Raw genomic sequence first — 57,671 nt, forward strand, 5'->3', positions numbered from 1 at the left:
GCAACGATATGATTAACAGAACCGTCTTCCCGGACGAAATGCCGGAGCGTCTTGTCCGCGTGCAAAATACCGACCTGCTTAAATCGTTCGTCCTTGCTCTGCTTGCTCGCCCAGAATAGCAGCGGGATATTCATCATGCAGTCGATGATCGCCCAGCCCTCATTGCCGTCGCCGTTCCAGGCCCGAATATATCCACCGGCGATATTCATTCGGGCGGCCAATACGTTAGCGGCCAGCATAGCCCGTTGCTTTGCCTTCTGCTCGCCCGTCGCTTCATAGTTCATCACGCTCGATAACAGCCACATGAAGCCAACGTCGTGATGAAGCTCATCGTACCCGTGAAGAACCGCATCCATTTTCTCTTCAATGCTTTGTGCGTACTGCTTGTAGGCTTCATCCTTCGTTGCCTCATACATATGCCACAACATGCCCGTCCAAAACGTGTTCGTCCACCAGGATGCTTCATCCTGCCAGTCGTCATAGACGCCGTCATGCGTCGTATACGGCATGCCGTCTTTAATCCTGGCCGAAGTAACCTTCACCTTGTCTGTAATCCTTTTCCACGTTTCTTCAATAAATGGGCCGTTCTCCCGCAGCAGCTCTTTCATGCTAACTCCTCCATATCAATAAAATGACCATATGCTTTCATATATTTAGAGTTTACGTTGAGCGCCTCTCCGTCGATATGGTATAGTTTGCGTAAAACATTGCAAATCTTGCGATTCTAGATTGCCGATTATGATTATTTCGGGAAAGAGGAACGAAACGATGAACGAAACGATCACAACCATCAGTCTGCATAACGGTAATTTCACTTATCATCGCACGCTGACGCGGAATCCTCATGATGATCAGCATCACAACTACATGCTGGAGTGCTACGAAATCTACTATTTAGTATCGGGCAATGTCGTCTATCAAGTCGAAGAGCAGAGCTATACGCTTAATCCAGGCGATATGATTATCCTGAACAACCGCGAGATGCACAGGCCCTATTTTGCCTCGGATTCGGAGTATGAGCGGATCATCCTGTTTTTCACCCCGGAATTTTGCAGCCATTATAGTCATGAAGGGTACTCGCTATTGCAATATTTCGAACGCAAAAAGCCCGGAAGCTTTAATTGGCTACCGAGCAAGCTTATAGAGCAAGCGCAATTGGCGCGTTCCTTCAGTGAGATTGAGGAGCATCAGCGCAGCGGCCATCCGGCTCGCGACTTGCTAATCGAGACGGCATTCATCCGCCTGCTGATTCAGATTAACGATGTCATAGCCTCCCAGGTGCTCCCCACCGCTCTAAACGGCAACTATAACGCAAGGATCGAACAGATCCTCAGCTACATCAATCAACATTTGTACGAGCCACTCACGCTTCAGCACATCGAGGAACAATTCCATATGAACCGCTATCATTTCTCGCATTTGTTCAAGAGCATGACCGGCTCCAGCTTCAAACAATACATCACGCATAAGCGGATTGCCAAAGCAATCGAGCTGCTGAAGCTGCGTTTCCCCCCTGGCGAGGTGTGTACCATGACCGGTTTCGAGGATTATTCGAACTTCTATAAAGCTTTCAAGAAAATAACGGGCATTTCACCCGCAAACTATATCTAAACGGGACTACTCTAATGAACGAACGGTGCTTAAGCGGTTGAAATTTTCTTTCACTATGTCCGTCATCCACTCGTTGATTTCCCATAAGTCGGCTATCGGCTTATTGGTGAAAGGATCGGTATGCATATATCCCGGCGGCCCAAACTCTGCCGTGAACGTCGCATTCGATCTGCCACTGTCCTGCTGGTGCCGGAAAATGTCCTGCCACCAACCCATGAACAATTTGAGCTCCTTACGGAAGTATGGGGACGCCGGGTGAGGAATCTGAGGCCCTTCCGGATACCCGACTCGGCCATGGATATGAATGGTTTTACTGACAGCTAGGGCAACGTTTTCATCTTGATCTTCCAGATGGGATTCGCATACGTTCACCCAATGACTGAAGTCGGCCGTGATGCGCAGCTCCGGGAACTTTCGGAGCAGTCTCGCCGTCGTCCATGGCGTAAACATAGCCCTGCCTCGATGGGTTTCATGACCAACGGGTATTTTCCACTCTTGTTCCACGCGCAGCGCCTGTTCATAGAAGCGATCCTGATCATCTTCGCTCATGCTGTCTTTCGCGGAATGCGCAACGATATGAACCGGCTGGAACGTAGCTGCCCGCTTAACTAACTCAGCGAACGAAGAGGAATGGTCACCGTGCGTTACAATCTGCGCAATATAAGAAAGGTCGTAACGCTCCAGCAGTTGTTTGAACGAATGCTCGTCGTTCTCCGGCGGTAATGGCGCTTCAATGCCGTAGTAACCTGCTGCAGACGCTTTTCCCAGTAGCTCTTCGTAAGTCCCTTCCATTCCCCATAACGCTTTATATACGTGTAATTTCATCGAATGTCCCTTCTCTCCTGCTTAACTTCCCTGCTTCCTGTATTCTCTCGGCGAACATCCGAATTTCCGCTTGAATGTCCGATCGAAATGGGGAATCGAATTAAATCCCGCCGCGAAGCACACTTCCGTAATGGGCAGCTCACTGCTTCGGACAAGCGCCGACGCAAATTGCAATCTTCTCTCGTTTAAATATTCCTGAAAAGAAATGCCGACTTGTTTACGGAAGCATTCGCTCAAATAATTGGCGGATAACCCCGCGTAACCCGCCGCGTTTGCGAGCGAAACGGGTTCACGGAAGTGATGCTGAATATACAGCAGCGCCTTCCTAATGGAAGGATGCATAACCTCTTTGCTATTGCTTTGTTCGCTTCGTTTAATCAGATCCATCTGTCTGACAAGATCAACAATGATGCGTTCAAAGCTGCCCTGTACGATAACTTCGCTGCCGAATTGCCAATTCTGCGACTCGTTCCATAACAGGGTGAATTCCGACTCCATCTTTTGCGCCTGCTCGCTATCGAAAGTATGGATGAACAGACCCGCATGTCCGAAGATAGATTCATAGATGACCGGGCGCAATAGAGAGTCGTTAAATATAAAATCGAACAGCTCGATTGTCTGTCCTTCATCAGGAATCAGCTCATGGAAATCAGCGGTTGTCAGCAGAAATACCATCCCTGGCTCAAGACGGTAGGTTTGGCCGTTCACGATATGTCGCCCCGTACCCGAGGTGATGCAGCCCATTTCAAAAAAATCATGCCAATGCGTTTCTATTTTCTCGGTAAGCGTTTGCTTAAACATACGAAACGAGGAAGAGACTTCCAAATAATTACTCTCAAGGAGCCTCTCCGGCGACCCGTTATTCATCCGTTCTTCCCCTTTCGCTATATCTACTTATTTATTTCTATCTATTATACGTTGACGAATGCGCTTCCCGCCAGATCCTTGCCTCTTGCCAGCCATACTTTATGACCTGGATTTTTCTCTTCAATCACTTTCGCTTCCGTAGAGAAATACCGCATGGTATAGCCGCAACGGCGGTAAGGGCTTTTATTAGGCGTAGCGCCATGAATAATACGCGAGTCATGTAACGAACATTCGCCCGGCTGGAGTTCAAAGTAGACAGCCTTGGAAGCGTCGATGTTTTTGATCGCGGAATTGAAAATATTATCTTTCCCGTCGACTTCTTCATATTCGGAGAATCCGCCCGCATGAGTTCCCGGAATGACGCGCATGCAGCCGTTTTCTTCCCAACTGCGGTCAATTGCAAGCCATACTGTCACAATCTTATCGAAGCTGCTTAGACGGCCTTTCCAATAAGCGGAATCCTCATGCCACGGCGTCTGCTTGCCGATCAACGGTTCCTTGCAGATGAAATGGCTTGACCATAATCCGATGTTCGGGCCGATGATTGGTTCAACCAAGTCGAGTACTTCGTCGCTGAGCAGGAACTTGAGCAGACGCTCGTCACGGAAATGCGGAGTGTCCAGCTCGCTGTTGAGCTTTCTTCCGACCAGCTCCCATTGCTCTTCGAAGATGCCGCTCAGCTCCTTCATTTTGTCTTCGCTGAATATTTGTTTATTGTGAAGCAAGTACCCGTTATTCTTATAAAATTCAACTTCCTGCGGTAAAAGCAATGCATTTGTCATTTGCAATTCCCCTCCGTTAATATGGTTGTTGTTGCTGAACCAATCATAACGGGTATGGCCTTATTCGTACTTCTCGTTAATTCCTGTAAAGTTGATTTATCTTCGGAACTATTCCTCCGGCAAACAATAAAAGCTGCTTTATTGCAAAACTATTTTGCGATACTGATTCGGCGATATCCCCTTAAGGCGCTTGAACATTTTGATAAAATAGCTCGTATCGTTATACCCTAGCGCCATAGCGATCTCGGAAATACTCCGTTCCGAGTCCACCAGTTGCTGCTCCGCTCTTTGTATGCGCAAATAATGCAAATAATCCGTAAAGGATAGGTGCATCATGGCTTTGAACAGTCTTGCAAAATGACTGTAGCTCAGCATGGCTTGTTGACTGACCATGGATGCCGACAAATCTTCATGCAGATGCTCATGTATGTATTGAATAATTTGTTCAAACTTGCGAATATGGACCGGCGGTACTTGTCTATGATCCCCGCTTGAACGGAACCAGCCCACTGCCGGATTTCTAAGCAGATACAGCGTGATTTGATAGAGAATGGACGTGACCGCAAGCTCGAAACCTATATGTTGATTCCTATATTCATCATAAATCTCCATAACCCAGCTGTTCATCCGTTTATGGTCTTCCTTATTTAATCGCAATACCCTGGGATGCGCATCCAGCGAAGCCAGAATGGGCCGGACATAGCGCAGCTCAAACGCTAAGCTTGACAGCGGCTCCAATACCTCGGGGTCAAACCCCAGCACATAATGTTCGGATGCCACGCCTTTTTCTACGATAACGGCATGTACTTCACAAGGATAGATTAGAATCAAATCTCCTGCGGATACTTCCTTTCTTCCGTTTCCCACCTCAAGAATCGCTTCGCCTTTCGTAAAATAAATCATCTCAAGATGATAGTGCCAATGATAGCCGGAGTGATAACCGTCCGTTACGGTCTCAAGCTTCCCCGTATAAAAGGGGTGCTCAAACCCGCCATTCTGATTTTTATTCTGTTCAAACACCGGCGTCGCCATGGCATCAACTCCATGATAGAAATGTTATATTTTTGATCATCCCCATTATAGCGTAGCCGCAGTTATTTTCGATATGATTTGAAGATAATACTAACGTTATAAAAGGAGAATTATCTTCATGGCCACTAATTCGTTATTGAACTTACCAAGTCCCTTCTTTCTCGGTGTCAACTATTGGGCATCACATGCCGGCACCAGAATGTGGTCCGACTGGAGACCCGAGGTCGTTGAACGCGACTTTCGTCTGCTTGCCGATTCTGGAGTAGAGGTATTGCGGGTATTCCCGCTATGGCCGGATTTCCAGCCGATTCATCGTTTATATGGATCACAAGGGATGGACAAAGGCATTCGGTTCGGCGAACAGCATGTACCGGATACCGAAGCCGGGCACGCGGGGATGTCAGAGCTGATGATGGCACGGTTTGCTGAGCTGGCCGCAATTGCCGAGCGTCACAACCTCAAGCTTATCGTTGGCTTAATCACTGGTTGGATGAGCGGCCGCTTGTTTGTACCTCCTGCCTTGGAAGGCAAACCTATTCTTACGGATCCTGATGCCATTCGTTGGCAGAGCCGATTCGTCACATATTTCATCAGGCATACGCGTGAATTAGATGCTATTATTGCCTGGGATCTAGGTAACGAGTGTAATGTCATGGGAGAAGTTCATAGCCGCGAGGAAGCCTGGCTGTGGACGTCATCCATTGCCAATGCTATTAAGTCCGCCGATTCTAGCAGACCGCTTATCTCAGGCATGCATAGCCTCATTCCATCAGGGAATTGGACGATGCAGGACCAAGGAGAGCTAACCGATATTTTAACGACGCACCCTTATCCCTATTGGACGCCATATGCCGACTTCGACCCGATTAACACGATACGTCCGATCGTACATGCAACGGCTGAAAGCCTGTTTTACAGCGGAATTGGCGGGAAACCGTGTTTCGCGGAGGAAATGGGCACAATGGGACCGATGGTATGCAGCGAAGAGGTGGCTGCGGCTTTCGCTCGCACCAGCATGTTGACGCAGTGGAGCCATGGTCTGCCCGGATTGTTATGGTGTGCCAATGACCAGACCAGACTCGAACACGCTCCATATGACTGGGTAGCCTGCGAAAGCGAGCTTGGATTGGTAACCGAAGATGGCCGCGTGAAGCCGGCATTGGTAGAGATGGCCCGTATCAAACAACAGATCTCGGAACTGCCGATTGCCTCGTTGCCGGCTAGAATCATCGACGCTGTTTGTATCATTAATACCGAACAGGATCACTGGGGCACGGCGCTAGGATCTTTCATTCTTGCCAAGCAAGCCGGACTTGAAATAGAATATCAATTCGAAGATCAGCCTCTAAAAGATGCACCGCTCTATATGCTTCCTAGCTTGACCGGAGTATCAGGCATTCCAAAACGCCGATGGGAACAGCTTCTCGGGAAAATCCATAACGGGGCTACCCTGTATGTATCAATGGATGGATCAAACATGCTCAACTTCACCGAATTAACGGGTCTTAAGGTTGTCAATCGAATGCGCAGAGGCCGCCCGGCTGAAGTCACGCTTCATAACGCTGATGAACCGGTAAATCTATCGATTCCAGCTGATTTCCGGCTTGAGCTGGAAGCTGTGCATGGGGAGGTTCTCGCAACCGAATCCGACGGGAATATTGTATTCTCCAAGGCGAGTTATGGCAAAGGAACCGTCTATTTCCTATCACTTCCCATTGAACTTGCAATGGCTCAACAACAAGAAACCAGCTACCAGCCCGAGGAGCTTCCTTATTGGAAAATATACAACGCATTAAAGTCATCTGTTGATTCTCAAAAAGTTGCTTCTATACAGAATCCGAATATTGGCATAACCGAGCATCCAATTGATCCCAATGCCAGAATAACGGTCTTAATCAACTACTCTCCGCAGCAACAGGAAGGAACACTCCAGCTTCAGGAAGGTTGGGGAATTGATTCCGTTTGGTACGGTGAAGTTCAGGCATCTGTATCGGATAACGAAATTCCAGTAACCGTTAAAAACAATGAAGCAGTTTTTGTGCGGCTTACCAAGAGAAGATAGCAACAATCCGAGGGACAGCTGCGTAAAGCTGTCCCCTGTAATATCTTGTATGATCTCCGATTGTTGAACCCGCAAGCGTAATTTCTTGACAGTCATTAAGAAAGGAATGTTATAATGTGGTTGTAAAAACGTTATGACAAACATTCGCATAATTAGGGTGAAGCTATGAAGGTGACCATAAAGGAAGTAGCTCGGGCAGCCGGTGTTTCAATAGGAACCGTATCCCGGGTATTAAATGGCAAAGACCGAGTAAGCCAGGCAACACGCGCACGTGTTCGAGCCGCCGTCGAGAGCCTGGATTTCAAACCGGATCTGACAGCCAGAGCCATGATTCACAAGCAGACCCAATCTATCGGACTTGTTGTTCCCGCTCTCACGAACGAATATTGGTCCGCATTGGCGGAATATGTGCAGGAGGCCGCTTGGAACAAGGGCTATACCATGCTGCTCTGTACGGCAGGATATCAGTTGGAGAAGCACCTATCCTGTATCCAGACACTCATTGATCGTAAAGTCGACGGGATCATTGCCGGTATCCGGCTGAACGATCCCTTAGAGCAAGATCAACTGAACTTGGATACATGGCCCAACGTGAAAATGGTATCTCTTGTACAGGGGCTTCCAAATACGTTGCTAGTCGGTGTCGATCAACACACCAGTTCCATTCGAGCCGTTGAACATCTCATAGGTTTAGGTCACCGCAGCATCGCATACATCGGACATTCAGCAGACCGTGAGATGGGTTATCGTCATGCGTTAGAGCTGCATGGCATTCAAGTTGCGGAGGAACTTATCGTCCGCGGTGACGGCTCCTTCCAATCGGGACACCATGGAGTCATGCAATTGAAGGAGCAAGGCGCTGCTTACACGGCCTTATTTTGCTGGAACGATATGACGGCGCTTGGCGCATTGCAAGCCTGTGAAGCCATTGGTCTACGCGTCCCGCAGGATGTCGCTGTGGTCGGGTACGACGACATTCCTATGGCAAAGCTGGTGAAACCTGCTCTTACTTCCGTCCATCAGCCCTTGCAGGAGATTGGCAGAACTGCCGTTCATCGCTTATTGGATTTGATTGCCGGCGAGGAGTATTCCGCTACTTCCAATATTCTGTTCGACGCGGAATTAGTCATTCGCGATAGCTGCGGAAGCCGTCTAAGGAACAAGATCTAAGTAAGGATCGAATTACCTTGGGGGCTTTTTAACCCATGTTTGTCATAACGTTTTTACAAATATAAAGGAAAGAAGAGATTGCCATGACGATTGCGACTAAACTGGTTTTCCCTGGCCCCTATCAGATTGAATTTCAGCAGGAAACCTTGCAAGAAATTGGTTCTAAACAAGTAACCGTTGCTACAGAGTACAGCTTGATCAGTCCGGGTACAGAACTTGCTCTATACACGGGTACACATACCGGACTGGCCAATCCGCACAACCGTTGGGCTAAATACCCCTTCTCCCCGGGTTATGCAATTGCGGGTACGGTTACCGCTATAGGTGGAGAAGTCACGGACATTCAACTCGGACAAAAGGTTTTTGGCATTGGCTCGCATGCTTGTCATAACGTTTTTACAATGGATACAGAAGAGAATCGCACTTTATTTCCCTTACTCCCCGATCAAGACATGGCGTACGCTACCTTTGCACGATTAGCCGCAATTAGCGCTACTTCGCTGATGCAGGCTAAGGTTCAGCATGGAGAGACCGTCATTGTCCTGGGGATGGGGCTAATCGGACAGCTTGCAGCCCAGCTTTATGCTATTCATGGTGCGCGAGTCATCGGCGTTGATCCCGTTCCGCGGCGATTAGAAATCGCGCGGGCATCGGGAATCCCCCATACGCTTGTCTCCGACAATCTAGGCCTCACCATGGAGAAATTAAAGGAAGTACGAGGATATACGGGAGCTGAGCTTGTCATCGAGGCCACGGGGATTCCTGACATGGTGAACAGCGCTCTAGAGCTGGTAAAGCCCATGGGCAGAGTTGTGCTTCTGGGTTCCCCTAGAGGATCAGCAACTATTAAAACTTATGAGCACATTCATGTTAAAGGAGTTTCCTTGGTAGGCGCTCACGAAGGTTTGCAAACCACTAACGGTCAATCCATGAGAAGCAAGTATATCCGGTATGCCCTCGATATGTTTCACACCGGCAAGTTATGCGTCTCCCCCCTGCTGACACATGTGGTTGAAGCCTCGCAAGCGGGAAGCTGTTATGAACAGCTATTGAACGATAAGGAACGATCCATGGGCATGCTTTTAGATTGGCGTAAGTTTCATAAAGGGGAATAATTATTTATGGCCAAGAAGAGATTTGGCATTGCAATTATCGGAGCCGGAATGATTGGATTCAAGCACGCACAGGTCTTAAGCAGTATGCAAAGACCTCAGCTTGTTGCCATTTACGACCATCGAATCGAGAATGCCCAAAGGCTTGCGGAACAGTTCGATTGTGATGCCTATTCCGATCTGGAGCAGTTGCTTAAACGGGAGGATATTCAGATCGTCTCCATTTGCTCCCCAAGCGGTCTTCATGGGCAGCAGGCTATACTTTGCGCAAACGCAGGAAAGCACATCCTTGTCGAGAAACCGATGGACATCCGTTGGGAACAGGCACAGCAGATGATAGCCGCCTGCCATCATAATCAAGTCAAGCTAGGCGTGATCTCTCAGCATCGCTTCCACCCGGATATCATTAAGGCCAAGACGATGATTAATCAAGGGCAGCTTGGCAAGATCATTGCAGGCAATGCATCTATCAATTGGTATCGGAACCAAGAATACTATGATAGTGCTTCATGGAGAGGCACCAAACGTTGGGATGGCGGAGGCGCGCTCATGAATCAAGGCATACATACGATCGATCTGCTACAATATTTGGCCGGCCCCGTGAACAGTGTGTACGCCCAATGCCGGACAGCGGGCCACGACCGTATCGAAGTGGAGGACGTGGCTGCAATTACCCTGCAATATAATAATGGTGCCATTGGAACCCTATTCGCAACAACCTGCGCATATCCGGGATATCATACCCGCATAGAGCTGATTGGGACGAAAGGAACAATCATTTTAGAAAATAATAAGCTTCAATGCATTCATTTATCTGATGATCCCGCTTCATCCTATATCTCGCCTACCTCTCCATCTTCAAATCAGGGACAATTGGGTCCTGAGGACACGATGGGAGAAACTCATATAGATCAACTAGAAGACTTCCTCGATGCAATCGAGCTGGACCGTGAGCCTGCGGTCAACGGTGAAGAAGGCGCGAAGCCCCTCGGCATTGTCATCGCTTCCTATTTGTCATCGGATGCCGGGCGACCTGTGCAAATTCGCGAGATTTGGAATAATGGTTAGAAAGCACGTAGCTTCCGACTTAAGCTACCGTTTATGAATCCTGGAAAGCAAACACCCCTTCTGCTGGTTTCGCAAAAGAGGTGTTTGCTTTCATTTATCAGCGATAAACTATTTAAACAGCTTGTAGTAACAAAATAACATCCATGCGTGAACATGAGCGCAATAAGGCTGGAAGGCTTCTTCTACCCAGAAATGATATAAACCTTCTCTTTGGGATAATGAAGAGTTCAAGCTGTCCGCAAAAGTCCAATGCCCGACCCAATAATCCGGATAATACTCCGCAAATTGGTGGAAGGTCACCTTCTTGAACAACTTGACTGCTTCTTCTTTATCAAAGCTTGCAAGACCAATCATTAACGGACCCTGATGCGAGAACCAGATTCCGCCGTCTTCTCCGTCGCCGCTACTCCATAAAGGAACTTCTCTTGTTCGAGCGCCGTACCTTTCTTCGTCCAGTACCCTTGCTCGGATCTCGGCATACAGTTGCTTCTTCCTTTCAACAGGAAAGCTCTCGATCTGCAGCAGAAAAGTTTGGGGTTCGATGCATAACTGATCTATGCCGAACTTCAGCTCAGCTTTGTCATCCTCGCCTAAATAGCAGCGCGGAGAAAAGGTTCTACCCTGCATATCCGTCATAAAAGCAGCAGATAACTCATCGTGGTAATCCTTGAATTGGCTCACAAAGGTTTCAAGCAAAGCCATGTCCTCTATAACGGAATCCGCGTATTCCAATTCCCTTAATAACCGCGGAATAAAGGCAAGCGCCATCGTTGTGTTTAAATGGGATTGCGCAAAGTGCTTATAGATATTCGGCGAATAAGGATGGAAGAAGCTGTCGCTCCAATCCGAATTGAGCATTCGAATTAAACCGTGCTGGCCTCTACCAACCGTATCTCTTAGATAAACAAAGTGCTTGACGAGAACCTTGAACACCGTATCCTGACGACCAATTTCAACTGGATAGTAGCTGATGCATTCGTTAAGGAATTCATAATCGCCTGTGATATTCAGGTATTCGGCAACGGCCATAAACATGTGCAGCTGCGCATCGCTTTCCATATAGACACCTGGATCGCTGTAACCAAAGCCAATATTTTGCCGCTTGATTTCCCCGTCTCTTGACGAATGTTTCATCGCATTTCGAATACAGGATTTCGCAAGCGCCGGATTCGTATAAATCAGAGGCAGACAATGCTGAAGATGGTCTCGGTTCGAAGCGTTTTCCCCTAGATGATACGCATAGACGGAGCCTTGCGGAACATAAGTTTCCCGGAAGTATTGGCTATAGGTTGCCATCGCTTCTAGCGTATACGCATTCCACAACATCTCGGTACGCAGAACCGGGTCTTTCTCTCTCTCCAGATCCGGAAGAATCTGATGCCATAAGTGGGCATACGCTCCCACGGATTCATCGCTTGGCTTTGCATGATTAAGCATGTGTTCGATTTGACTCTGCATTTCGTCTCCTGCATGGTCGAAAGCCAAACCAATGATCAACTGAATGCTCTTCTGTTCTCCCGCGCAAAGCTCGGCCTCAAATTCCGCAAATAAGACATCCCCGATATCCGTATTCCTGAAACCAGCTCTACTTGTATGGGAAGTTCCTCCAACCGCATGCATAAACACGGACGGAGGGGCAATGTCATGCGTGAAGCTATCTTCAATACTATCGGGCCATACAAGCAGCTTTACCGGTTCGCAAAATATTTCCGCTATTGCGGTGGCCTGATCTCGCAGTGTGCTTAACTGATTTCGATATTGGACAAGACGCTTATCTGGAGATAGCGACTGATCATTCATTAACATGTATTGAACGAGCAGCTCTTCCGTATAGTTTATCGTCACCGGAGATTGACCTTCATTACTCAAGCTCAATTCAATTAGCATGGACGGATTGCCAGCATGAAGCTCCGAGGAGGGCTGCATAGATATCGTTTTGGATACGGTCACCTGCTCGCCAAAGCTGTAGCTATACTGGGCATAACCTACTCCAAAGCGAGAATTCCATTGTATGGTTTCATTAGAATGATCACCGACTAATAAGTATTCTGCAGTCGATTGATCGATTCCGCTCGAGACGCGGAGAACGGATTGATTCCATCCTTCGTTTTTCCCCGCATGATTCAGCCTGGCCCATCCGCGCTCGCCGGTTATAAATTCGTACATACCACTTGCATGCGCGAATATAGTGGCCCGATAGTTGCCTAGTAGAAAGCAAGGATCCACCGGGAGCTTTGCATCTTGGCCAGCTTTATCCTTGGCGAAAAACGGGTAGCCGCCCGTATAGTGATAGACCGGCAACCGATCCCTATCCAGCCCCCAATGGCCCACTCGATTCATGCCTCTGCACAACCTTTCGTACGACAAGTTAATAATGTTTGCGATGACATGCGCTATTCAAGTTCTTATTCGGCTGTCATCCTTCTTGTATCCACTTATGCACGCTTCATGTTACTGCTGTGACCCGGGGATAGCTTGGCTTCGGGATCAATGTACACCTTGGCGTTGTTGATCGCGGTTGGCGCTTCTCCGAACCCGACCGCAATCAGCTTCAGCTTGCCTGGATAAGTTGTAATATCGCCCGCCGCGAAAATGCCAGGTATGTTTGTCTCCATGCGGGTATCGACTACGATTGAACCGCTCTGTATGTCTATCCCCCATTCCGCAATCGGACCGAGGGAAGAAACGAATCCGTAATTTACAATAACGGCGTCCACCTCAAGGTTCATCTCTTCCTTCGTCTTCATATCGAGAAGGGTCATTGCTTCAATTTCCTCATCCCCATGAAGGACAGTAATTTCCTTATTGGTCAGTACGTTAACTTTGGAATTCATTAACGCCTGAACGCTGTGCTCATGCGCCCGAAACTTGTCGCGGCGATGGACAAGTGTAACTTGTTCGGCAATCGGTTCCAGCATAAGCGACCAATCAAGCGCAGAATCTCCGCCTCCACTGATCAGCACCTTCTTCCCCGTAAAGCGCTTAAGATCGTCAACGAAATAATGCAAATTTTTACTCTCGTATTTCGCGGCTTCGGGAAGCTCAAGCCGCCTAGGTTCAAACGCCCCAACCCCACCAGTAATAATGACTGATTTTGCGAAATGTACGGATTTATCCGTAATAACCTCAAACAGTTTCTCATCATGCTTGATGACGTTTAGCACCTTTTCCTCCAGCGCAATGTCCGTCGTGAAATGGCTTAACTGTTCTTTCAGCCGTTCAACCAGCTCCTGGGCAGTCACTTTGGGGAATCCAGCAATATCGTAGATATATTTTTCGGGATAAAGTGCAGCAAGCTGTCCGCCAAGATGAGGCATACTCTCAATAACCTTGACCGAAGCCTGGCGCATCCCCCCATAGAAAGCTGCGAACAAACCTGCCGGACCACCGCCGATAATCAGAAAATCAACCGGATTGTTTTTTGAATATAAGCTTAACAAACGTATACCCTCCGTCTAATCGAAATGTGATACAACCGTTCTCCGCTAGATCAAGACATAGATCAGGCCATCTTCCACTTCAACCTTATAGCCGCGAAGCTTTACCTTCTCGTCAACCAAATGCTGGCCTGTAAGCAGATCAAACTCCCAGCCATGCCATGGACAACGTACAATCTCTTGATCTTTGCCGTACTTGTACTCATAGACCAGAGAAGGCAACCTTGTACCGCATACCGGACCTTGACATACGGGAGCGCCGGCATGGGGGCAAATGTTGCGCCAGGCATAAAACTGCCCTCCCACCGCAAATAAGCCGATTTCCATTCCCTTAACCGTAACGATCAATCGGTTGGCATCTCGCAGCTCTTCGACCGTAGCCGCTTCGTAACGATTCCGCGTTTTTTCCATCTCTGCTACTCCCCCTTAACGGAAGCCGCTTCAGCATCTGTTATGGCAGCGGGCGCTTCATACAGCCCGTATAGCTCCATTGCGTTATCGACCAAAATGCGCTGGCGAAGATCCTTGCGAATCGGCTGAAGCGCCATCTTCGGATTATCGAAATCCCAGTGCGGATAATCGGATGAGAACATGACCGTTCTGCCGGCGTCGACCATATCCATTATCTGATTCAGATGTTCGTTGTCAGCGGGCTCTTCAATCGGCTGCGTCGTCAGCCGGATATGATCCTTGATATACTCTGACGGAAGCCGTTTAAGCCATGGCACCAGATCTCTTAAACCTTTGTAATTCTTGTCCATCCGCCACATGAGATGGGGAAGCCAGGCAATACCGCCTTCAATCGCGACGAATTTTAAGCCCGGGAACTTCTCGAATACGCCTTCGCACACAAGAGAATTGACATGGGCCATGTAATTGGTAGGCAGTATGTTATGCCACTCAAGGTAAGAAGTCGGATAACCGGATGGCGTGGGAGCGCCTGAGATGCCTCTGCCCTCCGTGCCCGGATGAACCGCAACCGGCAAGCCGTTGCGCTCGGCCGCTTCATAGATCGGATGATAGAAACGTTGACCAAACAGCATGCGAGATCCGCTGCACATAATAACCTGCACCATGTCTTTATTTGCTGCCATACGGTCGATTTCTTGCGCCGCTGCCAGCGGATCCGCATGATTCACAAGAATTGAACCTTTGTACACGGGGCTAACCTTAAGCCAGGTTTCAACAAGCCAATTATTATAGGCAGTGGCGATCACGTTTCCGTAATCCGGATTAGGGTTAAGCGAAATCCCCAGAATGCCGGAGCCCGTCAATATGCCGTAATCAATACCATACTTCTGAAAATGATGCTCAAGCATATATTTTGGGTCGCTGCCAGGCAAGCCGCCTCCCGGCGGTATCGCGTCGGAGCGAAGTACGCCGATCGGCGAATGCCAGCCGCCCCCGTATCCCGCTCCCGCCGACTTCCAATATTCATGCCACACCCTTGGCAAGAAGGGCAGTAAATCCTCGGATCTGGCAATCGCATTATGCACATCCGTATCAATAATTTTTGGCTTAACCATTGGTGAGCTCTCCTTTGTCCTGCAGAAGTGTAATCGCTTCGATAGCTATACTCTACATGGCAGGCACCCTCGCGTACATGAAGAAAAGGCATGAGAATCTGGATTATTATCAGATCCTCATGCCTTTTCAAGACTTATGATTTTCGGAATTGTCTTGGAGACATCCCCGTCTCTTTCTGAAACAATCTGGAGAAATAAAAGGAGTCTTCAAACCCGCATTCCTCCGCAACTTGCTTGATAGGGATATTCGTATTTCTCAGCAGCAGCTTGGACTGATCCATCCTGATTTTATTTAAATACCGCATCGGACTAACGCCCGTATGCGCCTTGAATAAAACCGAGAAATAACCCGGTGACAAGGAAATGCTTCCTGCCAGCTGATCGCGGGTCAGATTCTCTTTGAAAGACTGCTTCATATACTGGATGGCCTTCTGAACAGCCGATGCAGCATCTGGATGGTCCTCCCGGTTGGCTCCGAGTCTTTGAATAAGCCTGAGCACACTTAACAATTGCAGCTTGACATGCCACTCGTAGCCGTTGTTTTTTTCATGCCAAAGCTCGTAAGCCTCCCGAAATGAAGACTCCAGCGCCGCCTTCTCAGGGCCACCGTTTCCCAGCTGCAACGGCAGTCTTCCCGCTGGCTCGAGGCTGAGCATCGTGCCCCCATCCCATTGAATAATCCGGTACTGAAACAGAAAGGAATAGAAATGAAGAGGGTTGGAGCGGCTGGAAGTTAACCGCATGGGATGCCCCGGCCAAATTTGAAATAAATCCCCAGGCCCAAGCGAGCGGTCTTCTCCGGCAAATGTCAGCTGTCCTTCTCCGCCATAAACATAAGCCAGCGAATGCAAGCCTGTCCGTTCCCTTGCAATCTGGTAATCGAGCTGCTCCCACACCTGTTTATCTCGAATAGCTACCTCTATAATCCGAGGAGTAAAACCGTTAAAAAAATCATAATCGATCAGCATGTTTTTTTAACCCCTCGCTCACTTCAACGTCCTGCTGCCTGCCCCCATGTAATTCGTAGTTAGTCAACATAACCCGCCGGTAGTCCTCGGGAGATAGATCTACAAATTGCTTAAAATTGCGGTAAAAGGTAGCCATGCTTTGAAACCCGCATTCATAGCATATTTCAGTAACCGGCATAACTGTTGTCGCTAATAATCTCTTAGCATGTTGTATGCGAAGGGTAGACATATAGCTTTTAAACTTCCTCCCCGTTGCTTCCAATATTAACCGGGATAAATGAGACTGGCTTATATGAAATACCGAGGCCAATTGCGACAAGTTTATTTCTTTCTGGTAATTCTGATCCATATACTGCAGTACCGGTCTAATATGCTCATAATTTCGCATGCCATCCAGCCATGTCGTATTGCTGATTTCTTCTTTGGACATTCGAAGAAGCTCCACGCATACGGACATTAGCAGGCTTTTGACCGCCGTTCGGTAACCCGGAGCACGCTGCTCTTTCTCGGCATAAATCTGTTTAATCATCGACCGCAGACGTTCCAAAACATCGGTACTGCCGTGCAATCGGTTTTGAAAATGAAAAGGATAGTATCGAAAGGGTACCATCAATTCAGGCTCTTCTTTGGCAAGCAACCCCGAATCAAAGTTAAGGAATAGAAACTCGCAGGGACAGCCTTCATTCGATTGGGCGATATGATTTTCCAATATATTCACAACAAAGATATCTCCCGGAACTACGGGATAGACCGTGCCGCCAAAATAAAACTTCCCGCTCCCGGATAGACATAAGCCCATCTCAAAACTTTGGTGATGATGCTGCGTCTCGAGTTCAAAGCTTGGCGTCCATTTGAAACTGTTAACGGGAAGTTCACTATCCTCGTATGTAATGTGCAATATCATGAGCCATACCTCCCTTTAGACCATCATCCATTATTCTCCCAATTGTAACTGAAAAACGCCCGAATGAGGAAGAATCCTTCCTCATTCGGGCGCCCCCGCGTTATTTCGTTACTATTTGCTGCTCCCTTAATTTCAAATAGACTTGGTGACTTCTTCGGGCACATTCCGAAATGGCGATCGGATGGAAACCAACAACTGCCGAATACAAGGTATCTTGGAGCGGTTCGACCCAATGGCTTGGCAATTGCTTTGCACCCAGCGATGCTCCCATAATGGAACCTACTGTCGCCCCATTACAATCCGTATCCCACCCGCCTAGAACCGATGTAGCAATTGCTAAATTAAAATCACCTTTCGCAAATACTAGGGATGCCGCTACCAAAGCGGCATTATTATTGGTATGGACAGGGTCGTAATGCTTAAAGGCATCCCATATTCTCTCAACTAACACGAGTTGATCATCTGTGCTGCTCGCAATTAATACAGCTTTACGAATGTCCCGTGCCAGACGGCAGTTTGCGGGAATTTCACTTAATCCAATTTCTACAATTTTAGTCGGATCCGATTCCACGAAAGCAGCGGCGATCATGGCGGCCACGAACATTTCACCGTAAATACCGTTACGTACATGAGAGAAGGAGGCATCCCGCCAAGCCAAATCGGCTGCCAGCTCAGGCTGGCCAGCTGCCCCGTAGGCTAAGCCGTCTGCACGGATTTGGGCGCCAATAAACTCGCGGTATGGATTCAAATAGGTGCGCACCCAATTTTTCTTCTGCTCCCAATCTGCCGGCCTGCTTTGCTCCCCGTAATGATGCGTAACTTGGGCGAAATTTAGATAGGACTGTGTTTCCGCCGTACAAACCTGGTTATAGGACAAGAGCTCATGCCACAGCTTGCCGATGTCCCAAGAATCCCAATCTAATCCTTTTCTTTCGAGCATGATTAAACCAAGTACGGTGTAACGGATATCATCATCCGTTTCCATATAGGCAATACGTTCTCTAGTACTGGCAGAACCCCAGGTAGCAAGTTCAATTCCATACTCATCCTTAGCTGTGGAGTATCCCGGAGTATAACCGTTAATCGGCCAAGCGTCTGCTCCCTTGAACCATAGATATACGTTCTCCCAACCCGTCCTTCCATGCGAGCCGGCCATGAAATTGGGCCATTCGAGCGGTTTTCCTAGCGCACAGCCAATGGCTCTCCCAAGCCATGCGCCGTAGAACTTATCTGACCACTGTTCATGGGTGAGCTCCTTGTCCAATTAGCGGGGACCGTTCGGGCGAAGACGCCTGATCTCCTCCAGCTCATCAGGTTCGTCTCTATTGGGATGCGTTAGCTCCAAAGCGCATAATTCCGCATAAATCGCCATTAATTCCGACTGGTTATCGCCAGATTCCTCAATCCGTTCCAGGAACCCGTCTACCAGACAGGCTTCATCGCTGCGTTGCTTCACTTCCTCGACCAATAAATCTTTAAGCCTAGCCCATCCAGCCATCTCTTTACCTCCAATAATGTATTCATCTCTTACTTTCATTCTATTGGAGAATAGACTTCATTTCTTCCCAAAACATGCGCCTTATTCTCATTTCTTGTGTATTCATGAAAGAGCGTATCAATGGAAAGATTCAAGTTTTATAATGGCCAGGATAACAATGCGAGAGGGACGGTTAAACATGAAATCTATCTATGTTGTAGGCAGCATAAATATGGACGTCGTAAATACACTAGACCATTTCCCCCTTCCTGGCCAAACGATCGAGGGTCAACACACCCATTACCACCCGGGCGGGAAAGGAGCCAATCAGGCCGTAGCAGCAGCTATGGCTTGTTCCAAAGTCCAAATGGTTGGAGCAGTCGGCAATGATGCTTTCAAAGCAACATTGCTCCAATCCTTACAGGATAAGGGCGTAGGACAAGACTTCGTCATTTCAAAAAGCGGACAATCCGGTTTAGCATTTATTACGGTAAACAGCGAGGGAGAGAATTATATTGTGCTTTCTTCCGGAGCAAACAAACATTTATCCTCGCAAGACCTACCTGCTGAAATGTGGAATGACGCCGCATTGATTTTACTGCAGAATGAAATTCCATGGGAGTTGACCCGCACGGTTATTCAAACCGCGGATAAATGCGGCATTCCGGTATGGATGAATCCGGCACCTGCATTTGCCATGCCAAGTGACTTGTTTACGTCTATTCATACTTTAATTCTTAATGAAACGGAAGCGGAAATTCTGACGGCAATGTCTATTTCGAACGAAAATGATGCTGTTCAAGCTATTTCCCAACTTCTTATTGACGGTATTCGCCGTGTCATCTTAACGATGGGAAGCAAAGGGCTGTTATATGCTGATCAGCATAAGCGAATTACCCGCGTCGAGGCATATTCTGTTCTGCCCGTTGATACGACTGCTGCCGGCGATACCTTTATCGGCGCTTTTGCAGCTGCATGGTCGAATGGCTTGTCTTTCAGTGAAGGAGTAAATTTCGCGTCTGCGGCTGCAGCATTAACCGTTACTAAGTTAGGGGCTCAAGATAGCATTCCAAGCAAAGCAGAGATTGAAGCATTTATGTCCTCGAATCCTGCACCGCGACATATAGCAATGTCTGCCGTTTAACCCAAATAAAAGGGAAGCTCCATAATCATTAAATGACATGGAGCTTCCCTTTATTCGATAAGTGAAATAGAGATAAATGCGGTATCCCGTTATGGTGCGAGCAACTGTTCAACTTGGTTAAGATTATCCATCATGCCAAGAGGATAATAGGCTTTTATGCGGAAATCCTTATCCAATTCATAGACTTGATTGTTCTTGACGGCGCGAAGGTTTTTCCAGGTAGCCATGTTCTTGAAATCTTCTGGAAAATAGCTTTTGCTGATAAGCAGTACTTCCGGATCAATCTTCACAAGACCTTCCAGAGAGATGCTCTCGTATGTGTCCGGCACGCCCGGTGCCGCAGTCAAGCCGAATCGGTCGTACAAAATAGGTCCAACATCTCCCTTATCCGTCCTGCCCCACAGCGAGAACTTCTCCTTTCCGTCCGGCGTTATGTACGCGACTTCCTTGCCCGCCATTGTTTTCTGCAGCTCTGCCTTTAATGCCGCTTCCTTCGTCTTGTACTCTTCGATATAAGCGCGGGCAGCAGCCTCTTTCCCCAGTGCCTTGCCTATAAGCAAGTGGACTTCTTCCCATGTCATCGTCTGGAAATCGATCTGAATGACGGGAGAAATCGTGCTAAGCTTTTTATACTGTTCCTCATCGAACACTTTACCCGCCATTATGACGAGGTCCGGTTGAAGGGCGATAATCTTCTCAATATTGTAAGGGTACGTGCCAATCTGCTGTACACCTTGCATCTTATCGGCAAGATAGTCGAAGTATCCGTCATCATCGTTCGCCACCGTACCGGAGCCGACAAGCGCTCCTCCAAGCGCAATCACGTTGTCTTCATAGAATACCGAAACAACGCGCTTCGGTTCCTTTTTAATTGTCACTTCGCCGTCCGCCCCCATCACGGTGACGGGGAAGGCGTTCGCATCAGCATTCGTCGTGACTTCAGCAACAGCTCCCCGGGAGTTGTTGGTATCGCTCGTTCCGCAGCCGGATAACGCCATTACTATGCAAAGCATAAGCCCTACAAAATTTGCTTTCATTATAAACTTCCTCTCTCGTCCATTCAGTGATAATGATTATCAATAATTTGAAATTATACACAAGAAAACAACCCTTTTCTACCTGTATAAGGAGGAATTCAACCCGTAAACGGAGGTCTTGCCTAAGCAGATGATAGCAAATTAAAAAAGCCGCTCTATTAGGCGGCCGTCGTCTTCATTTCAACAAGCTGGGATTAATACCGAATCTCCTGCGAAACTCGGCCGCGAAATGGCTCGGGTTGCTGTATCCGACCGCATTGGAAGCTTCATTGACGTTCATGCCCTGCTCCAAATAACGCCGTCCCGCATCCATTCGGGCTTGCCGCAGATAACCGAAGACCGTTGTACCAAACATCTCCCGGAAACCTTCCTTCAGCGTCCAATCGCTAACCGAGACAAGCTTTGCAAGCTCTGCCAGGGAAGGAGGATTCTCGAGACGGTTCACCAAAAGTTCGCTCGCTTCGCGAATGGCGGATTTCGTTTTGCTGCGGCCGATTAATTGACTTGCCCGGTTTGAAAAAGCGGTCTGCTTGTTCTCGCCGCTCCATTGTCCGGACGCGAGCGACAGCAGCTCCATGGCTTTGCCTTCCAGATAAAAATAACGGTCGATTCCCTTATCAAAAGGGCACATCGCAATTTGCCTCACGATAGTATTTACTAATGGAGGTGTCGCTGCTTCTTTCACATGAAACGGCTTATCATCAAGCATGCGGAATAATTCCTTATCCGTTGAACAATGCCAGAAGTGATAAATGCGGCTAGCCCAAATATTCGGATCAAGCAGCAATTCAACCTTAACCGACCGTTTCCCGCGGATAACCTCGGAGCGTCCTTCCGCTTGCCTTGAGAGCAGCAAGAAAGAATGATTGTCCCGCTCATCCGCCTTTTCGTAATAGCCAAATACCTCATTGGAAATACCGCCCATGAGACAATAGCTAAGTTCAAACCAATCTTTATCGGACGGTTCGCCTTCCAATCGCATCGTCTCGCTGAAGGTCAGATCGCTAATGCATAACGTCATCCCTTCCCTCAAGTCCAACGCCCATGCGTGGCCTTCCATTCCTTCATCTTTATATGTATAACTGGATATCGCCTCGCGGTAACCCGATACCGTCAACGTTTGTTGTTTCATAACCTTTCCCGCTCTCCGTTACCTTAATTATCGTAGCTATCTCCCACACATCATATTGATAATTGTTCTCAGTGTCAAGATGGCATGCAGCAGAAAGGGCTGTCCCCGTTAAATGAGGGACAGCCCTTTGAAGATTAGACTCGCTAACAGACAGCAGCAAACCTTAACATCTTAATGATATTCGTAAGCTCCCCGGTCCACCGTTCCTCCAACGGGACGGCTGATGCCGTCAAAGTCCAGCGCTGCCTTAAACCCGTTATCCCCGCTGTTAATAGCCGGCGAATTGGCTTTCAAATGAAAATCTCTCGACGCTAGATTGTTGAACAACGGATCTGTCGTTACATTTCCCGTGCCTGTTTTGAGAACAGTGCCGTTATAGAAGATATTGCTGTTGTAATAGACCGATGCGATCGGGTTGCCGCTGGAATCATTCGCTTTGCTTACCGTCTCTCCGTTCGCGTACAAAATATTATTCACGACATAGACATTGCTCGAATAATTCCCGATGATTTCTCCATAATCGAGATGCGTGCTCTGAGAGTTCGCATAAGTCGTATTGTTATTGACATACACATTTTGCGAACTGAAAATATTAATCCCTGCTCCGCCGTTCATATAGGAGATGTTGTTTTCCACAATCGTTTTTCCGGTATAAGGCGTCCCGCTAATTTGCGAGTTTTTATTATCGTCGACAATAATGCCGTTGCCATCGGAATACACGCCGTGATTCTGCCATTTGTAGTTGGTCTGATTGCCATACACCAAATTGCCGGACACGAAATTTTTGTATCCCGTGCTGGTGTCCGTATTCCGGGAGTGGAAAATATTGAGGCCGCTTTGCGCCCAAGCCGTAAACCAACAGTTGTTATACACCGTATTGCCCGTGTAATTGATATAATCGGCTTCTTCCGCCCCAATCCCTTGGCCTGGCGTATGATGCACCTTGTTGTTCAGAACGTTGATGTGCGAGGAATACACCGTTGGGCTTACATCCGCATTCTTCACGATGCTGATGCCGTTCGTATTGAATTTGCCGATGTTCCCAAGCGTATTCGTATTCTCGTAGGATAACGCTTCCGTATTCGATAAGTTCTCGCTCCACCCGTAAATCTCGAAGCCTTCGATGTTAATATAGGAAGCTCCCTTTACTAGAATATGATGCCATGCGCCTTGGCTGACGCGCAGAACGGGAGTGTGACCCGGATAAGCCTTGTAAGTAATATAAGCATTGGCCGTTCCGGAACGGGTAATCGTTAAGATCGGGTTCCCGTTATCCCAGTAGGTGCCGTTCATGACGTATACCGTATCCCCGGGATTCGTCTTGTTGGCAGCGGTTTGGATATACCGGAGCGCTTTGCTTGGCTCTGGCCCCAAGCCCGTATTATTGTCGTTTCCGTCAACGCTCACATAGTAAGTAACGGGCGATGCCGCATGCGCTTTGGCAGGCATATACAAACCTAACATCCATAAGCAGCTTGCAATCAAAAGCCATTTGAGCAAAACGAGATCGTATCTTTTTACCGTCACGATTACATCCTCCTCTATTGCTATTGGTTAACCGTTCCGTTTGTCATGATGTTGTATAAGATTTGCGCGGTTTCCGCTCTTGTGGAGAAGCCCTGCGGCATTAATTCCCCATTGCTTCCCGCTATAAAGCCAGCTTCCGCAAACACCTTCACCGCTTTAGACGCATAAGCTGCGATCTCAGTGCTATCTTTATAATCGTTGATCGTTTTGCCGCCTGTAAGTGCCGACGGCAGCTCGCCCATCTTATCCAGCACATTGTAAATCATGACGACCATATCCTGCCTGCTGATGCTGGCTTCCGGTACGAAGAGATTGTTGCCCATTCCCGTCACAAGGCCTAATTGTTTGGCCGTTCCCAAATAAGCCGTGTAATAGGTGTTGCCCGCATCAGCGAAATTAGTTGTTGTGCTAGCGTCAGCTTCAATGCCGTATGTTCTCATCAGCATAACCAGAAAATCTCCTCGGGTTATCTTAAGGTCAGGCCCGAATTGAGTATTGCTGATCCCTTTAGTAATCCCTCTTGCCGCGGCAAAGGCTACCGCATCGTTATACCACGCATCGTCAGATACATCCGAGAATTGTTTTTCGCTATAACCAACGGCATAGGTTGAAAAATGCTTCGTCCTGAAGCTTACCGTTTGCGCAGTCGGATTGTAATGGCTATTGGCAAGCGCATTCAAATTCCCATTCTTGTCTACATAGTAAACGACAATCGCATGCGGATTCTCACCGGCATGCGCGGAATAGGACAACTCCAGCGCTACAGTGCCGCCTTTAAAATCAGAGACGGTTTGATTGCCTGCCATAATTTCGAAGCTGTACAGCGGTCTGTCTCCAATCTTGTCCTTCAGGCTTTGCTGTGCTTGTGCCGAATACTTGGAAAGCTCGGATTTCGCATCTAACTTGGAGATGGAAATATGCACCTTGCCGGAAGCATTTGCGCCGGTGAGCGAGCTTTTGATTGCCTCAATAGCTTTTTTATTCAAGTTCAAGACAACGCCGCCGGCCTTGACAGTCACCGTCTCAATCTTGCTATTCGCTAGAGCCAAGAGAGATGCGGCAGACAATTCGAGGGATAGGCGATTTGCGTTTGCGTCTGCTTGCAGCTCAATGATGACGGGAGCAGACTTGCTGCCCCCTGTTGTTCCTTCGGCTCCAGCGACAGCCTGCATAAGCTGGCTATCTGTTACGGTTGCCGTGGCTACGCCGTTGCTATCTGCGGATACCGCAACTTTTATCGTTCCCGCGGGACCAGCAGGAGTAGTCGGCGTAACGGGATCCGGTGTACCCGGCGTGACAGTCACGGCTGTAACTTCCTTGCTGGCTGCGAGAGCACCGCTTAAATCGTTAATATGGACCAGGTAATGTTCGACATTGGACATAACCCCAGTCGTAATATGAACCTCAATTTTACCTTCCGAACTTGCAACGGTTTGCTCTAGCGCCTGCACGCTGTTATTCTCGGTATCTACAACTCTGACTAAGTAGGCCGTTCCGGCATTGAAGCCCGTTCCTTGAACAGTGATTACTCCGTCAGCATACCCAGCGCTTGTAATCGCGCTGCTAGCAAATACCGACAATGGAAACAAAGCCAAACTTAGGATAGCAACCATTACGAGCGAGATCGTTTTCTTTGTCATGTGCCCTTTTTTCCTCCCTTCTTAGCTTGTCTAATTCGACGTTGATGAATGGGCGTATACGTTAACTCCCAGATTGGAATCCGCAAGAGCAGGCATTCCGCTAGCCAGCCACGCGTCTACTTTTGTCCCTGCTTTGGCATAAGAGATTGCTGTTGCTTGGCTAGTAGCCGCGATCATGACAACAGACACATGCGCATTAACGCCTGTTCCTTCCGTAAACTGGACAATCAGATATTTGCCTGCAAGCTCACTTGATTTCTCGCCCGTAATTGTAACGGTTCTTGTCTTGCCGGCGCCGCCGCTTTGTTCAGCACCAATTGTAATTGCATATTCAACGGCTTTCGGCTGTACGGTTACATTAGCTAGCGCTTTAATCGCAGTCCCTTCCACAACGCCGTTTACGGTGAAGCTGCCAGCTTCCGCATAGCTTTCAGGCTGAACGGCATCCCATGTTACGTTTGCAGTGGAAGTCGCGTCGTTATCATAGACGACCGTTACGGTAGAAGGCAGAGAAGGCGCGGTTCCCGCTTTGGTTGTAACGTTGACTGGCTGAACAGCGGTTACGACAGCATGGGAAGCTTGTGCGAGCAGCGTTACATTGCCCCATCTTGCCGTGCTGGAATAGCCGTTGCCTTGGTTATCGCTCCAGATGGCTGTTGCTGTTCTTGAACCTACGCCGTTGTCGTCATTAACCTGGGAATCAAAACCGATTGTTGTCCCTGCTGCTCCTTTGATGGTCTTGAACGGAATTTTGACTTCCACGATATATCCGGTTGACGTCTTTGAAGTTGCGCTAGTAAATTCCGAGACGTTGCCTTTTGCTCCTACCGTCTTCTCGTTGTCGTAGTTAATGCGATATTGTCTGTCATCGTCCTGATGAGAGGTTGTTTTGGCGTTATTCTCATCCAGGAATACTTCAACGGAGTCTTGTTCCCATGGATTTGCGTTTTTCTTGCTGAGCACGGGATCCGCTACCTCCGAAAGGACGTACAGATTATCTTCATCCCATAACACGCGTACTTTGGAAGTAGCGCCCGAAGTTACCGGAGCCGTGGAATTATCGATATATTTGTTGACGTTGATAATAGGAGCTTCCTCCCATAGATCGTCCATCGTCCCGTCAATAACGGGAGTACCGTAAATCGCTTGGCCATTCTCCGGCACGAAAATCATTGACTGTCTTATGGCATCGATATCCGTCACGTCATTGCCAATAGGGTTTGCGCTAGTATAATTCGTTTCGTAAGCCCCGATGTCAATCTTCGCTCCTTGCGGACGGGCTGCTTGCGCAATATCCACTGCAGGCGCCAGCGTTCTAGTTCCTCTATCGATAGCAGGAGAATCCGACTTCACATGGAGGAACCCGGGATCCTTCGGATCAAGCGATTCGAATTTAGGATCCGCTACCACATCGTTAATTCCCATAACCGACGGTGTCCCGCCGTTGTAATAGATGTTGTTGGCATAAATGACAAATTCGCTGCCGCTTGCATTATTCATGGCATACTTGGTTTCGCCCGCACGCAAATCTCTCGAGTAGACAATATTATTGAAAATATTAACGTTCTCCGAGCTGCTCGCGAACAGCTGCGCATAAGTCAAATGAGGATTTTGGTTATTGTTGTAAAGCGTGTTATTCATAATGTCTACGTTGGCGGAGTTGAACGAATGGATGCCTGATCCTCCGTTATTGTAGGAAATATTGTTCTCCACCAAGGTTTTCCCTTTGTACGCCGGGAATTTCGCCCCGGTATTTTTGTTATAGTCGATAATGATGCCGTTGCCGTCGGAGTAGCCCTTTGTCTGATTCCATTTCACGTTCGTTTGGTTATCATGGACAACGTTGTTGCGGATAATGCTCTTATAACCTAGCTGACTGTCGACATCTACCCCACCCAGAACGCTGATGCCGCTGCAGGCATACATCGTGTACCACGCGTTATTGTAAACAAGGTTATTCTCGATCGTGATGTAATCCACATTCGCTGAACCTATGCCTCCGGCTGGGAGATCATGAACAATGCTGTTTTTGATCGTAATATGATGGTTAGGCGGCAAGCCGTTGTCCAGATTGGTTCCGCTGTTAATGTTGATCCCGTTCGTATTGGCTTTGGTAAACCTAGGATCGCCATAATTGACCGGCAAGCCCGCCGTCGTCTGCTCGTACCAGTAATTATAGGCTGCTTCGCCGTCCGCCAGCGTCAGATTCTTGTTATTCCCTTTGATCTCAATGCCGTCGATAACGATATAACTAGCCTGAATGAGAATGACATCCCATGCGTTATCGGAGAATAGGACGGGATGAGCGCCAGGCGCCGCTTTGTAAGTAATATAAGCAGGCTGATTGGTTGCCGTATTGAGAGCACCGGATTTCGTAATGGTGACCATCCGGTTGCCGCCGCTGTACGTAAAGGTACCATCCATTAAATACACCGTATCGCCAGGCGCGGTAAGATTCGCTGCCTTTTGAATGGTCTGGAACGGAGTATTCACGGATTTGCCGTCATTAGAATCGCTACCCGTAGGGCTGACATAATAATTGACCGGAACGCCGATTACGGGAGCAGAGTCAATCAAGGACCCTGGGGAGGCATTTACAATTGGAGCCGTTCCCGCTGCATCGGATACGGATACTTTAATATTGTCGACCAGGATCGTGGATTTGCTATGCGTGCCCGCATCTACATTAAGCATCCATGCTGCTAATCCGTTGGTTTTGAACAAATTGGAGTTTTGTATAGGCTCATTGTTTACAAGCTTGGCCGTAACCCCGTTCTGAACAAAATATAGATCATAACTCAGCGAGTCAACATGCACGACCATTTTAAGCGAGAAGGCCTTATCTACTTCCCAAGTTCCTCTAGCCGCCAACGCGCCGTTACCCGTAGCCGAGGAACGTGCATAAATTTTGCCGTTTCTAGCAATAAGCAGGTTATTGCTCTTCACGCCCCAAGAACCGTCAATTAATCTTAAATAATAATCGGCGTTGGCATCCTTCAGCTTGAAGTCCGCTTCTAGCGTATAGCTGCTGTGCTTTGTATCCGCTCCCCATGATTCGAATACCGGGAAGCCGATATCCCCCGGTTCGTCTTGGGTTGTCGTTACGTCCACCCATCTGCTGCCGCCGTCCTCGACAATCTTCATTACGGATGGCGATTTCCCGTCCAGAATATTGGTTTTGATAACCGATCCGGTAGCCGTTCCCGCAATAGCGGAATCCGTATCCGTCGTTTCGAACGTTGTAGTTCTCAACAAGTTGGTATCAGATGCCGGGATATAGGCATCTCTTGCATCATCGGAGTATGAAAGCTTGATATTATCGTAACGTACGGTGGTATCGGTCTCAGACGCGGTACCAACCGCTTCGATATTGTAGTAGACGACACCCGTTGTCAGAAACCCGTGGTTATCGTAATTCATCAGCGGCTCGCCGCTGGCAAGCATCGTTGTTGTCCCGGACGCGTCCGTTATGAACAAATCGTATTTATTAATATCGTTATAGAGATCAAGCTTCACCTTATATGTCGTGTTTGCCGACCAGGTGCCTCGCTTCACATAAGTCGATTGCGCTTCAGTGCCCGATTTGACTTGAATATCTCCGCTTGGCAGAAATTTGGCAATCGGAAGATTTTGCTTCCAGTCCCCCGGAATAACATTCAGACGGAATTCTTTGGCTTGGTTGCTGAATGTAAGGGAGCCTTCAAATGAGAACCGGTTGCCCGTTGCTTGCAAGCCTGCGTTGGCCCCATAGTAGAACCGCGTCTTGCCTTGCGCGTCCTTCGGAACGGTTACTTCCAGTGACCGGTTCCCGCTATCGTCGCTTACGATTTTCTTGGAGAAAGAAGCTTCCGTAGCAAACATGGACGGAACCGGCGTTATTTCGGCATCCGTTTGAAAGGAACCAAAATTCGGGTCTGTCGTTTCAAAAGTATGATTCTGGGAAATTGCCCCGGCCGCGGCTACCTTGCCGTTAAATTGCTGAAAACCGATGCTTATAAACGAAACCATGAGTGTAAGCGCTAAGATGCATGAAGTCATTTTTCTGATTCTTTGTTTCTTCATCATTCCTTGTTTCCTCCTCTTAATGGCTGTGAATCTATTAGCATAATAATTACATGAGTAACAGGTTTGCTGTCTCGCACCTCCTATGGCTCATTTACTCGTTTGGCGCTTTATACATCCCCTTGGAAGCGTTGTCAATTTTTGCTGACCAAACTCTTCTTCCGTTCATATTTTTACATGATTGCATTTTTTTTAAAATCAAAGATCTTTAGATTCCTATCACTATATTAGGTTTGGTTTCGGACAAAACGGCAATTGTCCCGTATATCCATTTTCTGTAACACAAAAAAGCCCCATGCCGGGGCTTTTTTGGTATGTTCTAAATGCTTTTATCATAAGCCCTTCACTTGTCGCCCGTTGGACGCTTATCCTTTTACTTTGCGGCGAATGAGCATGGTTTCATGCAATTAACGTTTGAACATGGGCGGGGTCTTGAAGGCATGGGACTAGATGTTCTAAGTTTGCTGCTCCCGCCTGTACAGCCTGCTGTTCGTTTTGTTTCAATGCCCGCCTGTTGATTGCTGTTCGCATTCATAACCTGTTAACCCCGTTCCTTAGATTGGATTAGCTTACAAGTTGATCATACGATTGTCTGAATGATAAAGCTTATGCGATCTTCGGAAATAATCCGCTTTTCTTCGTGATCGTTCCATTAATCTACGCTGGAAGGGAATCAACACTCCGCGCCGGACATCTCGTTTGTGAACGTCCGCTTATATTCTTGAGGACTAAGTTTCTCTGCGGACTCGGCGACATAATGGAATTGCAAAGCGCGACGCCGCTTGGGCGACAAATTATACGGCGTTCCATGCTTCAGCAGGCCGTGGAAGAACAGAAGGCCCCCCGACTGCAGCGGAACCGCCACGTCCTTCTCTACCGCAACATGCGTATCGCATAGCTGCCAATCGCGTACGGCGTAATGCGGAGTTGCCCCGTCGGCGTGCGAACCTGGCAGCACGTGCATGCATCCGTTGTCAAGCGTAGCTTCGTCTAGCGCGATCCACACTCCGACTACCGGTTTATTGTAAGCAAGATTTCCGTACGCCATATCCTGATGCCAAGGCTTTTCTCCTCCGCCATGCGGCGGCTTCAGCAAAGCCATATCCTGCACGAGCCTAGGCTTATCCCCCAGAATCGCTTCAACCGCGCGCAAGATAGCCGGATGATAAGCCACATGCCTGAGCCGATCATCGCATTCCACAAATTGATGCACTTTGCGCACGGCTAGTTCTCTCTCTTCATTAGACTTCAGCTCGCTTGAAGGTTTGCTGAACTGAATCGCCGCGCCTTTCGTATCTGAGAATATCATGGACATCAGCGCTTCGATTGCATTCTCCACTTCCTGTTGCCCTAACACGCTATCAACGGCTAAGTAGCCGGCTTCTTTGTACTCCTTCCATTCTTCTTCCCCCAGTACATCAAGGCTCGAATAAGTCTTGGAAATGCTGTCATACCGATACAGCCGTTCCGATATTTCCTGAGGCGTTAAAGAGTCTGTTTTTCTCTTCATCCCATGCACCACCATTTATCAAATTTGTCGCTTTCTATTTTCAATGGTATAGTAAATGGCGAACAATCCAAATGTCATATTTCAATAAACGATTTATACAATTTGACGAATCCAATATAGAAAGGAGCTGGTTAGGAGATGGAGTCGATACCTACGTTCAAGTTGGGAGAATCATATGGGAAAATGGCCTGCGAACGTACGTGGAAGTGGAACCGAAGCGATATTCCGTTCAACGATTACGATCTATGGTACGTATGGAGAGGGGAAGGACGGCTCGTCCTGAACGGAGAAGAGAGAAAAGTCGAGCGCCATCAATGTTATTTGTTCCGGCCCGGCGACCGCGTGGAAGCTTGGCATAATCCCGACCAGCCCCTACTCGTTACCTATATGCATTTCGAGACGGAGAACGCTCACCGTTTCTTAACCTCCCTCCCTTCCCACTGCGATTTTATCTCTTCGTTTGCCTTCGAGGCTTACCTGGACAGGTATGTTCATGTGATGTCGTTCCGAGCGCATCGCTCCGCGGAAGAAGCGGAGATGCTCCTGCGGCTGCTGCTCATTCAATATGAAAGAGAATATCTATCTCTCGAGCAAGCAGTGCCGCGTTATCGGAACCCGCATATCGAGACAATGACGAAGATTGCCGCTTCGATCCGCGAGAATCCCGCCCAAGCCGGCAGCATAGCAGACCTTGCCAAGCAAGCATTCTTATCCCCGCGCTACTTCTCCGCGAAGTTCAAAGAAACGATGGGACAAACGATTGAAAGCTACATTATTGAGAAGAAGATTGAACGCGCGGAGCTCCTTTTGAGCCAGAACGGAATGACGGTTAGCGAGGTTGCTGACGCGCTTGGGTATCCCAACATCTATTATTTCAGCAAGCAGTTCAAGAAGGAACGGGGCTATAGCCCCTCGAAAGCCATGCAGCACAAAAAGCCCGATCAGTAAAAGGGGGTGTCCCATAAGTCATGTAAATGACGATGGGACACCCCTTTGTTTGTATTTGGGCTAAACAGCAGCCTGCGCATTAAATGTTCTTCCGATCGCCATTGCTCAGGGATTCCTTGGAATCAACGAGGTATGGTTGGCATCCCTTCACAAAAGCGAACGCTGTCGCTTCTCCAGAATCATTTAATGCTCCGTCTACCCTTAACCTTTTCATAAAATGCTCAAACAAAAAGAAGCCGACCCTTGTGAAACTGGAGGTACCACCCAACCAGTTTAAGTAAAGAGAGGCTTCTTTATGTGCAAAGAATATACCATGGATCAACTGTCCTTGCCAATGGACTTGCAAGAAGATATCCCCGAAAATCATCTCTTACGCGTCATCAACGATGCGGTCAATCGCTTAGATATGAAGCTTTCTCCCGGAGGTGGCCGGGACAGCTACCACCCCAAAATGCTCATGAAAGTCGTTATCTATGCGTACACACAGCGCATCTACTCCTCTCGCCAAATCGCCAGAGCGGTACGCGAAAACATCATGTTTATGTGGTTAGCCGTTAGCCTGGAGGTCGGGTGGCTTTCGCTTGCCCATAACTTGCTGAAGAAAGCAGCAAGAGCAAAAATATCGCTGCAAGGTATGAGCCCTCTGCAGCGATATTTTATTAAAAAACGTTTCTATTTACCTATGCGAGCCATCTTTACAGTGAGCGATCACCTTTTGAGACGGCCCCTTTATCCATATTATGAAGTGAACACTCTCTGCTGCAGCCTCTGAACAACTACAACGCCATAAGGTCCTATCTCGATTTTACCTGCTAGTTTATTCTGAGTTATACAATCTTGAACAAACTCTTTAAAGACGATTTCTTGCGAACTGCACGTATAATTCAGGAAAATAACAATTTCCCCGTCGGGATGGCTCCTAGTCACGACTTCTACTTCAGCCGGAGCATATACCCAAGCTTCCGCCGGATCCGTAAGATGGAGTAGATCCAATAGCTGATCTGTATTCTCCTTCGTAAAGAACATCCCGCAATAAATGACTTCGCCTTTTCCTACCTTATGGCGGACCACGGCAGGTCTGTCTTTGTAATAATCTGTCCTGTAGCGCGCAATTACTTCCGCTGTAGGCGAATCAACCTGCAATACTTCATTAAAGACGGGAGCTGTGACAATCTCATCAGACTCTGCAAACTTCATATACGAATCCTCATGTCCCTTAACCATCGTAAAGTCGATGACTTCAATGCCGCACAAGTCTTTGACAACTCCGGGAAAAGGCATCATATAGCAGCGGTTCGACCGATCCTTATACCCGCTTCTTGGCCCCAAGACCAAAATCCCGCCTTGCTCTACATACTGGGTCAGGTAATGAACATCATCGCTTTCTAACAGCTGGGCATTTGGATAAAACAAAACTTTGTAATTTTGCAGCTCCGCAAGCTTACAGCTTCGCTGCATGGGCAGCATATCCGTTAATAGATGCCGCTCCGTCAGAGACTGGTAGATCCCCTCTTCGCTCTTCCATTCCTCAGAACCGATATAACCTTCGATTTTACTATTGCTGTCATTATCGTAGTCATATAGAATCGCAGCTGACGCAGCGCATTTGCTGCGCAACATAAGCTTGCCGACAGCCGCAATCTCATCGGCGAGCCGCCCCGCTTCTTCAAGCCTTCTATGCGGTTGATTCCCGTAATGGTTGAGTCCATGCCATAAGGACTCCGCGCCTACCGTACACGTCCTCCACCGGAAGAACAGCAAACCATCCGCACCGTGCGCGATCGATTGCCAAGCCCATAGACGCATTTGTCCCGGCTTTGGAGTTGGCTGCAAATAATCCCCAAAGTCGTATTGATTAAGCACGTTACCCGACTGTCCCCCAGGACCGGCCTGTTGTTCTAAAATCATGAATTTGGATGAAAGCCCGCGAACCCGGCTTAAATTCCTGCCATGCATCCGATCGCGGAAATGCGAAGGCAGATCTTTACGGCTCAACTGGAAAGCGGGGTAGGAATCATAAGACATGAAATCAACCGCTTGCTCGGTTAAAGCATAGTTATCTATGTTCTGGAACAATCCATTATGGGTAACAAACTGATGCGGCGCATGTGCTTTGAGTATATCGTATTGTTTTCTGGCGAATGCAATGGTCACATCGGACGTGAAGCGATAAAAATCAAGCAATAATCCCGTGTTATGGTAAGTTGGCGTTGGCCGCGGCAAAAACACCTGCTCCCAATCGCTATACGTTTGCGCCCAGAATGCCGTTCCCCACGCCTGATTGAGCGCATCCAAAGTTTCGTATTTGGTCTTGCACCAGTCCCGGAAGGCATGATGATCGGAATCGGCAAAACTTACGTCCATATGGCAATTCAACTCGTTATCGATTTGCCAGCCAATGACGCTTGGGCAATCCTTATAATGCTGGGCCAAGGCAAGCACGATTTTTCGGGACAGCTCATGATAAATCTTCGATGTATAGTTATAATGCCTTCTTGAACCGTGCTGCATGACCACCCCGTCGAACGTACGGCGCAGCACTTCGGGATATTTAGAGGTTAACCAAGCAGGCGGCGCATAGGTTGGCGTGCCCATAATGACCTTCAGATCATATTTCTGGCAGAGGGATATCGCTTCATCGAATAATTCAAAGCAATACGCGCCCTCTTCAGGCTCGAGTATATTCCATGCCGTCTCGGCCATGCGCACCACATTAAATCCCAGTTCTTTCATTCTTCTAAAGTCTTCCTCCCACATCGACCGTTCCCAGTGTTCTGGATAGTAACACACGCCAAGGAGAAACTCTTCTGTCTTAAAGCTTTTGTCTAAATCTATCATCAATAAATCCTCCATTAATTAGCTTAATAGCAGCGCACTTCGTATACTCCCGCAGAAGAGTCCCCATTCGTAGCCAATATAACAATACGAAGTTGGTTAGTGACAATCGGTTGCTCCAGAGTATGTCTCGAGAGCCGTTGATAGTTATCTTCCACATGTACGAGCGTCGTCCAAGCATCATCCAGGAACGCTTCAATGACATATTCCTTCGGACACTGGGGATCCTGATAGAATGGCTCATACTTGTGATATTCTTGGAATAAGTGTCCGGGGAAGACGAGCTGAACCTCCTGAATGGTTTGCTGCTGGCTCCAGCTCAACTGAATAAATGGCGGAACGGGATCCGTTGGATCCGATAACCAAAGATTCGTATATTGATGTGGACGAGCAACGCCGCTAACGAGATTTTCTCCTCCAAAGCAGGCCTGGGCCGGCGTGATCCGGTAGCTAAGCGTGCCCCCATCGGATAAGTAGCGGCGCATCTTGCCTGCTCCCATGTCATAGGCGGAGACATGACCGGGAATAACGGTTCCGGCAGTATGCCACTCAACAGCCGAATTAGCACCCAGTTGCAACCTGACATATCCCGGCTTAGCGGAAGCCTGACGCCAGTTCACCTTCCATTCCACCCATTGCTTAACTCCAACCGGCACGGTCAATTCGGCTTCGGCATAAACGTCGCCCGTCTCCGCCCGATAGTCCCAAATATGGTCAACGGGAACTATACTTGCTTGTACTCGCTGCGGAATGCCTGATGTGTTGCTCAAACAGACGGATATCGTATCGATACAGCCATCCTCTATCGCAATCCATTGTCCGCGCATATGGGTGAGCGGCTCGTTCTGCTGCTTTCTTTGCTCCTGGAGCTTGCTGGAACGGAACCCATTCGTATAATCGCGGCTTTCTGGACCAACGCCATAAGCCACAGCCGATGAACTGACTTGAATGGCCGCTTCCCTAGCCAGATCATGGTCGTCTTCATTCTTATAGTTAGGGAGGAAGCAGCCGTCGCGAAGCAGTCTCTGCTGTATATCTTGTACTTTCGAGCCCGTGAGTTCTGCTAGCTCCACCTGCTGATTGATCGCGTAGGCCGCGCTTGTTCCTGCCGCTTGCCCCATGAGGGCCGTCGTCGACATAACACGGACGGTTCCAAGCGCAGCATGGGTTACGCTAACGTTACGTCCAGCCATCATAAGATTACGCATATCCTTGGACAGCATGATACGCAGCGGTATGCCATAAGGGCCGCAATAGCTCTTCTGGGCATACTCCGTTGTCTCGCTGTAGCCTTCGGCACTTGCGGGCTCTGCCGTCTCTGCAAGAAGTCCGCCCGGTGTATGGAGATCCACGAACCATCCTCCGTAAGCGATCTCGTCTTGGAATACCGTTCGATTCTGAATATCATGCTCCGTCATGAAATATCGCCCTAAGATTCGCCTGCTCTCCCGTTTCCCCGGAACTTGGCCAATCCAATCCAGTGCCAGATTCGCAGTCTGCTCCCTCAGCACGGGATCGTGATTCTTCATCCAATCCCATATGCCAAGCGTGTGTCTGGTAAGCTCATGCCGAATGGTTTCATTGTCATAGATGGTATTCCAGGGTATTCCAATCTCGATCCACCAGTAACCGGATTCCGTATCGTAGAAAGTACGGCCTTGCTTGTAGAAGTAATCCGGATCCTCATGCTTTACCGCCCAGGAAGGCGCTTTAAAGGGAACGGGCCGTCCCATATCCTTGGCTCGGAAATGAATGGAATTGCCCATCGTATTGGAACTTGCTTGAAGCGGAGCATGAGGCTCACCGAACTCCTCTTGTCCTTCTGATCCCCAGCGCCATTCGCAGCCGGCCAGATCTGCCACGATGCCATCGCCCGTACTATCGATGAAGATACTGCCCCCAATCTCAAGCTCGGTCTCCGCGTTTGCGATTACCGCCCGCACGGAACGAATCTTATCGCCATCCAGCTGTACGCTTGTGACGGAGGTATTCAAATGAAACGTCAGGTTAGGCGTCCTTACCGCCATATCGTACATCACCATGTCCCATACGCTGTTGGTCCATCCATTCTCGCGAATTTTCTCATGATTGACTGCTCGCTCCTCAATCAACAGCTCGGAGATAATGCCAGTCTCTCTGGCGTAAGCATGAAAGTTGGCTGCTCCATGGGGAGTAACGCGAACTTCAGAGGAACTGTTGCCCCCGAATACGGGTCTATCTTGGATAAGGCAAGTGCTTGCTCCGCTTCGGGCGGCTGCGACAGCAGCGCAAAAACCCGCGAGTCCTCCGCCGCACACCACGACATCGTATGATTGTTGAATATATTTCATTATGAAACTCTCCTTTATTTCATTATTATTTACTCGAGTAAATTAAAAATCGAACTCATTGTAGCATTGCATGTGATTGCTTGCCAAGCGCTTTTTCTGTATGATTTACACGAGTAGATTTCAAAACGGAGGCATGCAATAACATGGTAAGTCGTAAAGACGTCGCGCAGCTTGCTGGCGTATCAGTAGCTGTCGTATCTTATGTGCTCAACGGTAAAAACAACGTCAAGGAAGAAACAAGAAATCGCGTTCTTGCCGCTATGCAAGAGCTGAAATATGAACCTAACCTATTAGCGCGAAGCTTGAAAACCCAACGGACGCAGCAACTAGCCGTGTTTGTGAATTACCTTGGCAACCCCTTTGAAGCAGGCATCTTATTGCGCTTGGAAGCGGCTGCGCGTCAAGAGGGCTATTTAGTATTTTTCCAAACCTATACGCCTGATCTGGAGCAGCCCTTAATATCCGCCCTGCGAGGGAGAGTAGATGGCCTCGTATTATTAGGCCAGCAGCTCGAGTACGAGACCTTCCAGCGTCTGAAGGCATTAGATGTGCCGGTATTATCCGTCACTCAGTCTCCCATGCTGCAGGAATGGGGGATACCCTGCATTGATCTGGATTGGGTGAAGCAATATCGGGAAGCCATCCTCTTCTTGAAGAATAAGGGCCATCATCGGATCGCTTATATGACGGATACGGTGTCAGGATGCTATCACCTTCACCGGCTGCGGGCTTTTCAAGAGGCCATCCGTTTGGAAGGCCTCGCTTTGCCCGAACAGCTTATCCTCGATGGAGGCGGCAAGGTGGAGACCGCAACTCCAATGTTCCATGATTTTATCGAGCAGAACGCTTCTAACTTGCCGATGAGCGCGCTTGTTTGCTCTAATGACCTCATGGCCGCAGCTGTTGTTGACGCCTGTAAGACTAACAGCATCAAAGTACCTGAACAGCTGGCCATCATAGGTTCGGAAGACATTCTTATGACGCAGCATACGGATCCCAAGCTAACGGTCATCCATTATCCTCGAGAGATGTTAGGCACATTAGCGATGAATATGATGAAGCAGCTGCTGCTGAAATCGCCAATGGAATCTTTCACTGTCGAGGGAGAATTGTTGCCTAGAGGGACGGCGTAGTCTCTGCATCCGCAGGAAACTGGATGAGGATCGTTGTTCCCATTCCCAAATAGCTATGGACATATATTCCATACTTTGATCCATACTGAAGCTTAATGCGTTCATCAACGTTTCGGATGCCATAGCCCAGCGCTTCTTCCCCCAGGCTAGATAACTGGGCGATGGTCATCCTGTCCATTCCAATCCCGTCGTCAATGACCTTTATCTGAATGACTCCGTTCTCCAGCCTGCCTGTAATCCGCAGATTCAAGCGATTGTTCTTGTACCAGGCATGCTCTAAACAATTCTCAATAAAGGGCTGAAGAATCAATTTCACGGACTGCATAGGCAGAAGAACGGGATCCACATCATAATTGACGCTGAACTTGTCGTCATACTTGATTCTCTGGATATCGATATATAACTGTACCTGCTCAAGTTCCTTTTCAAGGGTAATTAAGGACTTGCCATTATTCAACGTTAACCGGTAGAACTGACTTAGCTTAATGATCATCTGATGCATGCGTTCAGGCTGTCCCAGCTGTCCTAACGTACTAATTGCAGATAAAGTGTTATAGAGAAAATGAGGATTAATCTGCGCCTGCAGAGCTGATAATTCTGCCGTGGTGCTTCTAAGCTTGGTCTCATAGACCTCTTCAATCAGATGATTAATGGTAGAGGCCATCTGGTTGAAGGAATTTGAGATTTTGGCGAATTCGTCTTTATCTTTGATCTGAATGCGTTTCAGATAATTACCTTGATGGAAGCTGTCCATCGCGCTTACGATTTTCGTGACCCTGCGGGAAAAATATTGCGATATAAAAGCCGCAATAAGAAGGAGAACGATCATGCTAACGATACATGCCACAAGCGTGGCGATTTTGAGCTTTCTTGCCTCTGCTTGCATTTCATACATGGGAACATACAGGATCATCTTCCCTTGCATAACGGGAATCTCCTCTTCCACTTTCATATAGTCATGTTTGCTCTCGAGGGTGGACAAAGGGATGTTCCCCTTACTTGCAGGCTCGCTCTTGTAAACGGCTTTCCCCGTACTGTCGAGAATCATAAGAACGCTATCGTTACCCGGCTTCTCTATATTATCCGTATCAAATAACTCATGAATCGGCACTTGAATGCGGAGCACCCCAAGATTAACCAGAGGAAATCTCGAGACATCTTCGATAAGACGCACGACCGAAATAACTTGTTCCTCAGAGTCATTGAAGTACTGCCCCCACTTGGAATGATCCTGTGTCAGCTTGACCTGATGATCCCATGGCCGATCCTTCAGCCGCGAGCTGTAATAAATGCTAAACTCCTTGCGGCTTTTATCAGAATGCCGGTCTGTATTATAAACCTCGGGCAAGGTCTCATTATTCATATATAAGGTGACATGAACCGTGTGAGAGGACAGCTGCAAAGCAGACTCCAGCTTGGGCTGCAAATACTGGGTATATTGTTCCCAGGCGGTCAGCGGCGTCTGCGGCGTGTTCAGCACCTTTTGTATTCTCGTATCCCAGAACAGGAAGTCGGAAACTTTCTGTATATCCGTGATTCTGAATTCCAGGTTGCTGCGAAGCTGCTGGATCACCAGATTCGTGTTTTCTTCGGTTTGCTTCGTTAAGCTATTGATGGAGACTCTGTAAGAGAAATTGCCAATGGCCAATATCGTAATTAATACTAGCGAAGAAAAGGCAAGAATTAATTTATTGCGGAAGCTCATGGTTACCCCTTCTTTCGATAGTCCCCGGGCGATACACCGAATTTCTTTTTGAATAACCGATAGAAATGGGTCATGTTCTTAAAGCCCAATCTGTCCGCCGCATCATAAATTTTCATCGTAGGATCATCCAATAATTGCTTCACTCGCTCCAGCCTCAAGTTCAGAATATAGTCCGAGAAATGCATGGAGGTTTCTTCCTTGAACATTTGCCCCAAGTGATTGGGCGAATACAGGAATTGCTTGGCTAAATCCTTTAGCGTAACCCCTTCTTCCAAGTGCTCCAATACGTGTTGCTCTACTTTTTCAATAAGCTTTTTATTCCGTTTGGCCAGCTTGTTATGCAGCAGTTCGGATACTTGAAACATTTGTCTCCGCAGCCAGTCGCGAAGATCCTGCACCGTCTCGAATTGATAAATAACGGCTAGATGCTGGAAATCCCATTGCAGCAGATCGTATATATTTTCATTCTTCTCGTTCAGGAAATCGTTTACTTTGCCGAATACGTATATCGTGAAATGATAGACGGAATTGCGGCTGTCCAGCTTCAAGATCAGATTGCCGAGCTGTTCAAGAAGATCATAAATGTCTACTAATTGATAGTTCTGTATCGCGTAAAAAAGCTGGGAGAGCAGCTCTTCTGCCGAGCCTAGAATTTGCTGGGACGATTCTAGATTTAACTGAGTGGACGCAAACGGCAGTATTCTTCCTTTTCCGTTGAACATTTTTTGTCCCAACGCTTGATTGGCTTCCCCATATGATTTTCTGAGCTCATGCAATTCGGGTACGGAGTTGCCCAGTCCTACCGTAATGGTGAAAGCGGAATGCCGACGGGCATCTTCAATTAACTGCTCTAGCCGCTGCATCGTCTCCTGACTGCTTGTTTCCGGAATTACTATTCCTAGTCGTTTGTTTTCCAGCGCTGCGTATAAAACATTTTCCTGTTGCAGATAGGTTGTCAGGTAAGACATCGTACTTTTTATCTGCTGCTGATTCTCATTCGGTTCAAGCGAATTCAACCTGCGATCGACATCGTCCAATTCGAGTATCGCCGCTCTCCAGTACACGGCTTGGTAGCGCAGCTTCACGTCATTCAGATAACCTGCGTCGGACTCGCCTTCCAGCAGCTGCTTGACGGCATTGTTTTTGACAATATGCTGAGAAGCGTCCCATTGATCCTTTAATTGAGCGAAATTTCTCTCCCTCTCGATTCTCGTTACCGCATTGCCAAGCGTCTCAATCAATTCATTATAATTTATGGGCTTTAGAATATAGCCTTCCACGCTGAATTGTATCGCCTTCTTCGCATATTCGAAATCTTCGTAACCGCTTATAAAAATAAATATAATGGAAGGCTTAATCAGCTTTGTTCTTCTGGCTAACTCAAGTCCTGACATGATCGGCATCTTAATGTCTGTTATGACAATATCGGGCGCGAGCTCCTCAATATAATCAAGCGCCGTAAACCCGTCATTCGCCTCAGCAACCAGCTGCAAGTTAAGCTTTTCCCAAGGGATGAAGGTGCGTAATCCTGTTATTTCAAGCTGCTGATCGTCTACGATTAACACATTATGCATGATTCATCACCCTATCAAATTCGAATCCTAGTAAAATGAAGGATATACCCAAGTATACCCTCCATTTTAGCATCTTCATAAACGTATTAGCCGTTAATCTTTTTGAGATTTTCTTGCCATTTCTCCGTCATATACTTCAGTACTTGCTCGTAGCCGGCAGCATCCGCATCGCTTTGGGCTTTATTGATAATTTGAGTTACCTCGTCGCTATTTTTAGCAAACACGGCACGTGCATAAGCTTCTTTCATGATGTCTTTGACTTGACCATAGATGATGCCAAGATCCGTGTCCGGCATAGGCTGAATGCCCTCAAACTCGGTCGTATCGTAAGAGCTTGGCTTCAGCACTTTGTTGGCCGCGATTCCGTCGAATTGACCTTCCACCTTCTCTACGTAACGCTCATCATTCAGATTAATCAAGTTTTGGCGCAGATTGGAGTTGGCAAAGTAGTTGCCGGAACCAATCTTCAGCTTGTCTTTGTCTGCTTGCGCGATCGTTTTCGCTTTCTCATTCGGAATCGGTACGCCATCAGCGTCCGCTTCATCCCACAGCAAGCCCTTAGGTCCAAATGTCAATAACTGCTGGCCTTCCTCCGAAGTCGCCCAATCCATGTAAGCGAAGATCTTCTCGGGATCCTTCGCATGCTTCGTAATGACACTTACGTTCCATCCAAGCGTGGAATAATTCGCGGGCGTGATCTTGGATGCGTCCAGCCCTTGATTATGGAGAGGCGCAATAACTTCGTAACCATTGTCTTTGTTGGTCTGAGCCAAGATAGCATGCCCTTCCTGAACTTGGAAAATATTATTAAGTCCTACGACAGCTACGCGGCCTGTTTTTAGTTTTTCTTGTACCTGGTCACTTTTTTGGGTGAATGCGTCCTGCGTAATCAATTTTTTATTAAACAGATTGTTTAATTCCTTTAATGAATCGAGCAAAGCAGGGTCCTTGAAGACGGACTGCAATTGATTGTTTTCCGGGTATGCTTTTAAGCTGTCAAGGAAAAATGTCGTCTTGCCCTCGCCATAGCCTGAATAGATTAGGTTCCCCGCCTGCAAAATGCCTCCGCCTGACAGTTCGCCGGTCTCTAAAGGAACTACGTTAGGGTAAGCTTCCTTCACTTTCTGCAGGTAAGCTTCTAGATCCTCATAAGTCTCGAGCTTAGGCGATCCAAGAGCCTTGTAAATTTCCTTGTTTACAGCCCAGCCGGTATTGCCGTTCTGCCCGCCGTACCAATTCGGGAAGCCATAGAGCTCGCCGTCGGAGGATTTCAACATGCCTAGCGTTTTATCTCCAGCCCATTTTTTAAGACTAGGGTATTTATCTACATACTGACTGATAGGAACCAATTGTCCTGCCTGAACCAGCTTTTCAAGGTCTGCGCTTCGATCAAGCGTAATCACGTCCGGCAGCTGGCCCGATACAATCATCGTATTGAATTTTTGCGATGCCGCTCCGCCTGATTGTACATATTCCACGTTTACGCCTTTTTGTTCCTTAATCCATTGAGAGGTCGGGTCCTGACCCCATGGATCTGGTACAGCCCAATCGTAGTGAATATACCAGCTGAAGTTCAAACCCTTAAAATCTGCCAAAGCGGGTGAATCGGTCTGCTCCTCAGTCTTGGCCGGATTATTGGTTGCTGCCGCTGGTTCCGTATTCCCGTTGTTGCTCTTGCTGTTACTGCAGCCAGCTGCAATAAGACTAATAGATAGAAGTGCGACTGACCATAGTTGGGATCGACGATAAGCTTTTTTCATCTCTGTTTGCCCCTCTCAATGTCTCATTATATATGTGGAACAAAGGCATGTCCTTTGCTGACACCAAATTTATTCTTTCATGGAACCAATCAACACGCCTTTTACGAAGAAGCGCTGCAGGAACGGGTATACCATAATGATCGGCAAGGTGGTTACCATCATCGTTGCCATGACCAGCGACTTGGTCGAAACCCCTTTTAACTGGCGTACAAATTCGCTTGCTTCTCCCCCTGCCGACGATAATTGCTCCGACATCGCATTTGAGTTGATGATCTGATTAAGCAAGGTCTGAATCGGCATCAAATGGGGATTGTTAATGTAGATGGATGCTGTGAACCAATCGTTCCATAAGCCTACTGCCGTGAATAACGATAACGTTGCAATGACGGGTCCCGAGATTGGCACGATGATGGAAAAGAAAGTACGGATATAATTGCAGCCGTCAATCTTAGCCGACTCCTCCAATCCGTCCGGAAGCTCTTGAAAGAAGGTGCGGAATATAATCAGGTTCCATACCACGATGATTCCAGGCACGACAAGCACCCAGAACGTATCGATCAAGTGAAGGCTTCTGATCAGGATGAAGGATGGAATTAAACCTCCGCTGAAAAACATCGTAACGATACACATGATCATAAATAGCTTGCGGCCAATTAGGTTTTTCTTGGTTAATCCGTAAGCGAACATCGATGTAAATAGGATGGATAGAAAGGTTCCAACTACTGTCCGAAAGATGGAAATGACAAATGCTTGTATCAGTCGCTCATCCTTGAACACCACTTGATAATTTTCTAAAGTAAATACTCTTGGCCAGAACGTAATACCGCCTAGCGCCGTATCGGCACCAACATTAAAGGAAATGACGAGACTGTTCCAGAATGGATACAAGGTTACAAAAGACAAGCCAAGCAACAGGACAACGATGATTGCATCGGGAACTCTTTTGGCGATTTTCAAATAAAGGCACCTCCTACCATAAGCTTGACCGCCCCATGCGGCGAGCCAATAAATTTGCAAGCACGAGCAACACGACGCTGATCGCTGACTTGAATAATCCAACAGCCGTTGCGTAAGAGTATCGCTGCCCTAGTATCCCGACTCGATACACATAAGTGTCAATGACATCCGATACCGGTCTTAGCAACGTATTAGCGCCGTTATTGGTCAGATTCAAAATATCATCAAAACCCGCATTCAATATTCCGCCAATGTTCAGAATCAGGAAAATAATGATAATCGGAGTAATGCTCGGGATCGTAATGCTGACAATTTGTCTAAGTCTACCCGCTCCATCCATGGCTGAAGCTTCATAAAGATGCGGATCAATTCCCGCTATAGCCGCGAGGTATACGATGGCACCAAACCCCACATCCTTCCACACGCTGGATGAGACCAGGATTCCCCAGAAATATTGGGAAGTAGACAGCCAGTTGACAGGTTCATGAATGATTCCAAGCTTCATCAGGAAAATATTAAAGCTTCCGTTGTCCACCGACAGCATCGAAATGACGAAGCTTGAGACGATAACCCATGACATAAAGTGCGGCAGATAAGACACCGTTTGAACGAATCGTTTGAAGCGAAAGCCTTTTAATTCATTTAGAAGCAAGGCTAGCACGATAGGAGCAGGGAAGCCGAACATAAGCTTCAGCAAGCTGATCGAAAGCGTATTTCGCATAACGCGATAGAAGTCTGACGAGTGGACAAACATGTCAAAATGCTTCATTCCTACCCACTGGCTGTCAAGGAAGCCAGTGAATAAATTATAGTTTTGAAAGGACATCAGTACTCCCCACATGGGCACGTAACTAAAGAGCACAACCAGTAGCACTCCCGGAATGACCATTAATTGCAGGTCCCATTGTCCAATGTAAGCTTGTAAAATCCCCTTCTTGGAAGGACTGCGTTTTTTTGTTTTTTTCGCCGCAAGCAGCTCCGTGTGCATGATTTTCTCTCCTTCTCTCTTATTGCTTTCATTATATCGATATCGCTGATAGCGAAATATGTCCCCTGCCAACGAAAACATATTCGTAAAATCGGAATGGATATAAAAAAAGCCGCAACCGCGATTTCCGCAGCTGCAGCTTATTCAAAGGAAGAATCACATTATGGAGTAACAGCCTTTAAGATATAGAAATCATCGCCATAAGCCGTACCCGCGTTATTGTACATATAGATTAAGGCGGTCGTGTTGCTTGCTCCCGTTGTGAAGGTAATCGTTTGTTTCGTATAGTCGCCGGTCGAGATCGGCAGCTTTTGCTCGTTCCCTCCATAGTTTTTCACGCCGATATAGCCGGTCCCACCGCTAGTGACCTTGCCCCAGGCAGTGAACGTATACGTCGTATTGGGCTGTAATCCCGTTACCGTCTGCTCGCATGCGCCCGTCCATGCCACTTTGCATGAATTGGCCCCTCCAATAGCGTTTGATGCCACAACCTGATAGCTTCCCCAACCTGTCCAGCCGGTAATACCGCCCTCGAAGTTAGCGTTGACAACCAGATTCGGATTTTTTGGTATTCGCACCAATTGCACGTCATCTATATAGCTTACGGCGGTTGTATCGGCATACATATAAATATTCGCGCCTGTCCAACCGTTAGTTGGAGTGAAGCGTAGGGTAATGCGCGTATACGCGGTATCCGTCACGACTTGCTTGACCGCCGTACCTCCAAAATCTTTGGCGCCTACCGTGACGCTATAGCCTGGGGATGTTTTTGCCCACACCGATAATTCATATTCTTCCCCGGCAATTAAACCCGTTACATATTGGCTCACTCCGCCGAGCCATCCGGTCTTGCCCGCGCGAGGACCTGAATATCCGCCTGCAGCCGAGAGGCTTCCCCCTCCCCATGCTGTCCAAGCCGTGTTTGCGGCATCCTCAAATCCGGGATTAACGATCAGATTCGTGACGGAGTTCAAAACTTCCGTTCGTTCATTATTCGTCTCGTCTGACTCGCTAATCAAATTCTGATTATCCACGAACGCCGTAACGGTCAACTCTTGCGAATCCGCAATCCAGCCCTGAGAAGTAAACGTCCTGGTCTCTCCGGCAGCCATCTGCGTTGTGCTTCCTGCCCAATCTACCCTTGTTCCGTTAATCTTAAAGTTTGTGCCTAGCCACTGGGAAGGCGTTTGGGTTGTACCCTGATTTTTCACCGTAGCTACAAAGTGAATTTTCTCGCCTTCTTTGAAATCTCTTTCTGCAACCTCCAGCTTGGTTACCACCAAATCGTTAGATGGCGTAAATCCGCCTGGAGCCGTCAGCGACACCGTGCTTTCATTATTGGATTCGTCCACCTCGGAGACTGCGCCCCATGTATCGGCAACGCCGCGGAGCGATAATTGCTCGCGGTCAACTACCCATCCTTTGCGAGAGACTAAGGTAACGGTCTCCCCAGGATTAAGGGTGAAGGCATCCGGCGTCCCCGCCCAATCTGCCTCAACGGCGGCACCGTCTATATAGAATCTGGCACCAAACCATTCAGTAACGGGAACATTGCCTTGGTTCTTCACATTCATTACAAAATGAACCGTGGAGCCTATTCCCCAACTGGATTCCTGGACGCTAAGCGATACCGGTACAAGGTCTTTGCCTACGATGAGATTGATATATTGCGACATTTGATTATTGTCTTCTTGGGCCTCGCTAATACTATTGGTTGCATCAACCGAGCCCTTCAATAAAAAGCCTGATTTTGTTGCATTCCAAGCCGTTGATGTAAAAGTCACGGACTGCCCGGGACTTAAGTTAATAGAGGAAGAATCGCTTTTAACGACTTGCCCATCCACCTTAAACTCGTTTGTTAACGTTTGGTTTCCCGTTGCCGTTGTACCGTTATTGCGAACCGTCAACTGGAAGTGAATCGGATCGCCTACGGCAAAGCTTGCTTCCTGTACCTGAAGTGCCGTAACCTGCAGATCTACTCCCGCAAGCGATGTTCCTGCTCCGTTGTAGGCTCCGATATTGGGTGCTGCGGTGGAAGAAACGGAATTCCCCCAGTAATCCTTGCCCCCGTTATTTGCGATCAACACTCCTCCGGCGAGTGCCGGCGAGCCGTTTAATAGCTTATATCCATCAACCGTATTCATGCCGGTTCCACCGCTTCCAGGGTTAACCAGCAGAGGATCACTCGTTATTTTATTCGAATCCGAAGGCTCTGTAACAGGATGATTGCCGTAGAATACGTTATGGTCGAACGTAATATTGCTGCTCTGACCCCATGAATAACTGCCATTGCCCAGGTTGTAGAAAATATTGTTTTTCGACGAGATGTTGGACGCATATCCGCCCCAATCGCTAAACTTGTAGACCGATGAATGGGAATCGCCTTTGATATACACGGTATTATTGTAGATCTCGCCGTTGGTCGCCGAACCATAGAAACCAAAGGTTGCAGCTCCGTCATTCTGGCTAATATTGTTGCGAATCCTGAAGTTGCGGTTGGACTGCGGAGCCCAAGTCCCGTCCGCATAGATGCCAACCGAACCGCCTTCGTTATCGTGGGTATAGTTATACTGCAGAACGGCACCATCCTGAAGATAATCTACTCCTAACCCATAGCCGTCTTTGGTTGTTCTGGTCAAATAAGCTTCATTATATTGAATCAGGGCATTAGTTGAATTGTAGCTCCAGATGCCGTTGCTATAATCGCCGGAACGGGCGTTGGCGTTATACACGACGTTGTGTTCAATTAGAGGTGCTGCCGTATCTCGGATACTGATCCCATCTCCGCCAACATCATAGACTAGGTTATTCCTTACAATCACGCCGCTTGATGGATAGTAAGCAGGTCTTGTCGAATTGCAGGTCACTAGATTTGAATTGCACCACCAATCGGAAGTGATTACAATTCCCGCACGGTCGGTGTTGTAGACTGTATTATTTTCAATCCGCACATCATCGATTTTCGTCTGAACTGCCGTGCCATAGGTATGGACCCATATTCCGCCGTTTTGTTTATCCGTATTGAGCCCATTCACATCATGAATGGTCAGATTTCTGAGATAGATATGACTTAAATCTCCCGCATCCTGCGCTTCAATGGATACGCCCATCTTCTGACCTTGCGCGGATCCCGTGTTGGTAATTTCGAGATTGTTGATTTCCCAATATTGTTGGTTATACAAATAGACTGCGCCTGTACCCACGAGCCCTCCCCCGTTAATGATAGGCTTGCTGCCTGTACCGAATTTGTCGATTATAATCGGGTTTCCATTAGCCCCAGAGCCTTTGGGATAAAGCTTGCCCGACCATGATCCTCCGGCTTTAAACAAGATCGTATCGCCCGGCTGGAACGTTGTGGCGTTCACCTTGGTTAACGTCTTCCACGCCGTTTGCGTGCTAGTACCTCCGAGATTGTCATCTCCTCCGATATTGTCTACATAATAGGTATTGCCGCTGCCGGCTGCTTCAATAGGTCCATCTCCTATATACATAGAGGCGCTGCTAGCCACCATCAGGCATAAGCAGAACATGGCCATCATTCTCATCCATCTCGTCATCATGCACATTCCTTTCTAATTGTTATGAATAGCAACTTCATGCGGATAATGCTTTATAGACTTGGTCATTAAATGTGATCTCGGCTTGCCTAACCTTCCCTTCGATCATGTTGTTGAATTGCTCCTCGATGTAATGGTTTTTTACCGCGTCTTTTACTTTCTCGAACTCCTCGTATCCGCCAGCAAGTCTGTCCTTCACATGGAACACTACCCATGCCGATTGTTCATCAACGATCTCGCTGCTCTCGCCGGCTTTTAAATGCTGAATGGACGCCCATATCGACGGATGCCCCGCTTCAACAGAATCAAGCCCACTCGTATAGTCGACCTGTTCATAGTGAATATGATAGGGATCGGACAACTGATCTAAAGTGCCGTTCCCTTTCTCCCATGCCGTCAACATGTTCTTCAAGATAAGAAGCGCATGATCCCGATCAGCGTCTGTAAAGGCAAGCGTCAAGATTTCAACTTGGAATTGATCCGGCTTTCGATACCGTTCATCTTTTGTTTTCTCGTACTCCGTTTTAAGTTGATTTTGCCCAATCTGCTGAGTCCTCGCCCAAGCTTCCTTAAGCTTGATGTTCAAGGTGGACTGGGTGTACTGAAGATACTGATCTTCGCTGAAGGCAACGGGCCCATAGATTACCCCGCCTTCGGCAACGGTCTGTTCCCTGCGCTTGTTCTCGGACTTCCACTCCGTGAGAAAGCTCTTGTAGTCCAAAGATTGAACGAGATTCTTCTCCGCGGCCAGCTCCCCTTCAACTTTGTAGCGAACGAGCTTGTTCATGGCATTCTTTTTCAACAAATCCTTGGGAGACTCCCCGCCATACGTCCCATTCCAAAATGTTGTGCTTTCTTCCACCCCATACTTCTCATGAAAGTAATTAATAACCAAACTCCGCTCGCGATTCATGGCGGTTTGCATCTCTTCTTTCTCAATGGGAATGCCGTTCACCCAAGCCACGTTTAACGGTCGCGGCGGATTCCCGCATGAGCTTAGCATGAGGCTTATTGCACCGGACATTAGGAGCATCGCTCCAAGTGCCTTAAAAGCATGGTTTGTTCTTTGCCGCAATCTATCATCACCTCCTATCTCCCATTCGTCATGAATGCGCTTTCAATATTAGATGCATTGTCATTCTACTAGACAAATGGCGCCTTTATCTATGTTCCAAATCAATGAAAAGATAGTCCTGAGGCACTCATTTGCTCGTTACGGCTTGTTTCTCGAGAGAGAGCCTTTATAATGGAGTGGGGATTTCAGTAAAATAATGGGAGAGTGATCATTTTGAGCAAACCAAAAGTAGGCATCCAGTTGTATACGCTTCGCGATGAAACAGAAAAGGATTTGCTGGGCACAATCCGCAAAGTTGCGGAAATGGGATACGAGGCAGTCGAATTCGCAGGATTTTACAATACGCCGGCAGAACAATTGAAAGCGCTTTTGGATGAGCTTCAACTGGACGCGCCTTCCGCGCATATCGGACTCAACTTCAATGAACCGGAGAAGCTGGCTGCCGATCTTCAAGTTCAAATCGATTATGCCAAGACGCTTGGTCTGACCTATATTGTCGTTCCTTCGGCGCCGCTGCCGGAAGAGCCTACAGAGGTTGACGTGCACAATTTGGCCCGCATTCTTGAACAGGCAGGTAAACAAGTGACGGCCGCTGGCTTGAAATTCGGATACCATAACCACGCTTTTGAATTCAAACCGGTTAACGGTAAGCCCGTCATCGACCATCTGCTTGAGCTTGTCCCTGCCGAGTATTTGATTGCCGAGTTCGATTTGGGCTGGGTGCACTATGCCGGATATACGCCAGCCGAGTATGTACAAAAATATGAAGGCCGTGTTCCGCTAGCGCATTTCAAAGATTTCGCTTCGGGCCGCAGCGATACGGAAGTCGGCAAAGGCTCTGTCGATTTGAAGAGCGTGCTCGATATATCCGAAGAATGCGGCATCCGCTACTGCATTGTCGAACAAGAACAGTTTGCCAACTCTTCACTTGAAAGCGCAAAGATTTGTCTGGAATTTTTCAGAGAAAATGGTTTTTAACATTTGTGAATGATGTAATGCGATCTCTATTAAATAAAGCAACGGCCGCCATTTTTTTATGGCGGCCGTAATCTTTAGAAGAACCGAGTAATTGCTGCCCGGCCTATAATTGCTGACTATTAAGGAGCCACATCGCTATACGTTGTGCCCCATTTGTAATTGTCGTAATAGACCTTCATCGTATTGTTCTGTGCTCCTCGGTACATACCGAAGGAATTGTAATATTGATTGATGAAGTTTTTGCCTTGAAAGCCTGCCAGGAAGCCGAGGTAGCCGGTCCAATTGACGACCTGTGTGCCGTTGTACCAGATCTTCACCCCGCCATTGCCGCTGGCATCGGGTTTGAAGCCAATTACAATAGAGTTAAATTGATCCGTCGTTACTTCCTGCGACCACAGGGTAAGAGCGTTCCCGCTTGGACCGTTGACGCCGTCGATGTTGTAGTAATCTTTATTGCGAACTTTGAACTGGTAGGTCAGCTTACCGTTCACGTTTGCCAATTCAAGCGCTCCTTGCGGAGAAACGTAATAGCTGTCCTGATGGAATTGGTCAAGCACAACCCAGTTGGTCGGCAGCGCGCTGTCGGATGGAATTCCGATCTGAAACCCGTTATACCGCCATTCCCCGAACGGCTGATTTCTTGCGGCATAATATTCGTTCCTCTGCTTCTCGCCGGCTGTATATGGATTAGCCTGCAGCTTCAGGCTTGAGCCCGTTCCGGATGGCGTCCATGTCGAGAAATAAGGCATGACCATGTTGTTGCGGTCCAGCTCTTTCTCCTCGAATGTCACTCCGCTGTCAGTCAAGTCCCAGCTCGTGGAATTGATCGAAGCTCCTTCAACGTCAATGTTGGCTATGATGCTTGCGGATGCTACGGACGCAAAAATCGTTACGGAACTGACAAGACCAAGCATTCCTAAAGTCCATTTTCTTTTGATTGCCATAAATATTGGCCTCCTTTAAATAAATGGATGTCTAAATCAATAGCAGCATGCCTGAAAGAGTGGCTTGTTCTCAACTGATTCGACTATCACCTCCCTCCATGGCTCACCCCAAATGAAAACGCATTCATAAGTAGCAATGAATCAAGGGGATATGACTATCCCCTTGATTACCCGCTTTACTGGTTATACACACGATACAGCAGCATCGCCGCTTCGGCTCTTGTCGTTGTGCCAAGCGGGCGGAGGAGGCTGCCCGAGCCCTGCACTACCCCGCTTCCGATCAACGTTTGCACGCTGCTCTTGGCATAATCGGCAACTTGCGCCGCATCGTGGAATGTTGCCAGATCGGCAGACGTTCCGCTGCCCGGATTGTTGCCTGCCAGGCGCATCGCGCGTTCAACCATGACGATCATGTCCTGCCTTGTAATATCTTCCGCCGGATTCAAGCGGCCGTTGCCTACGCCGTTGCTGAGCCCCAGTGTCAGAGCTATTCCGGCAGCTTCATAGTAATAGTCCGTTTGATGTACGTCGGCAAAGTTCGTCTCCACATCGGCTGTAAGTCCCAGCGCCTTTATCAACAGCTGGAGGAAATCCGCTCTCGTGATGTTGGCGTTCGGATTAAAGGTTGTATCCGATGTTCCGTTTACAATACCCTGAGACACCAATACTTCCACCGCTTCTTTCGCCCATGCCGCTTGGTCCAGATCCTTAAACGTTTTCACCTCGTAGCCTACCGCATACAGACTGAAATGGGTTGTTGTAAAGGTCAGTTTACCTGTTGCCGCATCAAACTTTGCCGGCATCCTGATAATCTGTCCAGCGCCGTCGATATACCAGATGGCAATGTGCTCCGGATGGTTCAATTCCTGCGCGGTTGGCGTATACGGAATGCTGACAGTTACCGGTGCATTGTTGTTTTTCCATGCAACCGCTTTTCCATCCAGCAGCGCCTGCAATTCAATGACCGGTTTATCTCCAATCTTCCGTTTCGCATCGGCGTTTAACAGCGAGGTATCCGCCCATCCGATGGAAATTCCAACAACAGTTGCTTGTTTCAAGTCATTTGCTTTGAACATGTTATCCGGCAGGGTAACCGTGCCGACCGGGGTTATTAGGTTTACGGCCTTGTCTGATTTACCGTTGCCCGCATTCCCGTTTAGGAAACCGGATGCGGGAATGTTCAACCTATAGGCAGAAGCGCCAGCCAGCTCGCTCATTGTCACACTGACGATTTTATGTCCTTGCTGATCGGCATCTGTTTGCCCGAAAGCTTGTATGAGCGTCGCCTCGTCTACATTCGCTTGAGCCGTGCCGGCAGCCAATACCGGCTTCAGAACGATATTCCCCTTGTCCGGTGATGGAGTTACGGGAGTAGGCGGCGTTGATGGAGTGACGGCAGGAACGGTATAGCGATATTCTTCGGCATTTGGACTCTCCGAGACGCCGTTCACTGCACTCACCGTGAAATAATACGTCGTGCCTGCATCAAGACCTGGAATTTCGCTACCTGAATAGCCGTTCTCCGGTACGCTAAGCTGCTTCGTATACGCATGCGATTGTGTACCGTATTTAATGGTATAGCCCTGCGCGCCTTCGACTTGGCCAAATACGGCCTTCGTCTTGGCATCCGTTGTCTCCATGCTCGTCATTACGGGCTTGCTTAAGCCGTTTAGCTGCTCGACCTTGAAGTCGTCGAAGTAAACCGGCGTCAGAACGGAGAACAGACCAACCGTTCCTTTCGTCAACGACGTATCCGTAACGTCATAAGCCAATACGTCGTCGATATACAGCTTCAGGCGACTGCCGTCGAAGACGGCCTTCATCTTGTGCTCGGCCACTTGCTTGTTCAGCGTGAAATCAAACGCAAGATCCGGAAGAAAAGCATTGTTTACTTTTCTTCTCAGCATGACTTTTTCGGTATTCGCCGTTTTGTCGTATTTGTAATCCGCTACATAGTAATTGGCCGCCGTGTTGACTCTGCCGAGCAAGCCTACTTCCTTGGTTGTATCGTCCGGTAATAGCGTAAAGGTCGCGGAGACGGTATAATCGCTCCAATCCGCGCCTTGCGGTAGCCACAGACGCTCTGGGTTTCCGTTTGCCGTTTTAATTTTACCGTTCTCCATAACGGGCGAACCGGAAGACAGCACCCAATCGCTGGCATACTCGCCGTCATTGAAATCGTCCGTGAACAGCGTCGCTGCGTTCGCCATGGCCTTCCACTCGTTAGAGAGGCTGCTTGCGCCGTTAGCGTTGCGTCCCTCGATTACGAAGTAATAAGGCGCTTGGGATACGGGAACGTTCACGGCATAGCCCGAGGCCGTAATGTTGTCTATCACTTTCGTATAGCCGCCAGGGCTTAGACCGTACTTAAGCGTATACGACGTGTTCTTCGGATCGGTCGTAAAGTTGACGATCAGGCGGTTGCCATCCGAAATGATATTCGTAATGGTCGGCGTAACGGCATCGGGCACTTTAGGCGCGAAAGAGAGCTCTCGCGAATTCGCGCTTTCCCCGTTCGGGTCAATCGCCGAGACGGCGAAATAATACGTTGTATCGTTATTTAGTCCTGTAATTACCGGATTCGCGCTTGTCGTCAGCAACGTATGCGTATATTGACCCGGTTGCGTTCCGTATTTGACTTTGTATGCAACGGCTCCCGGCACTTCCGAGTAGGTTAAGAACAACTTAGCGTTGCCAACGGCGATGGACTGAAAATCCGGTGTATGCACGCTAGCATTCTGAACGAGCACGCCATCGAATTTCGCGCTGGCTTGATTCGTATAGAGACCAACGGCGCCGGAAGCGAATGCCGCGTCTGTCGTCGCCAGCTGCTGCACACCGTCTACATCAAGCTCCAGACTGTTCCCGTTCATAACGGCTCTTAAGCGATGAGCCGTATCGGAAGATAAAGCGACATTCTTCTCCACGAGCGGTGTGAATTGGCCATCCGCTTTCTTCTTAATAGCGAGTTTGCCATTGTCATAAGAGAACAGGTAGAAGTTATTCTCGTCCTGGACTCTTCCGAGCAGCCCCGTCTCTCCTCCGTTCATATCCTTGATCCAGGCAAAGTAGCTGATATTATCGAAGCTTTTCTTCGAATAGAGAGCCGAGCTTCCCGCCGCATTACTTTGCTTCAGCAGCTTTTCGTTCTCGTCCACGGGCTTCGCGCCCGTCATATGAGATACGGGATCCTTCGTGTTATAAGGTACGATGCTGTCATTTACTCCCTGCCAGCTGCCGTCCTTCACGATCCAGTTATCGGCCAGATTGCGCGTGGCTCCGTCATAGTTAAACGTGTCGTTTAATAAGGCCGGCTTCAGGTAACCCATCGACATCATGCTGTTTATATAAAAGTTTTCCGGCAAGTAACTGGTTGCGATTTCATAAGAGGACTGGGTGAAGTACCCGTTCACAACCTTTGCGTAGTAGTCCGATACACCCACGCTTTGCAGCTTCACGATATCGGCCGCTGCCGCTTCGTTCCCCGGCGCATTCATGAATCCAAAAAAATTCATGATTCTCGTATTCTGCAAGCTAGGATCAATGCCAAGCACAACATAGGTTGCGCTTTGTCGGGAACCCTTCGTATCCGTCGAATCGAATTCATGTCCCATGCCAAGCTGTCCCATATAGTCGCCATCCTGCGCAATGTGCGTCCACGACTTCCGCTGCGAGGCTTCATGGAGCTTAAGCGGATTTTGCAAATATTGCTCCAAAGTCACCCCCTTGAAGGACCAGTTGCTTGGCTTGATCGTACGCTGTACTTTATCCGCCTTTTCAGCCAATCGCTCCGCTTCCGTCGCAGCCGTAGAGAAATTCGTCGTTTTCTCGAACGATTCTTTCACTTTGGTTAACCCCTGCGCGTTCAGCTCCGCGATAAAAGCGGCGTGATCGTAATTTTGCAAAATGTCCTTCACGTTTTCCAAGCCTAGAACAAAAGAAGATGTAAAGAAAATAGTAAGATTTGGTTCCCAGAAGTTAACTCCCGTACCGTTCCACGTATTGGGATCTCCGTTCATCGCGAGGCGATCCCCCGGACGCGGATTACCCAACTCGTTGTAGTCGTTCAGCGTATAGGCCGTACTGATTAGGCCGGCTTTGAACAACGTCAGAAGCTTGGATTTCTCGGTATCCGTGAACATCCCCATAACCGATTGGTCATTCCACAAGAGCGCAATGCTGTATAGCATCGGGGATTGCGATCTGGAATCCAGCCCGCCCTGGAGATTAGGCATGTTGGCCGGCGTGCTGAGCATCTTCTTCACGGTCGACACATAACGGTCGATATATACGGAATCGCGATCGCCCGAAGCTATTTCCTCGGCAATAAAACTAAGTCCCTTGGCGGCCTTAAGCTCGGCTCCCGAGCCTTCCGCCGCGTCTTTATTGCCGAACACAATATTGGCGGAGTCAGCCATAGCCTTCTTCAAATCGGCTTGTTGCGGCGGCAGATACGGGTAATCCGTGTTGACTGCTTCTACGGAAGCCGTCGTCAAATCATCGGGCGTCACATTCCCGACCGCGTCTTTGAGCGCGCCGGCCTGAATGCGCAGCATATTCTGATTGCCGCTTAACGGCTCGTTCAAAATCATCGTTAGCGTGCTTCCGCTTAGAATCGCCTTGTCCGCTTCGCCCAATGCGCGGTAGTTCGCTCCTCCGTCCGAGGAGAATTGCATAGCTTGCTTCAGCTGGGCATCGCTTGGCAGATTATTGAACGCATTCTCGCTGAATACAATTACCAGCTTTTTGTTGAAATTCGAAGGATAAGCCGATAGGATTTGCGGCGCGCTGGAATCCGAGGCTATGGCACCCGATGTATAACTTTGCGCAACCGTATTCCCCGCCGCGTCTTTGAGCGCGTTTGCCGCCACGAGCAGCTTGTTCGAATCGCCGCTTATAGGCAACGTCCGCGTTACCTTGAGTTTACCGCCCGTTATCTCCACGGTGTCCCCGCTGGCTAATGGCAGGAAGTTTGTGCCGTCCGCGGAAAATTTGACGGCATTCTTCAAATCTTCCGAGGAAGCCAGATTGCTAAACAAAGCTTCATCAGCCGATAAGGTCAATTGCTTGCCCGTCAGATCGGTTTGAAGAACGGGATTAAGCACCGGAGCCGTCACGTCGTATACGAGCGTATTCGTGGTCACCATCGAAGCAAGGACGTTTTGCCCACTGTCCTGCAACGTGTTTGCGGCCACTTGCACCTTGGCCCCAGAAGCGCTTAACCGGTTCACCAGCGTAATCGTCAGCTTTGTTCCGTTCAGAGTCACTTGATCCCCGCTTTCAAGCGCGGCGAAATTCATCCCATCCCTGGCGATGGTAACGGCGGCTTTCAACGCGGCGGGATTTGCCGTAGCATTGCCAAGGTTATCGCTAAATTGCAGATCAACGGTTCGGTTCTCATTGCTGACAACGCTGTCCACATAGGAAGGCGGTTCATTATCGTAATTGACGACCAATTGCGGGGCATTTGCTCCGCTTTCTTTGCCGCTTACCGTCCGGTTTACCGAAGGCGTTCCCAGTAGAACGAAGGAAACGACGCCATCCGCCAGCTTCTGCTGCTCTACGTAGGAAGTGACATCCCATTCATACCATCCGTTTCCTCCCCCTACGCTGGACGCGGTAATCGCGGAGCCGTAAGTTGGTTGATTGGAGTAGGTAAGCCCGGATTCCGTCCATGCGTCATCAACCGCATACAAAGTGAGCGGCTCAGCCGCAGCGCCCGCATCCGTGAAATTCAATCGAAATTTTGCCGAATTGTAGATGCCAAGCGAATCCACGTTAAATTTGAAGAAAATGCGGCGATTGTAAGTCGAACCGCCCTCTTTAAGCAGCATCGCCGTTTCGGTCCCATAGTTGCTCGACAAGTTGGCGGCACCGCTGTCGACTCTCGCGTCTTCCGAGACCGTTATCGTTCTGCCTTGCTCAAGTCCGCCCAAGTTCGACGTGACCGTTTCAATCGCTGTTGGTGTGGCGTTGCTTTCCGATTGAAGAGCT

The 57,671-nt window shown here is 48.3% G+C and carries 37 protein-coding genes and 2 pseudogenes (2 of these 39 running past the window's edge); 10 read left to right on the forward strand and 29 right to left on the reverse strand.

What is annotated here, in order from left to right:
* Positions 1–608 carry the 5' portion of a glycoside hydrolase family 88 protein gene (locus QQK89_RS06475; protein ID WP_284237676.1) on the reverse strand. It extends 535 nt beyond the left edge of the window, so the window shows 608 of its 1,143 coding nt (coding positions 1–608); its start codon is at positions 606–608; its stop codon lies off the left edge, out of view.
* Between the two features lie 160 nt (positions 609–768).
* On the opposite strand from QQK89_RS06475, the gene QQK89_RS06480 reads away from it, so the two are divergent.
* Positions 769–1,611 (forward strand): AraC family transcriptional regulator, encoded by an 843-nt coding sequence (locus QQK89_RS06480; RefSeq protein WP_284237677.1) that lies wholly within the window; start codon positions 769–771, stop codon positions 1,609–1,611.
* A 6-nt stretch (positions 1,612–1,617) separates the two neighbouring features.
* On the opposite strand, the gene QQK89_RS06485 is transcribed toward QQK89_RS06480, so the two are convergent.
* The 4 genes from QQK89_RS06485 to QQK89_RS06500 all read right to left on the reverse strand — a co-directional run bounded on the left by QQK89_RS06485 (position 1,618) and on the right by QQK89_RS06500 (position 5,117).
* Positions 1,618–2,436, reverse strand: a complete 819-nt coding sequence (locus QQK89_RS06485) for a sugar phosphate isomerase/epimerase family protein (RefSeq protein WP_284237678.1) — start codon at positions 2,434–2,436, stop codon at positions 1,618–1,620.
* Between the two features lie 21 nt (positions 2,437–2,457).
* Positions 2,458–3,303, reverse strand: coding sequence for a helix-turn-helix transcriptional regulator (locus QQK89_RS06490; RefSeq protein WP_284237679.1), 846 nt, complete (start codon positions 3,301–3,303; stop codon positions 2,458–2,460).
* A 44-nt stretch (positions 3,304–3,347) separates the two neighbouring features.
* Positions 3,348–4,085 (reverse strand): phytanoyl-CoA dioxygenase family protein, encoded by a 738-nt coding sequence (locus tag QQK89_RS06495; protein ID WP_284237680.1) that lies wholly within the window; start codon positions 4,083–4,085, stop codon positions 3,348–3,350.
* A 138-nt stretch (positions 4,086–4,223) separates the two neighbouring features.
* A complete protein-coding gene (locus QQK89_RS06500) occupies positions 4,224–5,117 on the reverse strand; it encodes an AraC family transcriptional regulator (RefSeq protein WP_284237681.1) in 894 nt (297 codons plus the stop codon).
* A 118-nt stretch (positions 5,118–5,235) separates the two neighbouring features.
* Here QQK89_RS06500 and QQK89_RS06505 point away from each other — a divergent pair, with 118 nt between their 5' ends.
* The 4 genes from QQK89_RS06505 (at position 5,236) to QQK89_RS06520 (ending at position 10,529) form a co-directional block, all read left to right on the forward strand.
* Positions 5,236–7,179, forward strand: coding sequence for a glycoside hydrolase 5 family protein (locus QQK89_RS06505; protein ID WP_284237682.1), 1,944 nt, complete (start codon positions 5,236–5,238; stop codon positions 7,177–7,179).
* A 165-nt stretch (positions 7,180–7,344) separates the two neighbouring features.
* Positions 7,345–8,349 (forward strand): LacI family DNA-binding transcriptional regulator, encoded by a 1,005-nt coding sequence (locus QQK89_RS06510; RefSeq protein ID WP_284237683.1) that lies wholly within the window; start codon positions 7,345–7,347, stop codon positions 8,347–8,349.
* Between the two features lie 83 nt (positions 8,350–8,432).
* Positions 8,433–9,464 (forward strand): zinc-dependent alcohol dehydrogenase, encoded by a 1,032-nt coding sequence (locus QQK89_RS06515; protein ID WP_284237684.1) that lies wholly within the window; start codon positions 8,433–8,435, stop codon positions 9,462–9,464.
* 6 nt (positions 9,465–9,470) lie between these two features.
* Entirely contained in the window at positions 9,471–10,529 is a 1,059-nt protein-coding gene (locus QQK89_RS06520; protein ID WP_284237685.1) for a Gfo/Idh/MocA family protein, read from the forward strand.
* Positions 10,530–10,637: 108 nt separating this feature from the next.
* Here the strand turns inward: QQK89_RS06520 and QQK89_RS06525 are convergent, their stop codons facing one another.
* From QQK89_RS06525 to QQK89_RS06555, 7 genes and pseudogenes are all read right to left on the reverse strand, one after another.
* Positions 10,638–12,869, reverse strand: a complete 2,232-nt coding sequence (locus tag QQK89_RS06525) for a GH36-type glycosyl hydrolase domain-containing protein (RefSeq protein WP_284237686.1) — start codon at positions 12,867–12,869, stop codon at positions 10,638–10,640.
* Between the two features lie 95 nt (positions 12,870–12,964).
* A complete protein-coding gene (locus QQK89_RS06530; protein WP_284237687.1) occupies positions 12,965–13,969 on the reverse strand; it encodes an NAD(P)/FAD-dependent oxidoreductase in 1,005 nt (334 codons plus the stop codon).
* 45 nt (positions 13,970–14,014) lie between these two features.
* The gene (locus tag QQK89_RS06535) at positions 14,015–14,377 is read right to left on the reverse strand and encodes a Rieske (2Fe-2S) protein (RefSeq protein WP_284237688.1); all 363 of its coding nucleotides are present in this window, start codon (positions 14,375–14,377) and stop codon (positions 14,015–14,017) included.
* Between the two features lie 5 nt (positions 14,378–14,382).
* Positions 14,383–15,492 carry an amidohydrolase family protein gene (locus QQK89_RS06540; RefSeq protein WP_284237689.1) on the reverse strand — a complete coding sequence of 370 codons (1,110 nt, stop codon included), beginning with the start codon at positions 15,490–15,492 and terminating at the stop codon, positions 14,383–14,385.
* A gap of 134 nt (positions 15,493–15,626) precedes the next feature.
* Positions 15,627–16,460, reverse strand: coding sequence for an AraC family transcriptional regulator (locus tag QQK89_RS06545; RefSeq protein WP_284237690.1), 834 nt, complete (start codon positions 16,458–16,460; stop codon positions 15,627–15,629).
* Complete coding sequence (locus QQK89_RS06550; protein WP_284237691.1) at positions 16,444–17,364, reverse strand: AraC family transcriptional regulator; 921 nt, start codon at positions 17,362–17,364, stop codon at positions 16,444–16,446. The genes QQK89_RS06545 and QQK89_RS06550 overlap by 17 nt, the downstream gene beginning before the upstream one ends.
* A gap of 100 nt (positions 17,365–17,464) precedes the next feature.
* Positions 17,465–18,862 (reverse strand): annotated as a pseudogene (locus QQK89_RS06555) (ADP-ribosylglycohydrolase family protein).
* 178 nt (positions 18,863–19,040) lie between these two features.
* Here QQK89_RS06555 and rbsK point away from each other — a divergent pair.
* On the forward strand, positions 19,041–19,985 hold the full coding sequence (gene rbsK / locus QQK89_RS06560; RefSeq protein ID WP_284237692.1) for a ribokinase: 945 nt from the start codon (positions 19,041–19,043) through the stop codon (positions 19,983–19,985).
* An 89-nt stretch (positions 19,986–20,074) separates the two neighbouring features.
* On the opposite strand, the gene QQK89_RS06565 is transcribed toward rbsK, so the two are convergent.
* The 6 genes from QQK89_RS06565 to QQK89_RS06590 all read right to left on the reverse strand — a co-directional run bounded on the left by QQK89_RS06565 (position 20,075) and on the right by QQK89_RS06590 (position 30,893).
* A complete protein-coding gene (locus QQK89_RS06565) occupies positions 20,075–21,022 on the reverse strand; it encodes an ABC transporter substrate-binding protein (RefSeq protein ID WP_284237693.1) in 948 nt (315 codons plus the stop codon).
* Between the two features lie 175 nt (positions 21,023–21,197).
* Positions 21,198–22,154 carry a helix-turn-helix transcriptional regulator gene (locus tag QQK89_RS06570; protein ID WP_284237694.1) on the reverse strand — a complete coding sequence of 319 codons (957 nt, stop codon included), beginning with the start codon at positions 22,152–22,154 and terminating at the stop codon, positions 21,198–21,200.
* Between the two features lie 171 nt (positions 22,155–22,325).
* Positions 22,326–23,681 (reverse strand): choice-of-anchor Q domain-containing protein, encoded by a 1,356-nt coding sequence (locus QQK89_RS06575; RefSeq protein WP_284237695.1) that lies wholly within the window; start codon positions 23,679–23,681, stop codon positions 22,326–22,328.
* 20 nt (positions 23,682–23,701) lie between these two features.
* Entirely contained in the window at positions 23,702–25,321 is a 1,620-nt protein-coding gene (locus tag QQK89_RS06580) for an S-layer homology domain-containing protein (protein WP_284237696.1), read from the reverse strand.
* 30 nt (positions 25,322–25,351) lie between these two features.
* Entirely contained in the window at positions 25,352–29,386 is a 4,035-nt protein-coding gene (locus QQK89_RS06585) for a sugar-binding protein (RefSeq protein ID WP_284237697.1), read from the reverse strand.
* A 670-nt stretch (positions 29,387–30,056) separates the two neighbouring features.
* Positions 30,057–30,893 carry a phytanoyl-CoA dioxygenase family protein gene (locus QQK89_RS06590; RefSeq protein ID WP_284237698.1) on the reverse strand — a complete coding sequence of 279 codons (837 nt, stop codon included), beginning with the start codon at positions 30,891–30,893 and terminating at the stop codon, positions 30,057–30,059.
* A gap of 138 nt (positions 30,894–31,031) precedes the next feature.
* Between QQK89_RS06590 and QQK89_RS06595 the strand changes: the two genes are divergently transcribed.
* On the forward strand, positions 31,032–31,841 hold the full coding sequence (locus QQK89_RS06595; RefSeq protein ID WP_284237699.1) for a helix-turn-helix domain-containing protein: 810 nt from the start codon (positions 31,032–31,034) through the stop codon (positions 31,839–31,841).
* 295 nt (positions 31,842–32,136) lie between these two features.
* Positions 32,137–32,394, forward strand: a pseudogene (locus tag QQK89_RS29710) (transposase); the annotation flags it as partial.
* A gap of 185 nt (positions 32,395–32,579) precedes the next feature.
* On the opposite strand, the gene QQK89_RS06605 reads toward QQK89_RS29710, so the two are convergent.
* Both QQK89_RS06605 and QQK89_RS06610 read right to left on the reverse strand, forming a co-directional pair.
* The gene (locus tag QQK89_RS06605; protein WP_284237701.1) at positions 32,580–34,679 is read right to left on the reverse strand and encodes a beta-galactosidase; all 2,100 of its coding nucleotides are present in this window, start codon (positions 34,677–34,679) and stop codon (positions 32,580–32,582) included.
* 23 nt (positions 34,680–34,702) lie between these two features.
* Positions 34,703–37,006 (reverse strand): FAD-dependent oxidoreductase, encoded by a 2,304-nt coding sequence (locus QQK89_RS06610; RefSeq protein WP_284237702.1) that lies wholly within the window; start codon positions 37,004–37,006, stop codon positions 34,703–34,705.
* A gap of 143 nt (positions 37,007–37,149) precedes the next feature.
* Between QQK89_RS06610 and QQK89_RS06615 the strand changes: the two genes are divergently transcribed.
* Positions 37,150–38,139 (forward strand): LacI family DNA-binding transcriptional regulator, encoded by a 990-nt coding sequence (locus tag QQK89_RS06615; protein ID WP_284237703.1) that lies wholly within the window; start codon positions 37,150–37,152, stop codon positions 38,137–38,139.
* On the opposite strand, the gene QQK89_RS06620 is transcribed toward QQK89_RS06615, so the two are convergent.
* The 7 genes from QQK89_RS06620 to QQK89_RS06650 all read right to left on the reverse strand — a co-directional run bounded on the left by QQK89_RS06620 (position 38,123) and on the right by QQK89_RS06650 (position 49,755).
* Complete coding sequence (locus QQK89_RS06620; RefSeq protein ID WP_284237704.1) at positions 38,123–39,844, reverse strand: cache domain-containing sensor histidine kinase; 1,722 nt, start codon at positions 39,842–39,844, stop codon at positions 38,123–38,125. The genes QQK89_RS06615 and QQK89_RS06620 overlap by 17 nt on opposite strands.
* A gap of 2 nt (positions 39,845–39,846) precedes the next feature.
* Positions 39,847–41,418 (reverse strand): response regulator, encoded by a 1,572-nt coding sequence (locus tag QQK89_RS06625; RefSeq protein WP_284237705.1) that lies wholly within the window; start codon positions 41,416–41,418, stop codon positions 39,847–39,849.
* A gap of 86 nt (positions 41,419–41,504) precedes the next feature.
* On the reverse strand, positions 41,505–43,178 hold the full coding sequence (locus QQK89_RS06630) for an extracellular solute-binding protein (protein ID WP_284237706.1): 1,674 nt from the start codon (positions 43,176–43,178) through the stop codon (positions 41,505–41,507).
* A 69-nt stretch (positions 43,179–43,247) separates the two neighbouring features.
* A complete protein-coding gene (locus QQK89_RS06635; protein ID WP_284237708.1) occupies positions 43,248–44,135 on the reverse strand; it encodes a carbohydrate ABC transporter permease in 888 nt (295 codons plus the stop codon).
* Positions 44,136–44,148: 13 nt separating this feature from the next.
* Complete coding sequence (locus QQK89_RS06640) at positions 44,149–45,123, reverse strand: ABC transporter permease (RefSeq protein ID WP_284237709.1); 975 nt, start codon at positions 45,121–45,123, stop codon at positions 44,149–44,151.
* A 161-nt stretch (positions 45,124–45,284) separates the two neighbouring features.
* Positions 45,285–48,683 (reverse strand): CARDB domain-containing protein, encoded by a 3,399-nt coding sequence (locus tag QQK89_RS06645; RefSeq protein ID WP_284237710.1) that lies wholly within the window; start codon positions 48,681–48,683, stop codon positions 45,285–45,287.
* Positions 48,684–48,717: 34 nt separating this feature from the next.
* On the reverse strand, positions 48,718–49,755 hold the full coding sequence (locus QQK89_RS06650) for a peptidylprolyl isomerase (protein ID WP_284237711.1): 1,038 nt from the start codon (positions 49,753–49,755) through the stop codon (positions 48,718–48,720).
* 204 nt (positions 49,756–49,959) lie between these two features.
* Here QQK89_RS06650 and QQK89_RS06655 point away from each other — a divergent pair, with 204 nt between their 5' ends.
* The gene (locus QQK89_RS06655; protein WP_284237712.1) at positions 49,960–50,733 is read left to right on the forward strand and encodes a sugar phosphate isomerase/epimerase family protein; all 774 of its coding nucleotides are present in this window, start codon (positions 49,960–49,962) and stop codon (positions 50,731–50,733) included.
* A 119-nt stretch (positions 50,734–50,852) separates the two neighbouring features.
* Here QQK89_RS06655 and QQK89_RS06660 read toward each other — a convergent pair whose 3' ends face one another.
* Positions 50,853–51,677, reverse strand: a complete 825-nt coding sequence (locus tag QQK89_RS06660) for a heparin lyase I family protein (RefSeq protein WP_284237713.1) — start codon at positions 51,675–51,677, stop codon at positions 50,853–50,855.
* 176 nt (positions 51,678–51,853) lie between these two features.
* On the reverse strand, positions 51,854–57,671 hold the 3' portion of the coding sequence (locus tag QQK89_RS06665; protein WP_284237714.1) for a CBM96 family carbohydrate-binding protein. Its footprint extends 1,181 nt past the window's final position; only the last 5,818 of its 6,999 coding nucleotides appear in the window; the start codon falls outside the window, past its right edge; the stop codon is at positions 51,854–51,856.

This window comes from Paenibacillus glycanilyticus, from assembly GCF_030161375.1.
In the GTDB taxonomy this organism is placed as follows: domain Bacteria; phylum Bacillota; class Bacilli; order Paenibacillales; family Paenibacillaceae; genus Pristimantibacillus; species Pristimantibacillus glycanilyticus_B.

Excerpts from the sequence above, each read along its gene's own strand:
- QQK89_RS06480 (WP_284237677.1), top strand. The coding sequence starts at position 769 with ATGAACGAAACGATCACAACCATCAGTCTGCATAACGGTAATTTCACT.
- QQK89_RS06485 (WP_284237678.1), bottom strand. The coding sequence starts at position 2,436 with ATGAAATTACACGTATATAAAGCGTTATGGGGAATGGAAGGGACTTAC.
- QQK89_RS06490 (WP_284237679.1), bottom strand. The coding sequence starts at position 3,303 with ATGAATAACGGGTCGCCGGAGAGGCTCCTTGAGAGTAATTATTTGGAA.
- QQK89_RS06495 (WP_284237680.1), bottom strand. The coding sequence starts at position 4,085 with ATGACAAATGCATTGCTTTTACCGCAGGAAGTTGAATTTTATAAGAAT.
- QQK89_RS06500 (WP_284237681.1), bottom strand. The coding sequence starts at position 5,117 with ATGGCGACGCCGGTGTTTGAACAGAATAAAAATCAGAATGGCGGGTTT.
- QQK89_RS06505 (WP_284237682.1), top strand. The coding sequence starts at position 5,236 with ATGGCCACTAATTCGTTATTGAACTTACCAAGTCCCTTCTTTCTCGGT.
- QQK89_RS06510 (WP_284237683.1), top strand. The coding sequence starts at position 7,345 with ATGAAGGTGACCATAAAGGAAGTAGCTCGGGCAGCCGGTGTTTCAATA.
- QQK89_RS06515 (WP_284237684.1), top strand. The coding sequence starts at position 8,433 with ATGACGATTGCGACTAAACTGGTTTTCCCTGGCCCCTATCAGATTGAA.
- QQK89_RS06520 (WP_284237685.1), top strand. The coding sequence starts at position 9,471 with ATGGCCAAGAAGAGATTTGGCATTGCAATTATCGGAGCCGGAATGATT.
- QQK89_RS06525 (WP_284237686.1), bottom strand. The coding sequence starts at position 12,869 with ATGAATCGAGTGGGCCATTGGGGGCTGGATAGGGATCGGTTGCCGGTC.
- QQK89_RS06535 (WP_284237688.1), bottom strand. The coding sequence starts at position 14,377 with ATGGAAAAAACGCGGAATCGTTACGAAGCGGCTACGGTCGAAGAGCTG.
- QQK89_RS06540 (WP_284237689.1), bottom strand. The coding sequence starts at position 15,492 with ATGGTTAAGCCAAAAATTATTGATACGGATGTGCATAATGCGATTGCC.
- QQK89_RS06545 (WP_284237690.1), bottom strand. The coding sequence starts at position 16,460 with ATGCTGATCGATTATGATTTTTTTAACGGTTTTACTCCTCGGATTATA.
- QQK89_RS06550 (WP_284237691.1), bottom strand. The coding sequence starts at position 17,364 with ATGATATTGCACATTACATACGAGGATAGTGAACTTCCCGTTAACAGT.
- rbsK (WP_284237692.1), top strand. The coding sequence starts at position 19,041 with ATGAAATCTATCTATGTTGTAGGCAGCATAAATATGGACGTCGTAAAT.
- QQK89_RS06565 (WP_284237693.1), bottom strand. The coding sequence starts at position 21,022 with ATGAAAGCAAATTTTGTAGGGCTTATGCTTTGCATAGTAATGGCGTTA.
- QQK89_RS06570 (WP_284237694.1), bottom strand. The coding sequence starts at position 22,154 with ATGAAACAACAAACGTTGACGGTATCGGGTTACCGCGAGGCGATATCC.
- QQK89_RS06580 (WP_284237696.1), bottom strand. The coding sequence starts at position 25,321 with ATGACAAAGAAAACGATCTCGCTCGTAATGGTTGCTATCCTAAGTTTG.
- QQK89_RS06585 (WP_284237697.1), bottom strand. The coding sequence starts at position 29,386 with ATGATGAAGAAACAAAGAATCAGAAAAATGACTTCATGCATCTTAGCG.
- QQK89_RS06590 (WP_284237698.1), bottom strand. The coding sequence starts at position 30,893 with ATGAAGAGAAAAACAGACTCTTTAACGCCTCAGGAAATATCGGAACGG.
- QQK89_RS06595 (WP_284237699.1), top strand. The coding sequence starts at position 31,032 with ATGGAGTCGATACCTACGTTCAAGTTGGGAGAATCATATGGGAAAATG.
- QQK89_RS06605 (WP_284237701.1), bottom strand. The coding sequence starts at position 34,679 with ATGATAGATTTAGACAAAAGCTTTAAGACAGAAGAGTTTCTCCTTGGC.
- QQK89_RS06610 (WP_284237702.1), bottom strand. The coding sequence starts at position 37,006 with ATGAAATATATTCAACAATCATACGATGTCGTGGTGTGCGGCGGAGGA.
- QQK89_RS06615 (WP_284237703.1), top strand. The coding sequence starts at position 37,150 with ATGGTAAGTCGTAAAGACGTCGCGCAGCTTGCTGGCGTATCAGTAGCT.
- QQK89_RS06620 (WP_284237704.1), bottom strand. The coding sequence starts at position 39,844 with ATGAGCTTCCGCAATAAATTAATTCTTGCCTTTTCTTCGCTAGTATTA.
- QQK89_RS06625 (WP_284237705.1), bottom strand. The coding sequence starts at position 41,418 with ATGCATAATGTGTTAATCGTAGACGATCAGCAGCTTGAAATAACAGGA.
- QQK89_RS06630 (WP_284237706.1), bottom strand. The coding sequence starts at position 43,178 with ATGAAAAAAGCTTATCGTCGATCCCAACTATGGTCAGTCGCACTTCTA.
- QQK89_RS06640 (WP_284237709.1), bottom strand. The coding sequence starts at position 45,123 with ATGCACACGGAGCTGCTTGCGGCGAAAAAAACAAAAAAACGCAGTCCT.
- QQK89_RS06645 (WP_284237710.1), bottom strand. The coding sequence starts at position 48,683 with ATGATGACGAGATGGATGAGAATGATGGCCATGTTCTGCTTATGCCTG.
- QQK89_RS06660 (WP_284237713.1), bottom strand. The coding sequence starts at position 51,677 with ATGGCAATCAAAAGAAAATGGACTTTAGGAATGCTTGGTCTTGTCAGT.